Source organism: Pantoea sp. X-Soil-ISGK-355 (assembly GCF_059730805.1).
Window position 1 is genome coordinate 56,636 of record NZ_AP035972.1, and the last position, 56,508, is coordinate 113,143.

Here is a 56,508-nt window from a genome sequence, read left to right on the forward strand (position 1 = left end):
CAGCTATGCCGATTTAGCCGAGCGGGTGCAGATTCGCAAGTCCAGTATTCACCACCATTTCCCAGGCAAAGCGGATCTGGTTCAGGCGGTTGTGAGTGATTATCGTCATCAAGCGCGCGCAGGAATGGCGGCCACCAGCCAGCACTTCGCCGGTGATGTACTGGGCAAAATTAATAGCTATGTGAACTTCTGGGCGACCTGCATAAAAGAGAACAATTCGCCTTTCTGTATTTGCGTGATGCTGGCGGTCGAATTGCCAGTATTACCCAAAGAAGTGGCTCAGGAAGTCAGTGCTCATTTTTCCGATCTCACTGACTGGCTCACTGACGTGCTGGTCAGGGGCGAGAACAACGGCGTCTTTTCCCTGCGAGAAAGTGCCGCTACAGAGGCAAAATCACTAATGGCAACGGTGCATGGTGCGATTATTTCTGCGCGTGCTTTTAATAACGCTGATGTATTCCTGCAAATTGTTGAACCGGTCATCGGACGATTAGTGAAAGCCCCATGATGCCTTGAAGATGATAAGTTTTATGTGATTTTTTGCCTGTTACCAGTAAATAAATAAAATTGGCGCGGATTATCACCCAGCAGAGTGATACGAGTGTTTTGGGAAAACAGAGAGGGATATTTTGCGCGAGAAAGCACAACTACGTCAGGGCTGTCTATGACCTATGGCCGTTGCGGTCTGCTTTACGATTTGCAGCTACGGTTGGGCGTTTTGTACATAGTAGGTGGATTGGTTTTAGTTATTCGTCAAAAAGTGCCTCAAAAGCGGAGTATTAATCTCACTGAACCTGCGTTATCGCCGACAACGCAGGACAGGTAATCAGATATCAGTATCGTCAGGTGTACGGCCAACCACAATTTCCAGCGTTCTGCGCAACACATCCAGTCTGATAACGTCGGAAGTACATTCCAGTTCGGCAATCAGATAAAGAATTATCGCTTTGTTGGTCACACGTCCCTGATCAGCCACAATGTCACGAATCACTGCGCCCAGCAGTTCGGTTTCCGGTGCCAGCAAATCGCCTTCACTACGAAAATAGTCAATAATGGATAAATCTGATGAAGAGTGTTGCATGATTTTTCTTTCTCTGAGGAAAATTCGTTATACGCAATGGGTGAAAACAAAACGAGTGTAGACGCTGTATTCGTTTTGCCCAGCCAGCCAATAAAAATTTCACTTTAAGGCTGCCGCTTCGCTTATCGCTAGCCGTGTGTAACAGGCACACAATACCCTTTATCAGTGCTTTTTAGACCCATCAGGTGGGCCATCGCTGTTCATACGATGCGTGGTCTTATCACGTTCAGCACCGTCGCCCTGCACACGTTTACGCGCGGTAACCATACCGTTTCGAACTTCAGTGATAGCTTTGCGAATCACAGACACTTTAGTGTCGTCATCGGCATTAGCAGCCATGAGTTCAAGCTGCGCGATTAAGGCGTTACTCGACACCGGTTTGTCTGACTTAAGTAATGTCAGGACGGCTTCGCCGATCATGACATCTGTCAGTTTCTCATCTTCACTTCTGTACATACTGGCTTCTCTGATTACGAATCAATGGCCATGCTGCGGGTCCGTATACGTCAGCGGGTGCAACTTGTTGCACCAGATACGGCTAAGCAGTACTGGGCTTCGGTCCTATGGGTAAATCTTCCTGAATGTTGACTAAGAGCAGGCGACGATAGAAATATCTGAAGCCGTAAGCGGGTATTAATCTTCGCGACGAAAGAGCATCGCGATTAATTCATGCAAATGGCTCTCTTCTTCTGGCGTCGCAGCCAGTTCAAGGCGGCTCAATAATTTACTGCAAATTGCTTTACGGCTGAGGCTATGACCTGCGCGCAGAATTTCGACTACAACCGAACCCAATGTTTCCTGTTGCGAAGGTGAGCTGGCCTGATTGAAGTAACGGGCAATATCGCTGATCGTTTCCGGCCCTTGTCCGTTCTGACGCATGATGATTTCCTCAGATGGTGAAAATGTATAGCATTCCTGATGCGCAAGTTATACATCTTTTTAAAACTTGTACAGGATTTTGGATTTTTGGAATGATTTTTTTTGTGCAAAAAGTGCTATTTCTTTAAAAACAGGGTGTTACGAGGAGGTGGTGAAGAAGTGAAAATTGTACCATATTCTTGTACAGGAACAAGCCCTCTGGTGTTCCGACCTGATTGTTCAGGCCGGCAGAAGGTAAGAAAGAGTGTTAATGCTTAAAGAAGATGTCATCAGCAGAGGCGCTGATAGCCGGTTCGATACCCGCATTTCTGGATAACCAGTTTGCCGGACGGGTAGTGCGTGAACCAATTGTTTTGAATCCCGTCAGCCATTGACGCGCAGTTTGCATCTGCTCAAGGCGATACTCATTCACTTCTGAGTCAGCCATTACCTGGAGTTCTTGAATCAGCAGTTCAACGTTCACTTCCTGACCAGCATTAAACAGGTTCATTGCGGCTTCGCCAATGATGACATTCGCTTTTTCGTCGCTGGAAAAATACAAAATATCCTCCTGGGTGATTGCGGTAAGTAACATTAACTGTAGCAAAAAAATTCATCAGGCTTAATCAATTCGGCCTATCAATTAGATTATTTTAATTGTGGAATTACTGCGTCTGTTGCGAGCATGTCATCCGGTAATGCGACTTCATTTTGTGAATGGCAAAGCGTAGTTGAACGCTTTTTCTATGCCATTACCTCTTTTCTCATTTTGTGGCACGGAATCAGGCAGAAGAGAAATCCGCCTGTCCCGAAACTATAAGCCTGCTGAATGCCACTCATTATCTAAAATATTCCTATTTATATCAGAGGCTAACCGATCTGCTTTACAAAAGCTGACACCTGAACCTGAATGCTGAAGAAACTTCACATCTCACTGCTGGTCGAGAGTTATAGCCTGTGCTATAAAAAATAGCCTATGCTAATTATGTTCTGTTTTTAATCACCTCTGGAGCCCGCCTAATGGTCCCGATAAAAAAGATCACCACGCTGTTACTGAGTGCGCTGCTCTCAACCCTGATGGTGAGCAGCAGCTATGCAGCAGAAAAATTTAAGATAGTCACCACGTTTACGGTGATAGCTGACATGGCTGAGAACGTGGCTGGCGATGCCGCGGAGGTCACCTCTATTACTAAGCCCGGTGCTGAAATACACGAATATCAGCCCACTCCCGGCGACATCAGGCGGGCGCAGGGTGCGCAGTTGATTATGGCGAACGGGCTTAATCTCGAACGCTGGTTTCAGCGCTTTTATCAGCATCTGGACGGCGTCCCGGAAGTGGTCGTTTCAGCTGGTGTCACGCCGATGGGTATTGGCGAAGGGCCTTATAACGGTAAACCAAATCCGCATGCTTGGATGTCACCGGACAATGCGCTGATCTATGTTGATAACATCCGCGATGCGCTGGTGAAATATGACCCGGTCAACGCAGAGACCTACCGTCAGAACGCTGCCGCCTATAAGCAAAAAATTACCGCTGCACTGGATCCGCTGCGCCAGCAGATTGCCGCTATTCCCGAGCAGAAACGCTGGATGGTGACCAGTGAGGGTGCGTTCTCCTATCTGGCGCGTGACCTGGGCATGAAAGAGCTCTACCTGTGGCCGATCAATGCTGACCAGCAGGGTACGCCGCAGCAGGTGAGAAGAGTGATTGACCAGGTGAAGAAAAATGCCATTCCGGCGGTGTTCAGTGAAAGCACCGTGTCAGATAAGCCCGCCCGCCAGGTCGCGCGGGAAACCGGTTCCCATTACGGTGGTGTGCTTTACGTCGACTCCTTAAGTAACGCGCAGGGACCGGTGCCAACTTACCTCGATCTGCTCAAAGTCACCACGAAGACACTGGTGCAGGGCATTAAAGCGGGAGAGAAAGTGCAATGACAGACACCATTGTGGTTTCAGGCGTCACGGTAACTTATCGCAACGGACATACTGCACTGCATGATGCCAGCTTCAGCGTGACGGGCGGATCGATCGCCGCGCTGGTGGGCGTTAATGGCTCCGGCAAGTCAACCCTGTTTAAAGCGCTGATGGGATTTGTGCGGCTCGCCAGCGGCAGCATCTCGGTGCTGGGGATGCCAACCCGCCAGGCGCTGCGCCAGAGTCTTGTCGCCTACGTGCCGCAGTCGGAAGAGGTGGACTGGTCGTTTCCGGTGCTGGTGGAAGATGTGGTGATGATGGGGCGCTACGGGCATATGGGGCTGCTGCGGCGGCCAAAGTTGCATGACCAGCAGATAGTCAGTGAGGCGCTGGCGCGGGTCGATATGCTGGATTATCGCCATCGTCAGATTGGCGAACTCTCTGGCGGGCAGAAGAAAAGGGTATTTCTGGCACGCGCGATTGCGCAGCAGGGCAGCGTGATCCTGCTGGACGAGCCGTTTACTGGCGTGGATGTTCAGACCGAGGCCAGAATCATCAGCCTGCTGGGGGAATTGCGCGATGAAGGTAAAACCATGCTGGTCTCCACCCATAATCTGGGATCGGTCACGGCGTTCTGTGATTACACGGTAATGATAAAAGGCACGGTTCTGGCCAGCGGCCCAACCCGGACTACGTTTACTACCGCTAATCTTGAGCGCGCGTTCAGCGGGGTATTGCGTCATGTGATGGTGAAGGGGCTGGACGATCAGATCATCACCGATGATGAACGCCCCTTTATCGCACCTCATGCCGCACGGGAAGAGGGGAGCTGAACATGGCGCTGTTACTGGAACCTTTTGGTTATCACTACATGCTTAACGCGATGTGGGTATCCGCGATGGTAGGCGGACTCTGCGCGTTTCTCTCCTGCTATCTGATGCTCAAGGGCTGGTCGCTGATAGGTGACGCGCTTTCACACTCTATTGTTCCTGGCGTCGCGGGCGCTTATATGCTGGGACTGCCGTTTGCACTGGGAGCATTTCTCTCCGGCGGGCTGGCAGCGGGCAGTATGCTGTTACTTAATCAGCGCACACGTTTAAAAGAAGATGCGATTATTGGTCTGATATTTTCCTCTTTCTTTGGTCTGGGTCTGTTTATGGTGTCGCTCAATCCGACAGCCGTGAACATACAGACCATTGTGCTGGGCAACATACTGGCGATTGCGCCAGCCGATATTCTCCAGCTGGCGCTGATTGGCGGGCTGTCGATTATCATTCTGCTGTTTAAGTGGAAAGATCTGATGGTCACCTTCTTTGATGAGAACCACGCGCGCGCCATTGGTCTGCGCCCTGAACGACTGAAAATCCTCTTCTTTACTCTGCTCGCAGTTTCAACCGTGGCGGCGCTGCAAACTGTTGGTGCCTTTCTGGTGATCTGTCTGGTGGTGACGCCCGGCGCAACCGCCTGGCTGCTCACCGATCGCTTTCCACGTCTGCTGATGATTGCTGTCGCGATTGGCAGCATCACCAGTTTTCTTGGTGCCTGGGCGAGTTACTACCTGGATGGCGCAACGGGCGGCATCATCGTGGTCGCGCAGACATTGCTGTTCCTGCTGGCGTTTGTCTTTGCGCCGAAACATGGTCTGCTGGCTAACCGGCGTCGTGGCCGCCAGCAACCCAAAAGGGAGCCTGTCTGATGTGGATCCTTGAACCCTTCCAGTTTGCATTTATGAATAGCGCTTTGCTTATCGCTTTTGTCGTAGCGATCCCCTGTGCGCTGCTGTCGGTGTTTCTGGTGCTGAAAGGCTGGGCGCTGATGGGCGATGCCATGAGCCATGCGGTATTCCCTGGCATCGTGCTCGCGTGGATGGCAGGACTGCCGCTGGCGGTGGGCGCGTTTGTTGCAGGGCTGTTCTGTGCCGTTGCCAGTGGATTTCTGCAGGACAACAGCCGTATTAAGCAGGACACCGTGCTGGGCATTGTCTTCTCCGGCATGTTTGCGGTGGGGCTAATCCTCTACATCGCCGTGAAACCCGAAGTGCACCTCGATCATATTCTGTTTGGTGACATGCTTGGCATAACCGGCGCAGATATCATTCAGACCGCGATTATCGCGTTGATCATCGTTATAGTGATTGTCGTGAAGTGGCGTGATTTTATGTTGTTCAGCTTCGACCCTCAGCAGGCGCAGGTCTCTGGCTTACCCGCCCGTCTGCTGCATTACGGGCTGCTCTGCATGGTCTCGCTGACAATTGTAGCCACGCTAAAGGCGGTGGGGATCATCCTGTCAATCTCCCTGCTAATCGCGCCCGGCGCAATCGCGGTGCTGATCACCCGTCGTTTTTCACATGCGCTGCTGGCGGCGGTTGTTGTAGCGGTGATCGTGTCACTGAGCGGCGTTTATCTTTCGTTCTTTATCGACAGTGCGCCTGCGCCGACGATCGTGGTGTTGTTTGCAGTGGTATTTATTGTCGCGATGGTCATTGCGGGGCGGAAAACACGGCAGCTGGAAAGGTTGAAACATCGTTATAACGACAAGAGCGTCTGCGGTGATAAACAATCCTGATGCAATAATACGGCGTGGTGAAATTCAGATTTCAGAGTGGCTGGCGTCTAATCAGGCTTATTCTCATGCCTGAACGTTGACGTTTTAAACGGCGAATGATTCATCTTGTCGGGTCTGGCAGTGATATCCGCTCTGTGCCCGGAGCGGATAATTTAATCACTCAATAATTATTAATGGTGGTGTCAGCACCGATTTAGATAATTATGCGAAAAACTAAAGTAGCGCACTTCCTTAGAAAGGTATGATTCCGGCAATCCATTCAATCGCGTTGAACAAAAAATACACTTAGAAATAATTTGTAGCGTGAAATGATTTTTAACACTAATTAATCTGCTGATAGTTATTGTTTTAATTGATAATTATCAATGGGTTGTATTTTTCCATGCGTGTTTCTTTCTTTCTGATTTCTTAGTTTCCTCTCCCATCGTCTATATATATTTTCTGTCGCGCCGTTATTGATGGCGCAACCAGAAAAAGTTTTAATGATTTTTTTATTCAACCTCATTTCTTAACACCAGAGCAACATAGCAATCTCAAAAGTATAACGGAAAATAATATGAAAATAGCCACGCGTCTTGTCGCAGGGTATAGCCTGCTAATCATCCTTTTTCTTCTCTGCACCGGGACGGCACTCCATGCACTCTGGCAGGCAAGGGACGATATGGAAAACGCTGTAAATAATAAAATTTACCGCTATGAACTGATTCAGAACATGCGAAATTCGGCCAGAGATATGGCGATCGCAGTCAGGAATATTGCATTACTGAATGAACAGAATGACAGACAGCCTGAATGGGACAGGATGGTCGCTCAGAAAGCCATCTACATTCAGAACAGGGACAAACTCACTGCCAGTATGTCGCAAAACGTCTCAGAGGAAGGTAAAAGTGCGCTGGAAAATCTGACCTCCACGGATGAATCCGCACTTAGCCTGCTTATGACGGCGGGCAGGAAAGCGATGGCGGCACCTCAGTCTGAAACCGTTGATTACCTGCTAAAAACCGTAAGGCCAGGACAGCGAACAATGCTGAATGCCCTTGATCGGCTTTCAACTATTCAGATGCAGGTAAGCAGGAAAACCGTTCTGGATGCCAGGGAAGCCGCTGCGCAAACGGCTATGCTGATGTCGGTGATGGTGTTGATTTCTTTCCTCATCGCTATCGCAGCCTGTTACTCCATCATTCGGACGCTCATGCGCCAGCTGGGCGGTGAGCCCGCGCAGGCACAGGCGCTGGCCGCGGCGATTGCGTCGGGTAATCTGACATCGCCTGTCCTGTTACGACATAACGATACCTCCAGCCTGCTGGCCTCGCTGGATGTTATGCAGGCCAACCTGCGCAGTATGGTGGCAAATATCAGAGATACATCTGCATCCGTTGCACTGGCCGCAGATGAAATCTCACAGGGTAATACAGAACTCTCCTCCCGAACCGAACAGCAGGCTGCCGCCCTGCAGGAAACGGCGGCAAGCATGGAACAGCTCACCGCTACCGTAAAAAACAATGCAAGCGGGGCGCATCAGACCGCCAACTCAGCCCGTGAAACCGCGCGCCTTACCCGCGCCGGGGAAGCAGATGTCAAACGTATGGCAGAGACTATGCAAGCCATATCAATGAGCGCGACTAAAGTCCGGGACATCACCTCTGTGATTGAAAGTATTGCGTTTCAGACCAACATCCTGGCGCTGAATGCAGCCGTTGAGGCGGCTCGTGCAGGAGAAGAAGGACGCGGCTTTGCTGTTGTAGCGGGTGAGGTCAGGACGCTGGCGCAGCGCAGTGCCTCCGCCGCACGGGATATAAAGTTGCTTATCGAAGAAGCGGTAACCCAGGTGGAAAGCGGCGTCACAGTCGCCTCGTCAACCGGCGACAGCATTATGCAAATTGTTGGCATGGTGAATGAACTGGCTGTGTCGATGGATACGATTTCCCTTGCCTCATCAGAGCAGATGCAGGGCATATCTCAGGTCAGTGTCGCCGTGACGCAGATGGACAGCGTGACGCAGAATAACGCTGCGCTGGTGGAAGAATCGTCTTCAGCCTCACAGTCGCTCTCTGAACAGGCTCACGCGCTGCGGGGCATGGTAGCCGCGTTTCAGGTGTGACGACCTCTGGCGATAGCGTTTGTCTGTTGAAGGCGCTGCAGTATCCACATCTCCGATGGTCTGCTTTTCCGGCAGATAAGGATGGGTGACAGGCACCTGTCTGTCACTCCTCGCTAAGACAACATTCGTTTTTTTCACTTTCTGACTACAGAAAAAAGAGCATGAAAGGGAACAGGGGGAGAGTAAAGATACCCCTGTTGCCGCCTAATCCCGCCTGAATTCAGCCATGCCGCCCTGATGCGCTTTACCGCCAGGCTTGCGCCTGAAAAAGAGTGCCGCAGCCTGAGCTGGAACGCTGAAAAAATCCAACTATCGCGCTAACCTTTTTGATTACTCTTCGGGTGGAAGGGCTGATGATAGCATTGTGAATGCTGCGCTCAGTGGTAAGGCCTGAGCAAACCTGCCTGTACTTCGCTGCACTACTGGTTAAGCTATTGCGCATAGAAGCTTCGACCAGCCGCAGACCTTGCAGAATGCAAAACAGCACCTGTGATGTGCCCTGTGCGGCGTGGTGTTACAAACCTCACTTCAGAAACATCTCTCCTTATTGTCGTCATCGTCTCATTGGTCTTTTTCCCATAAAGCGGATATTTGCCAGCCGCAGCAGTTGCTCGCCTGAAAACAAATTTCTGACTGGCCAAAAGAGGGGCTGGTGAATGACGCACAGTGAAATAACAAAAATAATTAATGTTTTTTCAGAAAGCAGCCGATTAAGGAATTTGCCTTAACGGTTCAAAGCTGCGAGCAAAAAGGGGTAAGAAACCCGCGGCTTCGCATGAGCCGCCGCGCAGGCTTTCGCCAGTGTTCCGGGGCTTGTACCCCGCAGGTGAGTATAGAAGCGCAGCAGCCGTGCTACGAAAAGAACGGCGCTGCTGTACAGGGATTACCTTTATGGATATGGAACTGAAATGAAAAAAAGCACCGTTGCAGTGATGATGATGGCGACTCTGTCAGGCGGAGCCTGTGCAGATGCAGGTCGATTTTTACCGAATTTTTCTCCGGAAAGCTTTACTGTGTCGACGTCAGCCGGGATGCTGAGTGGCAAATCTCATGAGATGGTTTACGACACCGAAACAGGCCGCAAAGTCAGTCAGCTGGACTGGAAAATAAAGAATGTTGCTATTCTCAAAGGCGAGTTATCCTGGGATGCATACTCATTTCTGACGCTGAATGCGCGAGGCTGGACTTCACTGGCTTCTGGTTCGGGTCACATGGATGACTATGACTGGCTCGATGACAACCAGTCTGACTGGACGGACCATTCATCCCATCCCCGCACAGATGTTAATTACGCCAATGAATACGATCTCAATGTAAAAGGCTGGGCATTACAGGGCGATAACTATAAAGCCGGACTGACAGCTGGTTATCAGGAAACCCGTTTAAGCTGGACAGCTTTTGGCGGTTCATATAATTACGATAACGGCGCTTCTACGGGTGATTTCCCAAGAGGCGAGCGCGGTATTGGCTATAGCCAGCGTTTTTCCATGCCGTATATTGGTCTTGCGGGCCAGTATCGTATAAACGACTTTGAATTTAACGCCTTATTTAAATTCAGTGACTGGGTGCGGGCACACGATAATGACGAGCATTACATGCGCGATCTTACCTTCCGTGAGAAAGCGACTAATTCGCGGTACTACGGAACATCAGTAGATGCTGGCTATTATGTAACGCCAAATGCCAAAGTATTTGCCGAATTCACTTACAGCAAATATGAAGAAGGCAAAGGCAGCACTCAGATTATTGACAGAGTCTCCGGTGAATCAGCATCCATTGGTGGAGATGCGGCTGGTATATCGAATAAAAACTATACCATTACAGCCGGTCTGCAATATCGCTTCTGATTCGATCCTGTACGCCAGATGATAATGTAACGTTAAGCCCCTTAGGGGCTTTTTGATAGTGTTAGCAAAAAAAATATCAATGCTACGTCTGTATATAAATTCATAATTAAATCAATACTATAAACTGTTTAAATAATGTTCAGTCCGGCAGTTCTGCCTTTTTTAAAATTAATTACAAATCTTATTAATCAGATAAATATCGTTAAATGTCATTCCCGTTTGCTGATAGCGTCCAGCATAACGCATCTTAGGAAGAGAAAAAAATGCCGGTCATCCCGAAAGTTATGAGAATTGCTACGTTTTTCACCGTTATTTTCCTCACTGGCTGTTCCACGCTGTTACCCCTTAATTACACAGATTACGAAGGTCAAGATGCAGCGACGGTGGTGGCCATCAATCCAGAGGGATTTGTGGGTACATTTTATCTTTCGGTCTATGAGAAGAAAGGCACCTGTTATGACAGGGTTGATCGCCATCAGCTGGAATCAAATCTTATCCCCTCCGCAGGGCAGGTTATGACCGCAAAGGTCAAGCCTGGCAGGCTCATGGCTTTTCAGCAGCTCAACACGATAATGAGCCATTACGATGCACACGGAAAAAAAACGAAATTCCCGGAAAGCTATTTGCTCTCACAATGGGTTCCATTTATTCCACAGCCAGGCAAACGCTACTTTCTTGATACTAAATATGGTCCCCGGGAGATTTCGTCGGATTATACCATTACTGTTAATTCAGACCCGGCCAGAATTGCGTCTGATTTCAAAACGCTACCTCAGAATAACTGGGACGCCAGAAATCGTTGTCAGCATCTTATAGGCGGCAGCTAATCATGATTCAACTATCGCTGTAACATCGTCACACTGAAGACATGATATGTAATCGGCCAGTATCGCTGACCAGGGAAGGGTTTGAGCATTTCTGCCACTTTCGCAGAGGATATGGATAGCCTTTAGAAAAGACGGGCGTATGAATCCGCCAGGGACCACATTTCTGACCAGACTCCTCATCTGAAACGTGTCTGATTAAGCACACCTGAACGCGCCAGTTCTTCTGTCAGAGCTGGCGCCATCAGGTGATCAGCCTTTTCATTCCGCCTGCTATCAGCTCTGCCACTGCAACTGGCGGATGATGTCAGGGCTACAATTTGCGGAAAAATTAGTGAGGTGGCTGCATCAATCCTGTAAGCGAGACAGGCTGGAAAACTCCAGAAATATATCTTTTAAATTCAATAATATGAATTCGCTATAATAAACATTATACAGCGATTTGCTTTCCTTTTTGCCTCGGAAAACGCTGACTTTTTCCCGACATGCCTGCCAGATTGCTAAAAAGCTGCTAAACCTTAAGACACAGATACGCGCGTAAAGATTAGGGTTATCACGATTTTCCCCGATTTAACTCCCGTCAGAACTAAACCTATAAAAAAACCATCTTTTGGCCCCCAACAATGGGAAGCAGACAATGTCGGAAAAAATATCGCTAACAATGCAGGTTAATGGTCAGTCGCAACAGATGCAGGTCGATTCACGGGTCACATTGCTCGACGCACTGCGTGAGCATCTTAATCTGACCGGCACCAAAAAAGGGTGCGATCAGGGACAGTGCGGTGCCTGCACCGTACTGATTAATGGTCAGCGGGTGCTGAGCTGCCTGACGCTGGCGGCCCAGGCGGATGGTGCTGACGTCACCAGCATTGAAGGGCTGGCCTCCACTGACGGTGACCTGCATCCGGTGCAGCGCTGCTTTATGGAGAATGATGCCTTCCAGTGTGGCTACTGCACGCCGGGTCAGATCATGTCCGCCGTTGCCTGCATCAAAGAGGGCCATGCCGGTTCGGACGATGAGATCCGTGAATATATGAGCGGCAACCTCTGCCGTTGCGGTGCTTATCCACACATTGTCGATGCGATTAAACAGGCCGCTGCTGAGATGGCGAAGGAGTCCGCATGAATGAATTCAGCTGGAAAGTTGCGCAGTCTCCCCAGGAAGCCGCAGCCCTGAAACAGCAATCCGGTAGCCAGTTGCTGGCGGGCGGCACCACACAGCTCGATCTGATGAAGTGTGGGGTCTTCACGCCACCGCAGTTAATCGGCATCAGCGGGATAACGGCGCTGAAAAACCTGCAATTTGACGACGAAAAAATCACTGCCGGTGCACTGGTGACCATGAGCCAATTGGCCGACCATCCCGCCTGCCAGCAGAATGCGCCTGCCATCTATGGCAGCCTGTGGCAGGCTGCATCCCCGCAGATTCGTAATATGGCGTCGCTGGGTGGAAATTTACGTCAGCGCACCCGATGTAACTACTACCGTGACCCGGCAACGTTCCCGGCCTGCAACAAACGCAATCCCGGTTCCGGCTGCGCCGCACTGGATGGCGTTAACAGCAATCATGCGATTCTGGGTGCCAGCGACAGCTGCATTGCGGTCTATCCCGGCGATCTGGCGGTTGCGCTGGTGGCGTTTGACGCCATCGTCGTTCTGCAGAATCAGCGGGGGGACATCCGTCGCATCCCAATTGATGACTTTTTCCTGCTGCCGGGTGATACGCCTGACCGTGAGCACGATCTGCGCGATGACGAGATCATTGTGGCCATTGACGTGCCGCAAACCGAGTCACTCCGCCACTCACACTACCTCAAAGTGCGTGACCGCAGCTCCTATGAGTTTGCAGCAGCCAGCGCGGCCGCAGGCTTTACCCTGGAAAACGGCGTGATGCGTGACGTGCATATCGCGCTCGGCGGCGTTGCGACCAAACCCTGGCGCGTCCGATCGGTAGAGCAGGCGCTGGAAGGCCAGCCGTTTAATGAAGAGACGGTGTTTCAGGCAGCAGAGCAGATTACTCAGGAGACGCAGGCGCTGACCCACAACGCCTATAAAGTAAAACTGGCGCCACGAGTGATTGCACGCGCGCTGATGGCAGCAGGAGAAACCTCATGAGTGAAGTAAACGACAAAGCGCGTCCGGATGTGATCAACGCCAGCTCAGCGACAGACACCCAGATTGAAGGCTTGGGCGCTCCCCGCGCGCGTGGCGATGGCAAAGTAAAAGTCACCGGTGAGGCGCGTTATGCGGTTGAATATCAGCCGGAAAATCCACTTTACGGCGTGGTAATCCAGTCTACCGTCGCCAGCGGTCGCATCAGCCGTATGGCGACGGAAAAGGCGCAGCAGGCCGCAGGTGTGCTGGCGGTCTATACCCATCTGAACACGCTGAAAATCAACAAGCCCACGGCGATTGCCGATGGCGGCGCGGCGCAGTCAACCTACACCCCGATTCAGGACGATGTGATTATTCACAACGGTCAGAACATTGGTCTGGTTGTCGCCGAAACGTTTGAACAGGCGACCTATGCCGCCTCGCTGGTGGAGATTGAGTATGAAACGTCTGATGCACTGATTTTTGCCACCGATGAGGGCGTTGAACCTAAACCGCTCCCGAAGCAGGATATCGATATGGGCGATGCCCAGGCGGCGATGCAGCAGGCCGAGGTGCGTCTGAGCCAGCGTTACACCACCCCGCGTGAATACAACATGCCAATGGAGCCGCACGCCTGTGTGGCGGAGTGGCAGGATGGTCGCATTACCGTCTGGGAGCCGAGCCAGTGGGTCGCCGGCGCGCAGGTGGAGATTGCCGAGTGGATGGGCATTGAGGTGGAAAACGTGCGGATCATCTCACCGTATGTCGGTGGGGGATTTGGCTCTAAGCCGGTGCCTTACACCCACGTTGCACTGGCGACAGTCGCCTCGCGGGTACTGAAGCGCCCAATCAAAGTGTCACTGACCCGTCCGCAGACTTTCACCGGTCTTGGCGGGCGTCCGGCGACCTCGCAGCAGCTGGAACTGGGCGCATCGCGCGACGGTAAAATCCAGGCGATTATCCAGCGCAGCTTCAGTGAAACGTCACTCATCGACGTTTTTGCCGAGAACTGCAGCAAAGTTACCGCCCGCATGTATGCGGTAGGCAATGTCTCCGCCCGGCATCAGGTCAGGCCAATTAATACCGTGACGCCAGGCTGGATGCGCGCGCCTGGTGAAAACCCTAGCGCCTTTGGTCTGGAAGTGGCGATGGATGAGATGGCCTATGCCCTGAACATCGATCCGCTGGAACTGCGTCTGCGTAACTGGGCAGATAAAGATTATCAGCTCGATCTGCCGTGGAGTTCGCGCCGTCTGAAAGAAGCCTATCAGAAAGGCGCTGAAGCTTTTGGCTGGGACAAGCGCATCATGGCGCCGCGTTCAATGCGTGAAGGGCGTGAACTGATTGGCTGGGGCATGGCCTCCGGCACTTATCCGGTCAACAAACTGCCCGCCGAGGCGAAAATCATCCTGACGCCGCAGGGAACATTTGTGGTCCAGTGCGGCGGCGCAGATATCGGCACCGGAACCTATACCATCCTGGCGCAGACCGCTGCCGATATTCTGGGTGTCGCCTCCACCACCATAGAAGTGCAGCTGGGTGACACCGAGCTGCCGCGCGCAGGTGTAGCGGGCGGATCGCAGCTGGCAGGTAACGTAACCGCCGCGGTGGACGACACCGCTAAACGGATGCGCGACCAGCTGCTGAAGCTGGCCAGCGAACTACCACAGTCGCCATTAAAAGGCACACCTGCGTCTCAGCTCACGCTGAAAGGCGATGGGGTGCAGCACATGCAGCGCAGCGACCGGGTCGTGTCATACGCGGAACTGGCCAGCCTGGCACCGGCGGAGAGTCTGGCGGTGAAAGGCGGCACGTTCCCGGATGATATGTCAGAAAGTGAGCGCGACAAGATGGTGCGTAATCTTAATGACGGCACCCGTCCTGAAAAATTCTCTGCTCACAGCTGGAGTGCGCAATTTGTTGAGGTCCGGGTCGATGAGGATTTCGGTACCATCCGGGTTAAACGGATGGTGGCAGCGCTCGACAGCGGTCGTCTCTATAACCCGAAACTGGCGCGTAGCCAGTGGATTGGCGGCATGATCATGGGTGTGGGTCAGGCGCTAATGGAGGAGGGCATCATCGATCCGCGTAACGGTCGGGTAATCAACAATAACCTCGCAGACTACTTAGTGCCGGTTAATGGCGACATCCCGAGCATTACCACCATCAACGTCGGCGAACCCGACTTTGAGGCGACCACGATGGGCGGTAAACCGGTGGGTGAACTGGGTATCGTCGGCGTTGCGGCAGCGATCAGTAATGCGGTATTCCATGCCACCGGCAAGCGCGTACGCGACCTGCCGATAACGCTCGACAAGCTTATCTGAACCGGTTCCTGACCTGCTGGCAGCAGGTCAGACTCAGGTCATGCGGGCGCGGGCTAAAGCCTGCGCCCGTTTTTCACGTATAGCGGAGAACGAGAGTGAAGATAGCGCTGATTGTACTGGCCGCCGGGCTGAGTCAACGTTTTCGCCAGCAGGGGGGCGAGCATAAGCTGCTGGCTGACCTTGAAGGCAAACCGGTGCTGCAGCGCACGCTGGATCAGGCCGCTGCCAGCGGGCTTGACCTGTTCGTGGTGACCCGTCCCGACGCCCTGGCAATCCAGGCAATCTGTACGCGGGCGACTGTCGTGCTGTGCGACAGCGGTGGACTGGGCGAGTCCATCGCGGCGGGCGTTAACGCCAGCCGTGACTACGACGGCTGGCTGATTGCGCTGGGCGATATGCCGTTTGTGACGCCTGAAAGTTACCGTGCCATCAGTGCTGCGCTGGTGGATTCGCCCATCGTCAGGCCAGTCATTGAGGGAAAACCGGGCCATCCGGTGGGTTTTCAGAATCACTCTTTTCCCATGCTGAGCACGTTACAGGGCGATGCCGGACCACAGGCGATAGTGAGGTCACAGGCTGTCCGGCTGCCGCTTCACGATCGCGGCTGCCTCTGTGATATCGATTTCCCTGCCGATCTGCAGCTGATAAAGGAATTTTCATGATAACGCTGGATCAACGCGTGATTAATGCGGCACTGAGCAGTTGCCAGGCGGGCCAGCAGGTCTGGCTCTGCACGGTGCTGCGCACCTATGGCTCTTCGCCCCGCGCACCCGGGACACTCATGACGGTTAACGAAACCGGCGCATACTGCGGATCGCTGTCGGGCGGCTGCATCGAAGAGGACTTTCTGGCACAGCTGGCGGCAGGGGCGTATCGCGCCAGCAGTCAGCGGGTACGCTATGGCGAGGGCGGGATGCGTCCTGACGTCAGCCTGCCGTGCGGCGGCAGTCTGGAAATCGTCATAGAATTTCTGCCGCCTGATGACGCCACGCTGGCGCTGCTGACGGCGATGCAGCGCGCGCTGAGCGGGCAACAGCCGCTGGTAAAACTGATACGCCCGGGCGCGCGTGCGCAGTGGGAGGCGATTGCCGCTGACAGGAGGCTGCCCGCACTGGATGCCAGCGAGCAACAGTTGTTACTGCCGGTGGGCGCGATACCGGAACTCCTGATCGCGGGCTACTCCAGCGTGGCACATGAGTGCATCCGGCTGGGACAGATACTGGGCTTTCACGTGCGGGTCTGTGAGCACCGGCCGGAAGTGCGGACGGAGCTGGAAAGTCACTTCAGCGACGCGGATAACGTGACGCTGGTATCACAGCATCCTGCGCGCTGGCTGGAACTGAACGGGGCGCACGCCGCGGTAGCCATTGTGGCACTGACCCACGATCCCCGCATTGATGATCTGACGATGATGGAGGCGATTGCCACACCCGCGTTCTACATCGGCATCATGGGTTCGGCGAAAAACAGCGAGAAACGGCGGGCGCGACTGCAACAGATCGCCGGAATGGATCGGGCCGAACTGGACCGCATCCATGCGCCCATCGGCCTGCCCATCGGCAGCAAGACTCCGGCAGAGATTGCGCTGTCGGTCATGGCCGATATCGTCCGGGTGAAGAATAGCGCACAGTCAGCCGTCTGATCCCGGCGTCTTCTCGGGCGCCAGCCGATAAAGATAGCTGCCTGAAAAGGGTATCGGCAGGAAATCACGGAACAGCTGCTGTAACGTCTGTTCGGGATCGACGTCGCGGAACAGTTGCGGGTAGAGCGTGGCAGCAAAGAATTCGGTCGCTACGACGTGCCACGGGCTGAGATAAAAATTGTGCCAGATGGCTCCGGCATGACCGTCGCGCAGCGCGGTGAGCTGCTTCAGCGCATTCTGCTGACTGGTCAGTGCGAGCAGGCTTTGCCGGGTCTGCGCTGTTGTGACGGCGGGGCCGAGTTTTAAGGCTCCCGCTTCATCGGCGCTGCCGGTGCCGGTTGCAAAATAGTAATTCGGCTGTGCCGCAATCACACTCTCCTCACTCAGCCGTCCGAATACGCCTTTGATCTGCTGGCTGGCGATGTTATTGCCACCAGCAAACGTCAGTAGCTCACCCAGATTGCCATTCACCGAGGTGACGCAGCACTCGCTGCGTCGTCCAAGATGTAACTGCAACAGCACGGACGGTTTCGGACCGTGATAATCCGCCAGCCGACTCGAAATGCGCTGCATGTGGCTGCGGTAGAAGTGATTAAACTGAGCCGCGCGCTGTGGCTGATTGAGCACCTCACCCAGCAAAGTGATGCTGCGCTCAGTGTTTTTCAGCAGATTAACCCGCAGATCGATCTTCACCACCGGAATATGCGCCGCAGCGAGCATCTTCTCCAGCACGGCAACGTTTTCACTGTCGCGCGCCAGCTGCGGCAGGATCACCACATCCGGCTTAAGTGCGATCACCTGTTCGGGATTCATATCGTTAACGCCATCCAGCCCCACGACCGGAATCGTCTCCATCTGCGGGAACTGGCGCGCAAAAACCTGCCAGGTCTGAGGATCGTACTTTTTCAGATCCTGCGGCCAGCCAGCAATATGCTGCAGCGGATTACCGGGCATCAGAAGTGCGACGCTGTAGAGCATCCGGCTTTCACCCAGCATAATGCGCTGCGGATGGTCGGGAATCGTGACCTGGCGACCGGTGATGTCGGTCAGCGTGCGGGAATGTGCACACGCGCTGACCAGCATCACAGTGATCGTCAGCAGCACTGAGCGTAGCGAGTTAAAATTCCACACGGGCCTGTACCATCAGATTACGGGTTTCGCCTTCACGGACGCGCAGATTGCCGCCGCTTGAACTGTAGTAGTGCTGATTAAACAGATTATTGATATTCAGACGCAGCTGGGTTTTTTCACCAAACAGCCGGTTGTTCCACGCTACGAAGCTGTCTGCCACTACATAGTCGGGCAGGGTGAAACTGTTATCGGGATCGCCCGCACGGCTGCCGACATAGCGCGCACCGCCGCCGAGCCGGAACGTGCCGGGCAGGCCACTGACCTGCAGCTCATGACTCAGGTAAAGCGCACCGGCATGACGCGGCGCATTCTGCAGCCGATTGCCATTGTTATCCGGATTCACCCGATCGCTGACGATCTCTGCCTGATCATAGCTGTAGTTCGCACTCAAATCCCAGCCGGGTGCAATTTCGCCATTCAGCTCAAACTCAGCGCCGGTCGATCGGGCTTTATCAATGGCCCGCGTGCTACCATTAATATTCAGCGACATCGCTTTTTCATCAATCCGGTAGAGCGCCACTGTTGCCAGCAGTTTTGGCGATAGCTGCCATTTGCTGCCGACTTCCCAGCTGGTGCCCTGTTCCGGCTTGCCGACATTGCCATCATCATCCACGTCGGTTGACGGCGTGAACGACTTGCTGACGCTGGTGTAGAAAGAGAGGTCAGGCGTGAGTTTGTAGATCACCCCGGCCTGCGGCAGAAACTTATTGCTCTCATCGTTCAGGATTTCTGACTGGGGATTAACGCCGCGGGAGGCGCGCTGTTCATAATGCTGATAACGGCCGCCCAGCACCACAATCCAGTCCTGTGTGAGTGAAATAGTGTCTTTGGCGTAGAGCGATCGGCTATGAATACGGTTCAGGTTATTGGCTGCTGCGCTATTTTCGGTGCTGGTGTCCGTGACCGGTGACAGGATGTCATAGTCGGGATTGAAGTAGTTAAACTGGCGGTTGACCTTGCCCTGATACTGATGGGCGCGATAAGTCTGATTCATCTCATAGTCGGTGCCTGCCACCAGCGCGTGCTGCATGCCCAGAATCTCCGGATTGCCCAGCAGATCCCAGCTCACATATTTGGTTTTGTGGTTAAACCCACGGTTGGCATCGGCACGACGTGTTACTACGCCAGTGCTGGCATTGACCGCCGTTACGCGCACCTCATCGTTGTCATAACGCCGCTGATTCCAGCCCAGGGTGAGCCGGGTGCGCCACTCATCATTAAACTGCCAGTCATAGTGGGCATTCAGGGTTTTGTTGTGACCCCAGGCGTGATTAGCTTTGTCATCCAGACGATCTTTGTAAGCAATATCGATCGGCTTGCCGTCGATAAAGGCCGTGCCGCGGTCGTAGGGAATGTCATAACGGTAGTCGGCATAGCTGATCAGAAAGCTGGCCTGCTCGCCAAACCATTGCAGAGAGGGTGCCAGCAGCGTGTGTTCTTCGCTGCCAAAGTTGCGCCAGTAATCCTGATTCTGCTTTTCGGCGATCAGCCGGAAGGCAAAGCCATTGCCCAGCGGGCCGGTGACATCCAGCGTGCCTGCACCGCCGCCTTCACTGGCGTTGCGTCCGCTAACGCTGGAGTGCCAGCTGTATTGCGGCTTTTTGCTGACCACATTGATAATGCCACCCGGATTCTGAATGCCGTAGAGCAGCGAAGAGGAGCCTTTCAGCACCTCAACTCGTTCGGTTGTGGCATCAAAATTGAGTCCCTGACTGCTGCGAATGCCATCCCGGTAGACCGACCCATCGGCATTACTGCCAAAACCGCGTCGAACGAAGCCATCTTCGGTGCCAGCCAGTGTGTTAGCTTCTGAAACGCCGCTGACAAAGCGCATCGCATCCGCCAGTGAGCTTGCCTGGTAATCGTCCAGTTGCTGCTGCGTGACCACGCTGACCGACTGCACCTCATCAAGCCGCGCGGTTGGCATTTTACTGGCGACGCTGCTCTCGCTGGCGCTGTAATTTCCCTCTGAGTCAGCATCGGCGGTCACGGTCATATCCGGTGCTGTGTTGGCTGCTGCGCTGACCTGTGGCAGCATCATGCTGCCGCAAATTGCCACGACCAGAGCGGGGTGTCGGGCCGGATATCGTGAGTCTTTGTTTTTCATTTTTCTTTTCGTATCTGTTACTGGCAGTTTCTGAAGCAAATTCGCTCTGATGACTGGCTGTCATACAGGGCTTCCCTGGAGGTGGTCTGCAATATGCAGCGCTTTAAGCAGAAGAGAACGGCATTCGGGTTCAGACATCATTGCGCTGACCGGACGACAATGCTTCTCATCTGTAATTGAGAATCATTCAAACATCCAGCAAGGTAGTAGTAAACATAATTTGAACAGAATTTACTACATTTCTGCTGTATCGATTTTACTGACTGACAGTCCAGGTGATGAGTTTATTTCGTTGAAAATAATGATTATTATTTCATGGCGAGATGACAGGATACGCTTAAATCCCTATCATTTGCAGGTCAAATTCAGAATTGAATTACGCTTTCACTACAATTTCTGACCGTGGAATATTCTCCATTAACCAGATCGGTAATCAGCCTTTCGGACCTTAAACACCAGCAGCAGGAACAGCATGAAACAGAACCGGCCAGTTAAAAACAGAGTGGATGTGGTGGCAGAGCGTCTGCGCGCCCGCGAAAAGCAGCTTTCTCCTCGTCTGCTGGCTGTGGCACGTTATATCGATCAACAGCGCGAAACGGTGCTCGAAAGTACTGCGATGGAGATCGCCGTCGCGAATCACACTTCTGATGCCACCGTGATCCGCGCCATTCAGGCGCTCGGATTCAGCGGACTGCGCGATCTCAAACAGACGCTCAGAGCCTGGTTTGGTCCCTCGCTGACCTCGGAAGATAAGATGTTCACTACTGTCAGTGAGGTGACCAGTGACGTAAACAGCGCCATCGACTTTGTACTGGCGGGCCACCGGCACGCCTGTGAGGTGCTGTCGCAGCCGCAGAACCGGGTGGCGGTGGCAGACGCCGTGGCGCTGCTGAGTGAAGCGCGGGAAGTGGCTATTTTTGGCATTAACGCCTCAGGGATTCTGGCGGACTACAGCGTGCGGCTGCTGAACCGTATCGGTCTGCCCGCCTTTTCGCTTAATCGCGCCGGCATTGCGCTGGCAGAGCAGATGCTGGCGCTGCAGCGTGGCGACGTGCTGATAATGATGGCGCAGCAATCGGCGCACCGGGAAGGGACCACCGTGGTGCGCGAAGCGAAACGGCTGAATATCCCGATTATCCTGCTGACCAACGCCACCGACTCTTTTTTTGCGCGTGAGGCGGATGTGGTGATCAACGTGCCTCGCGGTGGTGAGAAGGGGCGCATTCCGCTGCACGGCACCATAATGGTCTGTCTGGAGATGCTAATCCTGTCAGTTGCTTCGACGCTGCCGCAGCGCACCGTTAAAACCATGAAACGGCTACAGGATCTCTATCGCGGGCTGAAACCCGCCAGCAAAAAGTAATCTGCAGGATTAAGCCGTGACCGGAATTTTCCGGTAAAAACGGGCTCACCTTTAAGTCAAATTTTCCTGCTTTGCGAGCGCGATCGCGTCTTTTCATCGGCCCGTTTATCAGGGCGACTACGCTTACAGCGTGCTGCGCCTCCGGGTGCGGCTTTTACTCTTTCTCACTTTACTTTTTTTGTGCGGAGCTGCTGATGAAACCCCTTCACGCGCAATACCTTTTCTGTTGTGCCACCCTGAGCCTCCTGTCGCCGCTGCCTGCGATGGCATGGAGTGACCTTACCGTATTTGGTGACAGCCTGAGTGATGGCGGCAACGTAGGACGCTTTACTTATGATGGTGCGACCCATCCGCTCTATGACGAGATCGTAGCGCAGTCGCTGGGTGACACTTTGCGCCCCTCATCCCAGGGCGGAAGCAACTATGCCGAAGGTGGCGCCGTTGCGGTACCGGCGATAAATCCCATGTTTAATACGCAGGATCAGCTGGATAATTACCTTGCGACGCGCGACGGACGAGCCGATTCTGACGGACTCTATATTCACTGGATTGGCGGCAATGACTTAGCGGCGGCAGCCCTTGCGCCGCTCGCTGCACAGCAGATCGTGGATAACAGTGCCAGTGCCGCGGCCTCACAGGTCAGTCGTTTGCTGGATGCCGGGGCCGGCACGGTCATCGTTCCGACGGTGCCAAACGTCGGAGCGACGCCCGCGCTGCTTCAGGCGATTCTGCAGGTGCTGGGGCCGGCCGCCCAGCCTGCCACGGCGGCGCTGTTTCAGTCGCTGAGTACCACCGCCACGCCTGACCGCGCCGCCAGAGAGCAGGCAATTGAAACCGCGCTTAACGAAGCAGCTGGTCAGGTCACTTCTATTCCGCTGATCCGCGATGCGCTTGCACAACAGCTGTTTGCCGCCTGGCAGTTGCTGAGTCAGGAGGCGGCAGCCCTCACCGACCGTTACAACCAGGCTGAAGAGCAGGGGCTGGTGGCGGCACGCGGCAATATCGCGCGGGTGGATATCAATGGCCTGTTTAATGAGGTGATCGATAACCCGCGCCTGTATGGACTCAGCAACACGGCAGGCATGGCCTGTCCGCCCGGCGTCTCATCAATGGACTGCACCGCCTCAACGCCAGGATTTTCACAATCGCAACAGTATCTGTTTGCCGACCGGTTGCATCCCAGCCCGGCAGTGCATGCGCTAATCGCCGATTATATTGAGTCGGTGCTGAGTGCGCCGCTGCAGGTGGCCGTGCTGAGTCAGGCACCATCGATGCTGGTGGGGGATGCGCAGAATACGCTGGATGGACATCTGCAACAGCAGCGTCAGCAGCCCGCCAGCGCCGGAGAGTTTACGGTTTTCGGTGGCTATGCCGGACAGCAGCGAGATTTCCGCGGCGACAGCCTGCTGGACGGTGATGCAACAAGCGCTACCGGCACCGTAGGAGTGGGCTATCAGCTGTCCGATAGCTGGCAGGCCGGTGCGATGCTCTCCACTACCTCGCAACGACAGGATCCCTCGCAGCGGTTTGATTATCGTTTACGCGGCAATCTGGTGGCGCTGTGGAGCCAAGTAAATTATCTGGATCGGGGATGGATTAATGCAGATGCCCATTATGCCGATCTGAACTTTGATGATATTGAGCGTAAGGTCAGGCTGGGACCGGCGACCCGTACGGAGAAGGGCAGCAGCGACGGCAAAGTGCTGGGGATGCGGGTGCAGACCGGCTGGGACTTACCGCTGGGCCGCTATGTCTCCACCGGCCCGATGGCCAGCTATGCGCTCGACTACACCCAGATTGATGGCTACAGAGAAGAAGGGAACAGCAGTACCTCGATGCGCTTTGGCGACCAGACACTGCATTCTCAAATCGGGTCAGTTGGCTGGCGTATCGACAGTAAAGATTTAGTGATTAATCCCTGGGCGCAGGTCAGTTACAACCATCAGTTCGGCGACAGCGACTCTGCTGTTACCGCCGGACTGAAATCGACCCGCACTGCCTTTACCCGCAGCAGTGGCTCACGGGATGATAACTGGATCAATATGGCTCTGGGCGCAAGCGTGCCCATTGGCACATCGGTGAACGCATTTGCCGGCGTTTCAGCGGTGACAGGTAACAGCGACTATCACCAGGTGACATGGAACGTCGGACTTAACGCCCGTTTTTAAATGATAAGCTGTATCAAAAGGCCGTGCAGAGATCGTCTGCCGCTGTCTGAAATGGTGCGGCAGACGATGTTGCGCGTTATTCATTACGCCGCGGCGCCAGAGCGTTAAACTCGCCCTGGCGTGTGGTTTTCACGCTTCGATCAGTGCCGCCTGCGCCTCCAGCTCTCGAACGCGCGGTATTACTTCGCGACCAAAGAACTCCACCTCTTCGTGAAAGTGCAGAAACGCCAGCAGCAGCAGATCGACACCGGCCTGCTTAAGTTCGATAATCCGTTCAGCAATCTGCTGGGGGGTGCCAATCAAATTGGTTTTGAAGCCGTCGTTGTACTGCACCAGATCTTCAAACGACGATTTCGCCCAGTTTCCCTCTCCTTCAGGTGAAGCACTGCCTGCATTTTTGACCTCATGCTGGAAGCCTTTCACCGCATCCGGGTTGGCTTTGCTGATGATCTCCTGAAGCACCGCCTGCGCCTGCTGTTCACTTTCACGCGCAATCACAAATCCATTCAGTCCGACTCTGACCTGATGTTGATTGCGTGCTGCTTTTTCACGGATATCCGCGATCTGCAGACGGACACCGTCCGGCGTATTCCCATTAGTGAAATACCAGTCTGACACCCGGGAAGCCATGTCACGTGCCGCACGTGAGCTGCCACCCTGGAAAATTTCCGGTAACGGAGACAATGGCTTAGGTTTCATGGCGTAATCGCGAAAGCGATAAAAATCACCTGCAAAGGTAAAGTTCTCTTCGCGCCAGATGCCTTGCAGGCAGCGAATAAACTCTTCGGAACGCAGATAGCGCTCTTCGTGATCGAGCCAGGGTTCACCAATCGCTTTGAATTCGCCCCGGAACCAGCCGCTGACAATGTTAACGGCGATACGTGGCCCATAGAGATGGCTGATGGTGGCGATCTGCTTTGCGGCTAATACCGGATTCCACGGGCCAGGCAGCAGCGCGGCGATCACTTTTAACTTCGAGGTGTGACTGAGCAGATCCTGCGAGAAGGTGACGGATTCATGCTGATTGTCTGCGCCATACCCGGCAGTAAACCGGATCTGCGTCAGCGCATAATCAAAACCCGCCTGTTCGGCGATCTGCGCCAGTTTACGGTTGTAGGCAGCATCCCAGCGGGTTCGCTGTTCTATCTGACTGATCACCAGTCCGCCCGAGACATTCGGCACCCAGTAGGCGAACTGTAAAGGTTGGTTCAGTGACATGGTTTTCTCCTGGCATATAGCTGGATTAATGGAATAGTTAATTTTTCCAAACTTTAAGATATAAAAGAAAAGGCCAAGCACTAACCGTGCCATAAAATAAGTTACTGTTTTTATGGAAGTAAACGGCTAAAGGCGAGCTGGGCGTGTTGCAAATGCGGCACGGTTGAAACAACCGGGTTGCTAATGCAGCAGCAATGCCTGGACAAATCGGTGAACGGTGAATGACTGCCATCACGCTATTCACATCAACAGTGCCAGAATGTCAGTTACCGGGAACGGGCTGTGATAACGTAGCGAAGCGCGACGCGATGAGAACCGGAGGGGATCGTGATAGTCAGACAGGCATCGCCTGAAGAGGCGTATCGTTTATGGAATATCCGAAATCAGGCACTCCGTCATGGCTGCCAGCATGCTTATCCACCCGACGTGCTCGCCGCCTGGACGCCGGACCGCATGCCCGCCAGCTTTCCTGCGATGATCCGCGCCAATCCCTTCTTCGTGATTGATGGTCCGGACGGCGTGCCGGTTGCTACCGGATCGCTGGACCTTGCCGCCGCCAGCGTGGAAGCCATTTTTACCCTGCCCGCATTTACCGGACAGGGAATGGCTGGGCTGATCATCGACACCATCAAAGCGGAGGCGCTGCAGCGTGGCTACCACCGGTTGACGCTCGCTTCGACGCCGAACGCCGTGGGCTTTTACCAGCAGCATGGCTTCCACCCGCTGGGCGAAAGTTTCTATCCGTCAAAGCTGGCGGGCAGCGATTTGCGCTGTACTGAGATGGCGATTGATCTGTGAATGCCCGCTGCCGTCAGGCTGGCAAAGCTGAGCAAAAGTTTCCGGTGCAAAGACTTCGCAAGCCCCCGCCGGTAAGGTATAGTCCGCGTTTTTTGGAGGAATCATGCTGACTGACTCATCAACTCGTCTTAATAAATACATCAGCGAGAGCGGCATCTGCTCCCGTCGTGACGCCGATCGTTACATCGAGCAGGGCAACGTTTTTATTAACGGCAAACGCGCCACTGTAGGCGCGCAGGTATTTGCAGGCGATGTGGTGAAGGTCAATGGTCAGCTTATCGAGCCGCGCGATGAAGACGATCTGGTGCTGATTGCCCTGAATAAGCCGGTGGGGATTATCACCACCATGGAAGAGGGCGAGCGCGATAACATCAGCGATTTCGTCAATCACAGCAAGCGCGTCTTCCCGATTGGTCGCCTCGACAAAGATTCTCAGGGCCTGATTTTCCTTACCAACCACGGTGATCTGGTCAACAAGATCCTGCGGGCCGGTAACAACCACGAAAAAGAGTATGTCGTTACGGTCGACAAGCCAATCACCGATGAGTTTATTGCCGGAATGAGCGCAGGCGTGCCGATGCTGGGCACGGTGACCAAAAAGTGCAAAGTGAAAAAGGAAGCGCCATTTGTCTTCCGTATTACGCTGGTCCAGGGTCTGAATCGCCAGATCCGTCGCATGTGTAAGCATTTCGGCTTTGAAGTCACGAAGCTTGAGCGCACCCGTATCATGAACGTCAATCTCAAGGGATTACCGCTCGGGGAATGGCGCGACCTCACCGATGACGAACTCGTTGAGCTGTTTAAACTGCTGGAGAACTCCTCTTCAGAAGATAAACCCGCGAAGAAAGCTAAAGCTCCGGCTAAAACGTCGGCCGCAAAAAAACCGCAGAAGAGCGGTGCGAAACCTGCTGAAAAAGCGGATGCGGCTGGCGCCTCGCGCAAGCGCTTTGTCCAGCCGGGACGGAAGAAGAAAGGGCGCTAAACCCAGTCCGATGCAGAGAGCGATATTCTCGCCCTCTGTGCTTTCACGGGCGCATCACGGAATAACGCGCGCCGCCCGAAAGCGGGCAAACAGATCGCAGAACATCTCATCCGTCGCGCGATAACCGTGAAAGCCCGCCCGCCGCAGCTTGCTGCCGTCGCCAAACATGTCGTAGTTCCAGCCAAAAATAAAATCAGCGAAAGCGCCGTCACTCAGTGCCAGAATATCTGCTTCAACTAATGTGTTATCCCCGGCGATTTCCCGCCACAGTGCACGATAATCCTGAAATAGTTGCCGGAACGACAGCGAAACCGGCGGCGCGATCTCCAGTTCAAACCAGGCTGCAATGACCGGCCATAGCTCACTCCAGCGCCAGAGATCGCCATTATTGATATTAAAGGCCTGATTGCGTGCGTCAGAAGTGCGTGCGGCCCAGATCGTCGCGTCGGCCAGCAGAGTGGCATCGGTAAAATCGACCATACTGTGCCAGGTTTCTGGCGAACCGGGAAAGCGTAAGGGCAGCCGCGCCGCGCGACAGATTGAAGCGTAGAGCGCCAGGCTCAGCGCCAGGTTCATGCTGTTGCCCGGCCTGTCACTGCCGACCACACCGGGCCGCAGCGCACTCCAGTGCCAGCCTTTACCATGCTGTTGTGCGCTCAGCCAGTTCAGCTGCGCGGCGTTAAACTCAGCACCCGGTACACCAGGATCGCTTTCCCGCGCCGGCGTTTTAAAGCGTCCGAGATGGGCGCCATACACCTTGTATCCCTGCATCAGACTGACATGCTCAAGTGGGGCGACATCCTCCATGGTCTGAACCAGATTTTGCAGCATGGCAAGATTTGGTCCGACCAACGTTCCCCAGTCAGAAGCGTTCAGCCAGGCGCTGTAAAAGATATGCGTGACGTCGGTGAGTGATGCCAGCCGTTGCTGGCACTGCTGACTATCGCGCAGATCGACCGCTATAATCTCTGTTCCGCTGACTGCAAAGTCTGACCGATGCGTCAGTGCCTTGACCTGCCAGTGGTCTGCTACCAGTGCCTGACTCAGTTGCTGACCCACAATCCCGCTGGCACCCGCCACCAGCGCAACCTTTTTACCCTGTGTCGTTTTCATGATCGCTATCCGATTAAGAAAGAAGCCGCATTCTCACCTGTGTAAAATTCTGATTAAATCCCCGTAACCGGATATCACTTATCAGGAAAATCTATAAATGCAGAACAAACTGACTGCGATGCAGACCTTCATCCGGGTGGCGGAAGCGGGCTCCTTTTCGGCGGCAGCACGGCAAAACGGCATGAAGCAGTCGGCTGTTAGCCAGCAGATCGCCGCACTGGAGGAGGCACTGGGCGTGGTGCTCCTGCATCGCACCACGCGAACCATGGCGTTAACTGAGCCGGGTCACCATTATCTGCAACAGGTCAGGCAGCTGCTTGGTGCGATGGACGAACTGGAGCAGCAACTACGGCCTGAATCGCAGCCGCTTCATGGCAGAGTGCATATTCAGTTGCCGAGCGGCATCGGGCAGCGGCTGATGCCGCATCTGATCGCTTTCCAGCAGGTGCATCCTGCGCTGCGTCTGAATATTGCGCTGGAGGATCGCCTGTCGGACCTCATCGTGGAAGGCGTTGACGTGGCGGTTCGTGTCAGCGAGTCGCCACCTGCCACGCTGGCTGCCCGTTCGCTCGCCACGATTGAAACCGTGCTGGTGGCTTCCCCTGAGTGGATAGCGCGCAACGGCCCGCCGCAGACGCCCGATGACCTTATGCGCTATCCGCATATACGTTTTAGTGGTATAGCGACTGATGCGCCGCTGCAGCTGGTTTCTGCGACCGCGAAAGTCTCTGTTCCGGTAGAAAGCGTGTTTCGGTCTAATAACAGCGATGCCTTGATGCAGGCCCTTGAAGCAGGCCTCGGTATCGGCGGCTTACAGACGCTGCCTGGCGCAGACGCGCTGGCCTCCGGTCGACTGGTGCGGGTGTTACCGGACTGGCGAATGCCCGACCGTTATCTCTATGCCCTATTCCCGGATGCCCGTTTTATTCCTTATAAGGTCCGTAAGCTGGTCGGACGGTTAAGTGAGGTGTTGATGCAGGGATCAGGGCAGAGCCAGATCTGATGCCCAGGCGATTTTATTAATTCGCAGGGTGCAGCAAAACCCGGAAACGCTTAAAACCCTCGCAAAGCTCTGATATGACCGTCCGGATGGTGTGCAGCGCATTCTTTCACACATGCGCCTGGTATCCGATGCCCGGCGGGTTAACTCAGCCTTCTCTTACGCCTAATCAGACAGTGCTTTTGCCACCATAAGCCAGATTTTTTAAAAGGTTCACATTCAGACCAACGACACTTTTCACCCTCATCAGGGCGTGGCAGGATAAGCGCAATCTATCAAGGAGTGTGCCTGATGTTACTGAAAGGTATGAACGATCCGCTGCTGAAAGCGTATCAGCATCCCAAATCACGGATGATGATCAGCCGTTTCAGGGGGCTGGCGGGCGACAGAAGACTCAGTGACTGGCAGGCATTCTGTATTCTGGTAACCGGCTTTACAAATTACTGGTATGTGCAGGCTGGTCACTACAGCATTAATATCACGCTCACCAAAACTCGTCAGTTCGACTTCCTGCAGGACTTCCTTCATTTCACAGTCACCCTGGATGGATTGATCGGCGATGAACATTTTCGCAGCCCGGACTTTGTACTGCCACATTACGATGTGCCTTATGAATTCTGTCGCTGGCGCAACAAGCGCAGCTATGACGCCTTAACCACCTATGTGAGTAAACAGGGGGTGAAATCTCATAAAGGGATGTTTGTCGCCTCGGAAGGCGCGTCTCCGGAAGAGCAGGTGATGAAATGGGAAGGGGTGGTCAACGTCTATGACAAAACCTTTTTCAGTATGACTAACTTCAATACAACTCAGGAATTCCTGATTAAAGACCTTCGTAAATCCATTCAGGATGGATTACTGAAGCACCTGAGTTTTTACCGCGATCTGTTTCACTATATTTTTCCCACACCGGCAGAGGCACGATTGCAGGCGCGTGACGACAGGCGCTATCTGATGAAAAGATAGCGCCCGGTCATTTTACTTTCAGTCACTGGCATCCGCACAGAATGGTCGCTGTAAGGCGGATCAATCTGTTATGAGCGAACCGCTCTGAAAGTTTACCACTTCATCTCGCCGGTATTCACTTTCGCGCTGAGTTCAAGTGACGCCGGCTCAGCCAGTTTTGGCCAGGCGGTGTTCATGGCGGCAATCACCGCTGCTGAGGTTTTATGTTCTGACAGCGCCGCTTCAAAACTCTTCAGATAATTCAGGGTGAAATCCACAGCCTGCGAGCCGGCTGGACGCTCACCCAGATAGTGGCCCGGAATAACATTTTTCGCGTTGAGCGTCTGCATCTCAGTGAGGATATGGCGCCACTCATTGCGGCTCTTAACGGTCTGAGTGTCAGCCGTCCAGACGTGGATGCCAGAGGAAAGGGCTGTACCGCCCAGAATGGTGCTCACAGAGGGGATCCAGATGTATGCAGCATATTGATCAGGATGACGCAGTTCCAGCGCCTCGCCATCCACGCTGAAGCGGGTCTGATGCGTAACGTCTGGCACAAAGACTTTATCCGGTGCACCCTGTTTCATCTGAGGGCCCCAGTATTTCAGCTTGGCGTCATGAGTCTGCTGGATATGCTTTACCACCGCAGGTGCGGCAACGATTTTGACGTCCGGCCAGGCTTTAACAATCGGCTCCAGACCGAAGTAGAAATCGGGATCGCCCGAGGTGATCACAATCTCCTTCAGCTTTTTACCACGCTTTTTAATCATCTCCACCAGCTTCTCACCATCCTGGATGCTGAACTGGGCATCAAACAGAATTGCTTCGGTTGGCCCGGAGACCAGGGTTGAGGAGACGGCAAAAATACCTTTCTCCTGCGGATTATAGGTTTCCAGTTGCAGCGTGGCCGCGCTGGCGGAGGCGGAAGCCAGAACGAGTATCACAGGCAACAGAGCAGTTTTCATTAATATTCCTCAGAGATATATGCCCGACTCAGGCAGGTGTATCGGGCGATGTGCAGAATCAGTAGCGCTATTCTACGCATCTTGCTATCTGTTAGAATTCCCGGAATCAGAGATGCTGAGTTTCATAATCCGAACAGGTGAGTGGGATGGACAGAGTGACGGCAGCTGCCGTTTTTAACCGGATATGTGAGCTGGGTAGCCTGAGTGCTGCTTCGCGTGCGCTGGGGATCTCGCGGCCGATGGTCAGCCGTTATCTGGAAGAGATGGAAAAGTGGGCGGGAACGCGTCTGCTGCATCGCTCGTCGCGCCGGCTGACCCTGACGCCTGCCGGTGAGGCGATTCTGCAAAAGACCCGCCAGCTGGCTCTGCTGTCAGAAGCGATCCAGCAGGAAACCACCCAGAGTGTTCCAGCCGGAACGCTACGCATCGCCTGTGCCCATTTTACGGCGCTTCATCTTGTCGGCCCGGTCGTCCCCGATTTTCTTGATCGTTATCCGGCGCTGCGCATCGAACTGGATATTAACAATCAGCCGGTAAGCCTGATCAGCGAGCGCATCGACCTCGCCATCCGTATCACCGATGCGCCAGAGCCGGGAGCAATCGCACGCCGTCTCGGTGAATGTCACTCTGTACTCTGCGCCTCCCCCGTCTATCTGCAGAAGCGAGGCATTCCGCAAACGCCTGGCGATCTGGCGCAGCACAACTGCCTCTACTACAGTCGTTTTGCCGGTCAGAGCTGGCATTTCACGGCGGCTGGTGGCGAGAAAATCTCTGTCGCCGTTAAAGGGAATTTCAGTGCGGGCATTTCGTCACTGTTATGTGACGCAGCGATTGCAGATTGTGGGATAGCGATGGTGCCTGAACTGGAAGCACGCCCTGCGCTTGAAGCGGGAAAGCTGGTTGAGTTATTGCCCGATTATGCGCCGCAGCGCATCGGTATCTGGGGGCTTTACCTGTCGCGTGAGCACCAGTCTGCCGCGCTGCGTCTGATGCTGGATGAACTGCAAAACAGCATTCAGAGCCGGTGATGAGAGGAAATCGAACTGAGAATGATGGGGACATTTATGAATGATGATCAACAACTGTACTGGAACCCTATGGTGCCAGAACTGACCGTTACTGACTTTGCCGTTTCGCTGCATTTTTACACCGATGTGCTGGGCTTTGAGGTGCGGATCCAGCGTCAGAATCCTGACTTCGCATACCTCTGCTTTGGTGAGGCGCAATTGATGATTGAACAGTGCCATCCGCAGGGGTGGAACACAGCTGAACTGGAGAGGCCGCTGGGGCGGGGCATTAATTTTCAGATCGAAGTCGATGACATTCAAGCTGTAATGACAGGTTTGCAACAGCATGCCGTGCCACTTTTTCGTGCGTTGAGTGATAACTACTATGACACCGGCGAGACAACCGCCTGCCAGCGGGAGTTTCTGGTACAGGATCCAGATGGTTATCTGCTGCGCTTTAGCCAGTATCTGGAATAAGCTGAAAGCGTTTTCGACACTACCAGTGATGACTTAAATAGCGTAAAAAACGCGCCTGTATTCTGCATTTTATTTTGAATGTTCAGTCATAATAAATATATGTTTTAACTTTACCGGCTTTATTTCAGTCGTAGAGGAAATTCAGCCTGCCATTTACAGCAGGACAATTAATGATTACCCGATCCGCTAACAAAAAATCCATGCGTAGCATGGTAATGAGTGTAAAGATTAAATAAAGGGGCTGAAGGTGTGGCTTCTTTCTGAAAAGGTCATCAGGAAAAAGAACCCAGGCGAAAAAATCTTTCACGCTATGGTCTACACTCACGTTACTTAGCTGGATTAGATAATTCTTAACATTGTCTTTGTAATGAATTTCATTTGGGTAAGTGTTTAAAATTTACATTTATTTTTTCACTCAGCACTTAATCTTTGGGCATGTATGCCGATAACAGGTGATACATACTCAGGAGGACGCACTATGAAATTATTTTTATCTCTCTGCTTTACCACGTTGCTGATCACCCTGGCTGGTCCAGCGAGTGCAGATCCAAATTCAGGTACTATCATCTTCAGGGGAGCCATAACGAACGGTTCGTGTAATATGAATATCGGGCAGAATCCTGTTGTGTTTGACTGCTATGATCCCGCTCGTGGCAAGGCTGTCGTTACAACTGCTGACCTGATGAACCCCAAATCCCTGACTGGCTTGCCTGTAGAAGTAAAAATGCACTGGTTTAACCCTGCGAAATCGAAAGGGATTATTGAGGTCAGCTATCTCTGATTCCCATAACGGATTTTAGTGTTTACCTGAAAACCCCAGTGCGATCTGCAGGTCATAACTCGCAGAGAGTGAATAAAGCATAAAGTCCCTGACATAATAAGGTCTAATCTTCCGTATACCTGTTCAGCAAGAAACAATGTGCTGCACCTTCACCTGGAGATTCAGGTGAGTGAATTCCAGGTGCAGGCTGATGATGCTGACAATTTATTAAAACTCTTTTATTTTATGTGTTCTCAAGCGCTATACCGGTTCCCGAATGGATAAAGATAAAAACCCACCTTTATAGCTAAAGGTGGGTTTTTAATGGTTTTATAAAAAACATCCGGGGATCACGAAGGATCAGAAGAGCGCTGAGTAAAGTACTTCGTACTTTGACGCTTCTCCTTTTTACGACGCAGAACCAGACTGGTGGTAATGATCAACAGTGTTAATCCGCAGGTTGCCAGTAATTCAGCCTGATGCTTCGCGTCAAACAACATGATCACAAGTACGGTCGTGATAAACAGAATCGTTACCCACGTCAGGCCTGGGAATAGCCACATCCGGTAATTCAGGACTTCACCCGCCTTTTCGCGCTTTTTACGCAGCACAAGATGCGATACGGCAATCACCAGATAGACCAGCAGCGCAATCGCCCCCGACGTCGCCAGTAAAAACTCAAACACGACACTTGGCGCAAGGTAATTCGCAATTACTGCCAGAAACGCAGCAGCGGTCGAGAGCAATACCGCAACCCACGGCGTGCCGCTGCGATTAGTGCGTGAAGCAGCAGCAGGCGCATCTTTGCGGCGGGAGAGGGAGTAAAGCATGCGCGATGAGGTATATAGTGCAGAGTTAAGACAGCTGCACACCGCCATCAGCACCACCAGGTCGACAATCAGCCGGGCATGCGGAATGTTCATCGCCGTTAATACCGTCTGCCATGAGCCCTGTTCAACCAGGCCAGGCGTGTTCCACGGCACCAGTGCGACCACAAAGAAAATCGACAGCAGATAAAACAGCGCAATGCGCCAGATAACCGAGTTAGTTGCCTGGGTAATCTGCTTGCCAGGGTTTTTGGACTCGGCAGCGGCAATAGTGACGATTTCGGTACCCATAAAAGAGAACATCGTGGTCAGGATGGCCGCTACAACCGCACTCATACCATTCGGCATAAATCCGTGCGTGTCATAAAGATGCGACAGGCCACTGGTGTTGCTGTCAGGCAGCAGACCCAATACTGCCGCCCCCGCCACACCCAGAAACAGGATAATGGCCACGACCTTGATCAGCGCAAACCAGAACTCAAATTCCCCATAATTTTTAACGCTGAGCAGGTTGGTAATGGTCAGCAGTAACGTGATGGCAAAGGTATATTGCCAGATGGCGACCTCGGGGAACCAGGCGTGCAGAATCGTCCCCGCTGCATTGGCTTCAAGTGGGATCACCAGCACCCAGAACCACCAGTAGAGCCAGCCGATGGTAAAACCGGCCCAGCGACCCAGCGCTTTGTCCGCATAGGTTGAGAAAGAGCCTGAATCGGGTGAAGCGACGGCCATCTCGGCCAGCATCCGCATAATTAACACCACCAGCGCACCGGCAGCCGCGTAAGAGATCAGCACCGCAGGACCGGCTTCAGAAATAGCGTGGCCGGAGCCGACAAACAGCCCTGCGCCAATCACACCCGCAATTGAGAGCATACGCACGTGGCGCGGTTTCAGGTTTTGAGCCAGCGAATCTTCATTCGCACTCTGATTCATCGTCATGTAAACGTCTCCAGGCGACGTCCGGCCTGAATAGCCGGACGAAAGGGGAACAGGCTTGCGTGAACGCACAGCGAAATCAGGCCGGGACGACGGGATGTCCGGCAGAAGCAACACAGTGATTAATTACCGTGGAGAGAATGGTCAGCGCCTGGCTGAACTGGGCATCAGGAATGGTGAGCGGGTAGAGGAAGCGGATGACGTTGCCTTTAGCTCCACAGGTCAGCAGCAGCAGGCCCTGTTCCATTGCCATCTTCTGAACCGCCTGCGCGGTGCTGGCCTGATAGAACTCCATCGCCACCATGGAACCCAGCGCACGTACGTCAGCAATGTCCGGATGTTTGCGTTGATGCTCCAGCAGTTCAGCTTCAAGCCTGGCACCGAGATCGACGGCGCGCTGGCAGAGCTGCTCCTCTTCAATCACATCCAGCACCGCATGGGCTGAGGCGATAGCCAGTGGGTTACCGGCATAGGTTCCGCCCAGGCCCCCAGGCGCAGGTGCGTCCATGACCTCTGCACGACCGGCGATGGCGGAAAGCGGCATGCCGCCTGCCAGGCTTTTTGCCATGGTGATAATATCGGCCTTCACCGGATAGTGCTCCATGGCGAACAGCTTGCCGGTCCGGGCAAATCCACTCTGGACTTCATCCGCAATCAGCAGAATGCCGTGGCGATCGGCCAGCTCCCGCAACTGCACCATAAACTCTGCCGGTGCGGCATGGAATCCGCCTTCCCCCTGCACCGGCTCCAGCACGATCGCGGCCACATCATGCGGTGCAATGTCCTGGGTAAAGATTTCGTCGAGGCTGATCAGTGACGCCTCAATGCTGATCCCCTGAACTGCGCTGGGGTAGCGTGCATGGAAGACAGAAGGTGGCATCGGGCCGAAGTCCCGCTTGTAGGGCGCCACTTTACCGGTCATCGCCATCGTCATGAAAGTACGACCATGGAAAGCGTTACCAAAGGTGATGATGCCGTGACGGCGGGTATAGGCACGAGCCACTTTGACCGCATTTTCCACCGCTTCCGCGCCAGTCGTGAAGAAGGCCGTTTTGGCCGATCCGGCAATGGGCACGCGCTGATTAATGCGCTCGGCCAGGGAGATATAACTTTCGTAAGGGGTTATCTGAAACGCTGTATGGGTAAACTTTGTTAACTGATCGGCAATGGCCTGTTCAATACGTGGATGGCGGTGGCCCGTGTTCAGCACCGCGATGCCGCCAGCGAAATCGATCCAGCTTTTACCGGCCTGATCCCATAAGGTGGCGTTTTCTGCCCGGGCAACGTACCAGTCGCACAGCGTACCGATGCCTTTAGGGAGAGCCTGTGCTTTGCGCTGCTGCATCAGGTTATTATTTTCGCTCATTTCATCCACCTCGTTAATATGCGTGTTTACAATTCCCGACAAACACGTTTATTTATGCCTGAGGCGTGGTGAGTTGCCAGAGCCAATTCTCAGAGGAAAGGTGGAGCCAATTGCGACTCTTGTACGCAGATCATCTATTAGCACGGTTACAGTTTTTAAGAACCGGCTCATTACATCAGCGGCTGCTGAATTGTATGCAGGCCGCAATCGCGGAAGAGGTGTTTCCCCGCGGAAGCCGTCTGCCGCCAACCCGCGATCTGGCGCGCGAACTCGGCGTGTCGCGAAACACGGTAATGCATGTTTATGAAAGTCTGATGGCGCAGGGGTATGTCACCGCGCGCACCGGCAGCGGGACATGGATTGCCGAGACGTTGCCGGAGAATTCTCTGCAAAGTGATGCGATTGCCGATCTTCAGGCGGTGAGGGCGCAACGACCCGCGACGCTGTCAAAGCGGGGTGCCAGTCTGCTGGGGCATGCAACTGCCTCGCCCTGGCAGTGGGGCGCGTTTGTGCCCGGCGCACCCGATGTCACCGAATTTCCTCACAAGCTGTTCAGCCAGATTCAGGCGCGGCTGAACCGCGAACCTGACGTACATCGCCTGGTCTACAGCAGCGGCGGCGGCTGTCCCGATCTTCGCCATGCGCTGGTGGATTATCTGCGGGTGGCGCGTTCCGTACGGGCCGATGCTGACCAGATCCTGATTACCGAAGGGGTTCACCAGGCGGTTGATCTGGTGACGCGGGTGTTATGTGATCCCGGCGATCGGGTCTGGATGGAGGAACCGGGCTACTGGGGAACACGTAATCTGCTGCGCATGAATGGTCTGAAGATTCGCGCGATGACGGTGGATGAGCAGGGACTGGTACCGGACAGCGGCCCGGCCCCTAAAATGGTGTTTGTAACGCCTTCCCATCAGTATCCGCTGGGGGTGCACCTGAGCCTGGCGCGTCGTCAGGCATTGATCGCCCTGGCACGCCGTCATCAAAGCTGGATTGTTGAAGATGACTACGACAGCGAATTTCGCTTTTCCGGTCAGCCTCATCCCTCACTTCAGGGGCTGGAAGCCGATGCACCGGTCATCTACATGGGCACATTCAGCAAGACACTCTATCCCGCTCTGCGTATTGGCTACATGGTGGTGCCGAAATCGCTGGCACAGCCGTTGCGCATCGCGGCGGCGGAACTCTATCGCGGCGGACACCTGCTGATTCAGCGGGCGCTGGCTGAGTTTATCCGACTGGGCCACTACATGGAGCATATTCGCCGGATGCGCCTGCTTTATCGTCAGCGGCGGCAGTTTCTCTGCAGGCTGATTGAGCGCTATCTGGGGCCAGCATTTTTACCGGCATTCAATCATGAGGCGGGACTGCATCTGGTGATGCCGCTGCCAGCGGGCGCGGATGACGTTGCGATAGCTGCAGAGGCGCTGAAACGCGGGGTCAAAGTGCGACCGCTTTCGCAATACTATATGCATCCGCAGGAGGCGCGCGGATTGCTGTTGGGTTATGCCTGCGTCAATGAGCGGCAGTGTCAGGACGCCTTTGGCACACTCAAAGCCTGTCTTATGTCCGCAGGGATGGTCTTTAGTCCGCCGCGTTAGCGGTTCATGGGTTTTAAAAGGCAGCAGTTTCAGGGCTGGAGCTGTGCTAACGCATTGACATTTCATCAGCGTCACCGAGAATACAGCTCTTTGCGTTTCGACCAGAAAATACTGGAGTTTATCATCGCCCTTAATCCCTTTTCTGCACAGGCCAGAGCGGCTATTAAGCGAGGCGCTGCGCTGGCTGCGGCGTTATTGCTGGTCAGTTGCGCATCCGAACCGCCGAAATCGCTGGTGACCCCTTTTCCGCCGGTAACGAAACAGCCATTACCTGTGCCCGGCAAGCCAGCACAGCCTCAGGCTAGTCAACCGATGCGGGGTGTCTGGTTAGCCACGGTGTCACGTCTCGACTGGCCGCCCGTGGCGTCGGTGAACGGCACCAGTCCGGCGCAGCGTATCCGCCTGCAGCAGCAATCCCTGACCAACAAACTGGATAAGCTGAAAAGCCTGGGCATTAACACGGTGTTTTTCCAGGTGAAGCCGGATGCCACGGCGCTCTGGCCCTCAAAAATCCTCCCCTGGTCGGATATGCTGACTGGCAAAATCGGTGAAGATCCAGGATATGATCCGCTGCAGTTTATGCTGGATGAGGCGCACAAGCGCGGCATCAAAGTTCATGCCTGGTTCAACCCTTACCGGGTATCGGTCAATACTAAACCTTCGACCGTCAGCGAACTGAACCGCACGCTGTCACTGCATCCGGCCAGTGTTTTTGTGCTGCACCGCGACTGGATCCGCACCGCAGGGGATCGCTACGTGCTCGATCCGGGCATTCCTGAGGCGCGTGACTGGATCACCAGTATTGTGGCCGAGGTGGTGGCGCGTTATCCCATCGACGGTGTGCAGTTCGATGACTACTTCTATGCCGAATCAGCAGGTTCGCTGCTCAACGATAATCAGACCTTCAGTCGCTATGGGCAGGGTTTTGCCGGTAAAGCGGACTGGCGACGTCACAATACTCAGCAACTGATTGAGCAGGTGTCACGCACTATCAAACAGCTGAAGCCAGACGTTGAATTTGGTGTCAGTCCGGCGGGCGTCTGGCGCAATCTGTCGCACGATCCTGCTGGTTCCGATACCCGAGGCGCCGCAGCGTACGACGAAGCCTTTGCGGATACCCGTCACTGGGTGCAGCAGGGTCTGCTGGATTACATCGCCCCGCAGCTCTACTGGCCTTTTTCCCGTCAGGCTGCCCGATATGACGTGCTGGCAAACTGGTGGGCAGAAGTAGTGAAACCGACTAAAACCCGGCTCTACATCGGTCTTGCGCTTTATAAAGTCGGCGAGCCATCAAAAATTGAACCTGACTGGACGCTCCAGGGTGGTGTGCCTGAACTGAAAAAGCAGCTCGACCTGAATGAATCTAACCCCAATATTGATGGCACCATTCTGTTCAGAGAGAACTATCTGAATCAGCCGCAGACTCAGCAGGCGGTGAGCTACCTTAAAAGCCGCTGGGGAGGCTGAAATGCCCGGACAGCATGACCAGTGCGGTTAAGTTTTTCCCTGTGACTTACTGCTATTCTTGCGCTATATAACAGGCTCTTTTCCATATGATTTCTTTCGATTCCCAGCTATTCCGGGTTTTCCCGCGATAGCTGGTGAATCGCCAAAAAAAACCAGTAACATTTGGGTATACTATTCCTCAATGTTCCTGTGGTTTCCCTTCACTTCCCCTTTTTTCGTGTACATACTGGTGTACATAATTCCCAATCTCCTACGAATCTATGGCGCTCTCAGATGCTGCCCTGCGTTCAATGCTGGGCAAGGAAAATGAAAAAGTTCAGGTAAAAACGGATCGTGACGGACTATCTGCCCGGATATCCTGCAAAGGTCGAATCACCTTTCAGTACCGTTACCGCTGGAATGGGCAGGGTGAACGTGTTGATATCGGCACCTATCCCGCTACCGGCTTAAAAGAGGCTCGCGAAGAGGCAGTAAGAATGCGTGGAGAGCTGGAGCAAAACCGCAATCCTCGTTTACTAAAGCGTATGGCACGCAATGAGGCATATTCTGCGCTGACTGTTGAAGATGTGATCAGGGCATGGCTCGAAAGATATGGCGTCGAAAACAAGAGTGATTATCAGCAGGTATTGCGGTCATTTGAACTGCATCTTTTTCCACAATTAGGCAGTGTTCCCCATGAGAATGCGCCAATCAATATGTGGTTAAACGTTCTGGAACCACTGGCACGAAGAGTTCCATTTATCACCGTCCGACTTTTGAGCAACGCAAAGCAGGCTCATAACTGGGCTTTGCGCCGACAGCTGATCAAAACCACTCCTTTAAGCGATCTGCGAATTGCTGATTTAGGGATCACACTGACTCAGTGTGATCGTGTTTTATCAAGTGACGAAATTGTGACCATTTTCCGTGCGATGGAGGCCAGCAGGCTGGCGCCAAAATTTAAACTGCTGGTTCAGTTGTGCTTGCTGTTTGGTTGTCGTGGCGGTGAACTATCGTACGCAGAAAAAGCACATTTTGATTTTGAAAAAAAGCTCTGGTCAATTCCACCAACGCATCATAAAACCGGTAAACGCACGCGAAAGCCGCTGGTTAGACCAATCATTCCAGAGGCTGAGGAAATGCTGAAGGAATTATTTGATCACTCTTCCCATAGCCAGTATGCGATTGCAAAAAATCTGCGCGACATTCCCCAAGGGCGCGCGACTCTTTCTGATATTCCAGAATTAATCATTAACGCATCGCGGCGGCATCTGGGCATTGAAATGGAACATTGGACGCTACACGATCTGCGCCGAACGGCGCGCACCAATTTTTCTGAACTGACGGAGCCACATATTGCAGAAATAATGCTGGGGCACAAATTGCCGGGGGTATGGCAGGTTTACGACAGGCATGGTTATATCGAGGAACAGCGGCGCGCCTACTCGCTGTGGTGGGCGCGCGTCACGGCGTGGGTTTATGGGGAGGGTAAAGTGTCAGTGCTGGCGCTATCTTCGTGATAACGCATAATGTCGCAGGTGCGAAACGTCAAACGGCTGCGGCGAACCGGTACCGGGAACGCGGGATTATGAGGGCGCTTTGTGCGCCCGTTTACGGATACCCATTTGCGTATAGTTTGCGGTGCTACGCGTAGTAATAGGGCCGCTTCGTCCAGACTGAGATACGGCATTTGTAATAGTGCTGCTACATCAATTTTTTGATCATGGATTGTCATTGCCGTTTTAACCTTTCTCATTGTTTTTCGCTCTAATCTATTTCCAACCTGAACCGATGCCATTGCGTCCAGGCTGGTGGCCAACGTGAAATTTTCCGCAATGCGGGCAAGGATAAACGCTCATTTGCCCGCGATGGCCATGTGTCTGGTGTAATTTTCGAATTGCTATAAAGGCGCCCGCCGCTGTTGGGTGGCGGGCTTTTCCTTCGCATTGTTTGCGCCGTAAACGGCGCTTACTGGCCAATTTCTTCACCAGCACAGGGCTGGTCGAATTTTTGCCGCTGCAGGCGTACATTGTGCATCAAACAAAAATCCTGACGGTTGGCGCTCCATTCCTGATTGAGCGCATTACGCGATGATCTGTTTGCCTTTGCCCAAACTTTTGCCGCGCGGCTGTAATCGCCATTACGCTCTATTTCTGCTGCCTCGCGGGCGGTCAGGTAATACAGCGGGCTATCGTGGTATTTCATGTAATAACTCATGGGACATACTCCGCGCGCATATCATCCAGCGCAGTGGCAAAACGGTTATATTCCTGCGGATCCAGATGGCGCTGCGCCGCCGCTACAGCTGTTTCCAATGCTTGGAATTTCTGACGCGCATCGGTCAAATCTGGTGACAGTTCATCAAATTGTTTTTCGATTTTCTTCATTGCGCTGGCGCGGTGATACCGTTTCACGGCCTTGCCTTTCAGCTCAGTAAAAGCCGTAATCCCTAACGTCGCCTTGTGTTCCTCGATTTTGGCGCGCAGCGCGGTGGCACTCTCTACAGTGGTTATCTGCTCGATTTCGTCGCGCAGCTGCTGCACTAAATCAGGCTCAGCAGGTGCAGTTTCCTGCACAGTGGTGGTGGTTTCCGGCGCTTGTGTTGGTGCTGCAGGTGCGGTAACGCTATCCGCCAGGGCGGAAATCTCGACACGCGGCGCAGCCGGCGTTATATCGCGTTCGATCCGTTCTTCCAGTTCGTCATCGGAATACACGCCTAAAATCACGTCCGGGCAGTACAGGCGTGACCAGCGTTTTACGGCCAGATACGCCAGCTGCTGGCGTGGATCGCTGGCCCACAGTGTGGAGTTGCGCACCTGCGCCTGCGACAAATAGAGCTCGAGCACGCGCGGATCTTTTTCACCCTTGAGCGTCGCATAAACTTTCACGCCAACGCCGCTTTCATCTGCCAGCGTCCAGGCGGGGGCAATGTACTTATTGCCCTTTGATGATGTTTTTTCCTGAAATTTGCCGATCACGTTTTCCCACGGCCCAAACCAGTCGTAATGAATCCGGTCTTTCGTTGGCGCCATGGTGGTGATAACCGCGTTAACAAGCTGCGCCTCATAGCCCAGCGTTCCGCTGATGATGTGCGTTTTCTGCGCCACGGCAAACGGATCCATGCCCCAGCGCGCAGCCTGCATTACGGTGGCCATACACGCATCTGGTTTGCCACGGTAGTGCGCTGGTACCATTTCGCCGCTGTTGGCCATGACTTTGGCCAGATTCTGCAGGCGGTTATACAAATCGCCATTAGTCAGGATCGAGACGTTATCGATCGTGCGTGGTGCGGGGGCGTTGATGGTGGTGATTTCGCTCATTGTGCTGTCTCCATTTTCTGCAGCCATTCCAGCCGGCGCTGGTCTGAATCATTCAAATCATCGACATAATCAGCCGTAATCGGCGCTGGCCAGATGCCGGTGTTTTGCGCGTTGTCGATTTCGCGTAGCGTTTTTTTGTATTCCAGGCGGCCCAGCTGCAGCAGGTCGGGTGACGCCTCGACAATGGCTACCCAGGCGTAATCCTCGTCAGAGTTGATGAAAACCCAAAAAAATTGGTCCAGCCCGGCCACGTCGCAATACATGGCGGCGCTCAGGTGGTAATCGCGGCTGATGATTTCGCGATGCAGGCGCGTTTTAACCTGGTCATGTTTAACGCCCCACATTGAAATGGTTTTCAGATCCAGGCCGATACGGGCAGCGCCGGTGTTGATTTCCGCATCCGGACGCACGCGCAGTTCTAACCCGGTGTCGTCGTCAAAACCAAAATAACTAACCTCGCTTTCCCGGTTCGGGTGCTGCAGCAGCGGCCCGATCGTGGGATGTGCCAGCAGCGCGCCCTGCAGTGCTTTGGCGTGCTGCATCTGTTTCTGCGTAACCAGCGTGCGGCCGTCGTCGCTACCCTTCCAGGTGGCGTAAATCTCGTCGGCAAATGTGGCGCCTGGGCGGATTTTTTTAACCGTGGCGATCAACTCGTCTTTCGTGCCGGACGTGTTCACCGGCTGCGGCCGGCTGCGCTCAGTGGCCACCAGTTCCGGATCGATGGTTTCCAGCGTGGCCAGCAGTTCGTCGCGGCTGCCGGTTGTTTTGTGCAGTGGCGGCAGCGTGGCGTTGTACTGTTTGATCGCCGCTTTCATGGCTGCAGCAGTGTGTTTCTGCTCGGCTGGGATAGTCTGAAACTCTGCCGGCAGCATGCCGTACAACATGCCGGTTTCTGTCACATCTGCGCCCAGCGGGAACGGCTGGCGCAGCGTGCCGTTGTGCGTCTCGATGCGCTGTTTGATCTCGTCTGTGCTTAATCCGGGCTGCAGCGATTCGTTGTACGCCTCGATCGCCTTTTTCAAGCTGGCCGCAGTGGTAAACACGCCCGGCGGTAGAATCGGCTCGATGTTAAATTCATCGGCCAGTTTTTCCGGCTGCAGCGTCATGGTGTGCACCAGCTGGCCAGACGACAGCGCGCTGGTATTCTCCTTAACGATCGTCTTGGCAACGTGGCGGCCGTAGTAGTAGAGCAGGCTTACACGCGCGTCCTTAACCATCGTGCTGCTGATACCGTTCGCGCCGTGGTAAATACCGTTGGGCAAATCGGCATAGCGGCCCGGTTCGAAATAGGCGGGGTATTCTGGCGCCGGCGCTGGTGGTTCGGCGTCGGTGTTATCTGGTACGGTTTCCGGCGTTTCTGGTTCGGCTGGGGCGGCTTCCGTTACAGATTGGGCTGATTGCGGTTCTGGCTCTGCAAATCGTGAGTTAGCGAACAGCGCGGAAACGTCATAGACACCCTTACCCATAGAGCGGATCGGCTGCTCAGTCGTGGCCGCTACTTCTGGTTTTTCGTCATCATTTGCGGCGGTATTTTCTGCCAGTGTTTGCGCTGGCTCAGCTGCTGCAGTAACTGGCGCCGCAGCTGCAGCGCGTGGATCTTCGCTTTGTAAAACCTGTCCCGTCGCATCTGGTTTTCCTTTCCCGATTTTCTTGATCCATTTCTCGATAACATCCTGACGCATCGTCATGCGGCCATCTGCGCGCGCTGCGCTGTCGTTATGCGCTACCAGCCATTCCTGAATGAACTGCAGCAGAGGGGCAAACGCCGGCGCTTTACCGTCAGCTGGCCAGACAGATTTAGCAGCGGCAACGAGCTCAAACATTGTGGAGGGGTAGACAAATTCCAGTTGGCGCACTGAACTGTTGCGGCAGGCCAGCAGCAGGTTTTGCGCATACGTTGCTTCGTCGTCAAACTGCAGCGTAACGATCGCTTTCTGTTGTTCCGGCGTCAGTGTTTCGAATCGTTCAAACAGCCATGCGCCTAAAACACGCTGCGTGAGCGTATCGCCTGATTTTTTATCCGGTGCTGCAGCTGGTTGGATCTGCGCCGGCGCGTTGGTCTGGTTAGGGTTTTTGGTCCAGGTCAGGCCATCTGCTGCCAGCACATAGCGATCGCACCAGGTATCGTCAAAAACGCCATCGGCCGGCAGGTCATTAACGATCGGCAGGTTGGTGCGCACCGGTTTAAAATAGTGCCTATGGTCGTGGCCAGCGTTGGCCAGCAGTTCAGTTAAACGCGCCTGGGCGGTTTTATCGTCTGCTGCATCAAACTGCACGAACAGAGGTTTTACCCCGAATTTTTGTTTACCCTTCATTAAAAACGCGTAACTGCTCATTCCTCACCGCCTAACGATTTAAAAATCTGGTTTGCAAATTCCAGCCCGCCGTTTCTCTCGTCAAAATCACTGCTGAAATCGACAAATGCTGCCCATTCTGTTTCGAGGAAAAAACGCAACACGCGCGCCTCGTTTTCAGTTAATTTGATTTCGTCTGGCATATATCCCCCAATGCAAAAAGGCCGCCGAAGCGGCCTGAAAATTAATGACGGTTTAATCTGGCTGCGATAAGAGCAGCCAGCAATGCAACCGCCGGATCATTTGGTCTGTTATCAACAGTGCGTAATTCTTTTTCTACTACGGCAACGTCATCATGCGAAATATCGCAATATTGGGCGAATAACGCAGAGGTGGCGCAAATATCACAATGTTCCTCAGGCAGTTCGCCAAATGCGGTGAACGGTGTAGAGATTTTTTTACCAGCTTTAACATTTGTAGCCGTGTAACCAATTAATTTTTTTCCAACATAAATGGCCGTTATGGCGTGTTCAGGGCAATCAATGACAACAACTGGATTTAGTTTTACTAACAGGTTTAGGTTTAAATTTTTCATAACACGTCCTTAATTTTGAGTGTATAAATCCCTGCCGGAAATCGGCATATTTAATTTTGTTGCTATTGTTTTTAGTGCTTCTTTGCGCGGCCGCCGATTGCATAGAAATACAATCGCAGCGCCTCATTCCACATCGCCCGATCGCCTAAAAATCTGGCTATCACGGCTTTGCTACGTGCGGCAATAAACGCTTGCTGTCGTGTCATGCTTGCCCCTTATCGCGGCCTGCAGCCCATGTAAGGCCAACAGCCAGCAGAGTTAGAGCGACACCAATTACACAGCCGATTAGGCCGGCCAGACCGTAATAGATCATGAGTTTTCCTCCCTGGATTAGTGAGTTCATGAAAGGCAGCGCCTTTAATCAACACACTAGAGTGCCGGTTACGGTTCCGGCGACGCCAACGGCGCCCGTTTGCCCCTGGTGTTGGGCTTAATCAGTGCTGTTACGTGCATACCAGCGGCGGGCGCCTGCTTCTGTTTTGAACGTCTTACTGCGTGTAAACGTCATGGCCAACCATGTGCCATTACCTGCAGGGAAAACGCCGCTTTTGAGGCTTTCGTTGTTGCCCAGATCGATAGATTCCATTTCATGCTCTCCGGTTGCTGCCCTTGTCGCCGGGCTGGCGGAACGTTTTTGATTGTCACTGTGCAGCGATGTGTTGACGGGGATAAATATAAGATAACTCAATTTCAGTAACAAGCATAAAATTGAGAAAACTAAATATTGTAGGCGTGAAAAATCGCAACCTTATGAAAAGTAGCGATTTTATTTTTTATTGATTCGTTTTCTTGCTTGAAGGAGTTCTGAAAAAAGTTTTTCGAAATTCTCAACGCGCGCACGCAGTTCGTTAATCTGCGATTCCTGCTCAGATACAGGTAATGCTCTGTACAGATTCAATAATTCCTGCTCATCATCTGTAAGGAGGATGATTGATTCTGCGGGCTCTGGAGCTTGCGGGGCGGCTTCACTATCGCCAAAAAGTAGCCACGTTGGGGAACATTGCAGTGTGTGCGCCAGCGCATGTAGATTTTTACCGCGTGGTTCAGTTGCATCGCTTTCCCAAAGCGAAATTGTAGAAGTAGACACGCCTACAGCTTTGCTTAATTCGCGCTGTATCATGCCAACTTCTTTGCGCCGCTGGGCGATGCGAGTGCCAATAGTGATGTTATCCATATTGAGTTATCTTAATTTTGTTTGACTTGATTTTCCTCACTCCATAAGATTATTGAGAAAACTAAAATGGAGTGGTTTTTATGTTGAAATCAGACGCAATCAAATTTTTTTCCACCTCCAGCGGAGTGGCGGCGGCTGCAGGCGTCGATCCATCTGCCGTATCGCAGTGGAAAACATTAGTACCGGAGGGCCGTGCGATGCGCTTACAGCTGGCATCGGATGGCGCACTCAAATATGACCCAGCGGTTTATATCCGAGCTAAAGAGCTTAAACAAAAACTGAAAAGGGAAGTGATTCATGAAAATCAGCATGGAAGCGAACAAGGCGCAGATTGCCCGTGAAGTTGAGAGTTTTGTCACAGAAACAAGCTGGAAATACGTTGCGCTGGCCGTGGCCAGAGGCCGATCTGATTTTCAGGAATCAGCAGCAACGGCGCGTGATCTGCATAATATCGAGCAGCAGATCAAACGTGCGATACGCGGCAATACCGACTATTACCGGCGCCAGTTCGAACTGCTGGCGCCAGAGCTGGTGGCCATTTTGCCGGTCGAACGGCGTGCACGGCTGGCGGATCCAGATAATCCCATGCTGCTGGCCACCGTGGCAGCACGCGAGGGCATACAGGCCGTAAACGCGGTGCATTTGCGTGCACCGGCTGACGTGATCGAAACGAAAATTAACCAGGCTATTGCGGCGTTTGCAGCCATGAAAATGGCGGTGGTAAACACCATGACAGCGATATGATTTTATAGGGTTTTAGATGGCTAACTCATGGCTACGCCTATGGCACGACATGCCAACCGATCCCAAATGGCGAACGATTGCACGCGTGTCTGGCCAGCCTGTTGCATTGGTCCAGGCTGTTTACATTCATCTGTTAGTAAGTGCGTCACAATCGGTCACGCGAGGTCACGCTGATGTCACGATAGAAGACCTAGCGTCACATTTCGACGTGACCGAGCGTGACATAGGGTCTGTAATTGATGCGATGCAGGGCCGTGTTTTGGATGGAAATTATCTTACGGGATGGGAGCGGCGCCAGCCTAAAAGGGAAGACGCTGGAGACACAAAAACTGGCGCAAAATCAGCGGCTCAGCGTAAAAGAGAGCAGCGTGAAAGGCAGAGGTTAAAACAGGCTGAAGAGGAACAGGACAACCGACAAATGACGGAGGAAGAAAAGTCACAAAAATGTCACGCAAAGTCACGCCGTGTCACGACAGATAAAGATAAAGATAAAGATCCAGATAAAGATCTAAAACACACACACAACGCGCGCGAGTCGCTTGTGGATAACTCGATACCAGAAAAACTTGGCGATAAAATCCGGATGCACAGCAGCTGGCAGCCCGATCCCGGATTTCGGCAACGGTCTGAAACATGGGGACGTGTCCTGACAGGCCCGGATCCGGGATACACTGCAGCAGAGCTGACAGAGTTTTGCGTGTACTGGATGGCAGAGGGCGCATTCCGCGCACAGGTGCAGTGGGAACAAAAATTCTCGCTGTATCTGATGACCAGCCGCGCCAGTGCTGGGCGCAGGCGTGGTAATGGGCTCGTTGGTGATCTCAGTTCGATGGACTATGAGATTCCCAACGGATTCAATGGCAGGTAAAATCATCGCGGCAGCTGCGTGGCGTTCAACCGCCCACCAGCAGCCGGGAATAATTAAATAAATATTTAAATATTGGCGGGTTTTATTTTTTGAACGATGGGGGGGAATTAAATTCAGTGCAATATTAGAACTCAGTCCGGACAAAATATATATTTGCGTTACATAATGATTTACGGCAAATCAGGCAAAATAAACAAAATATCGAAACCGCTCTAATGTTTAATCCAAATCAATACACCACAATTTAACAATTGGCCGGAATAATAAACAGGTCTAAATTACGCCCCGCCAACACAGGGTAACACATCAACCCATTCCCGGTTATAACCCTGTAGAGTTATGTTTATTCTCGAATAATTAATAATTCACACTGGATCCTGTTACTCATCATCAAATAAATAGGGTACGTATTGAAATGTTTATTCCTGACGCTGCTATTTTTGATATTAACGAAAACACTAGGCCCATTCTAATTACGAGAAAAGAGGACGGTACATTTAAATCTGGTCGAGTGCTGCAATCTGACGAATTCGTTACAAGCTTTAAAAAATTTAATGAGGCGTGCCGCCTTGCAGGTCTGTTTATTGTAGATTCAACAGGCCGCAGATTATAATCATTTCCGGCCTGAACAGCCTGATTGTCTCTGTGCCATTTTTTAGGGGAAAAAATTTGGCACTTTTTTTTGTTTTGTTTTCCGTGACTGGCTTCGATTTTGCCAGCCAGACCCGCTTTCCTCGCGTGCGTACGCGTTTGGGGGGCCTTGATGCAGATTGATTGGTTTCGCCTAATTACTGACCTGGAGCGCGCAGGATTCACACACAATAAAATCGCACGGCAGCTGGTGGCCTCCAGGTCATCAATATTCTACTGGAAAACAGGCTCAGAGCCGCGCTACAGCGATGGGGAACGGTTAATCCGCCTGTGGGAACTCGTTACCCATAAAACGCTGGAGGATTTGCCCTACGTTGAATATCAGCGTGCTCGGTACCGGAGGGGCGGATCTCGTTCATCGCGTTAGCCGGCACTGGCTCAAAATGATTTTACTGACATCGTTGCGGCACTCTGATTGCTCTCACACCTGCAACCGTCATTTAGCCAGGATTTAGAACGGTGGTTGCGCCATCCTCTCGGCTGAACAACAGTCAGGAGAATCCAAAGTGAACCTCGAAAACGCCATTAAATATTTTTCGCCGAAATCACCCATGCTTAGTGATGCCCCCGGCTCAACCGGCGATCGGCTAGCCATATCTGATGTGATGGCGTCGTTCGGGCTGACTGAGGCCCAGGCGCGTTTCGGGTTTGAGCTGTTTCTCTCAAAATACGGCATTACATCCAGCGAACGCGCCATGGCCATGCTCACTGATTACGGGATGACCCAGGCGCTAAATTACCGGGCGCTCGCCGCCCTGGATGAGCCTGTCAGGCGTGACCTGGTGAAATTGTTCTCAATGTTCGCCTATGAGGACTATACGCGCAGCGCAGCCAGTACCCGCCCATGCAGTTGTTGTAGCGGTACCGGATTTATCAAGGCAGAAGTGTTTACCACCAAATCGCATATGCCATACCGTGAACGGGATTTTGTTAAGGCATCAGTGAAAATGGGTGTGAAAGGCGTACGACCTGCGGACTATGAGCACACACGCACCGTCAGAGATGTTGAGCGGGTAATCTGTTCATCATGTGGGGGGAAAGGGACCATCAGCAATGCCTGCCGCTGTCGTGGGCGAGGCACGGTGCTGAATGAGTATCAGAGCAAGGTTCAGGGCGTACCTGTTACAAAAACATGTTCAAAATGCACCGGCCGTGGTTATGCGCGTTTACCAGGTGAGGCAGTGCGTCGGGCAGCTGGTCTGACTGTGATGGCAATTAGCGAGCCCACCTGGCGTCGTAAATTTAAACCGTTCTATGAAATGCTGATTACTCAGTGCCACCGAGAGGAGGCGCAGGCAGAAGCGCTGCTGAAGAAGGTCACAGATACTGGCCATCCTCGCGAGCATATGCCCCTGCATGGCAAGCCACATTGACGGCGTGACGAAATTAGCCGAATATATTGTCAATGATGCGGTTTTTGCATGTTGTTCATATGCTAAACCCATCATTTAAATAAATGTTAAAAAGCCCCTATTTTTATAACAACGGGGCTTTTTTATTGCCTACAAGATCATGTATGTTGTTTTCTTTTGACAAGGAAATCATTATGACATGGCAAGGCGTACCGTTTGCTTTCAACTTAGACTCCATTAATCAAACTCTTTTGCGCGTGAGTCAAATTCCTACCGTACATGTAGATACAGGCTTTGGTTGGGATACACTTTTTGGTTCAATTGTAGCCGGTGCGATTCCTGCCTTCATAGCTTGGTATACTATTAAAAAAAATCTTGCCGCACTTGAGAAGGACAGAGCGGATCAGCAGAGTACTTTTGATAAAGATAGAGATGCGCAACTTAATATTGCGGCGAAAAATCTAAACGCTCAAGTTTTATCAAATAACAGGCAGCAGTGGATAAATTACCTTAGAAAAAATATTTCCGAATTTGTATCCCTTTCTGCTAGTGCAATCCAGCATAAAGTTACATGGTATCTTCATGTAAAAGATATTCCTATAAGATCAGTAACTGAGACTCTAGGGAGAGATTTTCTCAACGATTTCTTTAAAGAGAAATATCAAATGGTTGGTCTTGCAACTGAAATTAAGTTAATGCTCAACCCCGCAGAGAATGATTCAAAAGCAATAATTAATTATCTCGATAGAATTAACTCTCTGATGGATGACGGGAATTTGGTAAACTTTTACGAGTTCGGGAGTGAGGTTAAAGTTAGATATGATAGTTGTGTTGAAGAACTTACACAAGTTGCTCAGAAATGCCTAAAAGCTGAATGGGATAGAGTGAAACAAGTCATTTGATTATACCCACCTTTTGTTAGGCTCGCTTCGGCGGGCTTTTTTAGTTTTGGGATTTTAATATCCGATTAATATCTCATTATTTCACACAGATGACGTCGGTTCAAATCCGGCGGATGCTCCAATTCAATTACTATCAATGAATACCAAAAATAATCGTAAGCCAAACGTTTCCAGGGCTGCAGGTACTCCAGCACCAATTATTTATGGCGGAGAAACGATCGGATATGGCTGTACCGATTTGTATGTGGCCACAATCCCAGCGTGGTTGGCCCGCGTCGTTATTATTAATTATCACTACAGCAAACGTATCGTTAATAATTCGTATCTGCATTTAGGTGTTTTCAGTGGGCGCGACCTGGTTGGTGTCATGCAATGGGGATATGCAATGAACCCGGCCTCCGGTGCCAGTGTTGTTAGTAGAACTGGCAACCGGGAATATATGGAGCTGAATCGCCTATGGATTCACGATTCGATGCCCCGAAATACTGAGTCGCGCTGCATCAGCTATGCGCTAAAAACCATTCGATTGCTATATCCCAGCGTTCAGTGGGTCCAGACATTTGCAGATGAGCGATGTGGTAAGTGTGGTGTTGTTTATCAAGCCAGCAACTTTGTCTATGTGGGATATCATAACAGCACGTTCTATGAGCTGGATGGTGAGTGGTTCCATAAAATAGCCATGACAGCCAAAGGGCGCAAAGCTGGCACGCGCGGTCAGTATCTGAAGGAAAATTCCCACCGGGTGACAGCGCATACATTTCGTCAATTTCGATATATCAAGTTTCTTAATAAAAGAGCTAAAAAAAGACTGAACAGCAAATTTACGATTTTGCCATATCCCAAGCCCACCAAAACCTCCGGCTAGAGTAATCAAAAATGCTGACTCAGTAAGCGAAAATGATTACTATGGCCCCATGTTAAACAGACAGGAGGAGTAGTGAAGCAGGGCGAGTTCAGGCGGTGGCTTGAATCTCAGGGGGTCGAAGTTTTAAGCGGTACTTACCATCTGAAGCTGAGATACAACTGGAAGCGAAGCGTATTGCTGAGGCATCCCGTCGCTGAGTTAAAAGAATCACTGCGAAAGGCCATAATGTAGTAGTTAGGCCTGAATTAATTAACCAGCCCTCAGAGGCTGATTCTCGCGAAGCTTTACTAAAATGATATGCGATACTCGATTAATCTCGAACCGTGCGACGGCGGATATGTGGTTTCGTTCCCGGATATACCTGAGGCGCTGACTCAGGGCGATACGCGTGAGGAAGCGTTACATATGGGGTTTGATGCGCTGGTTAATTCATTTGATTTATACTTTGAAGATAACCAGCCAGTTTCCGACACCAAGTCCGGTTTCTGGCGATTTTATAGAGGTTCCGGCGAGTATGTCGGCGAAGGTATTATTACTGAATGCTTTCCTTGCCTCCGGCTTAACTCAGGTTGAGCTGGCTTCACGCATGGGGGCTAAAAAGCAGGAGGTGACGCGCATCTTTAGTCTTCACCATTCGACCAAAATAGATACAATTCAAAAAGCGCTGAATGCGCTGGGTAAGCGGCTTGAGTTAGTCGCTGCCTAATAGCTGTAAGTATTCTAATTCAAGTGCTTACATGGTTGAGCCTTTGGGATCTCACGAGGCATGCAAGTCAATGTCAAAATTTTTCTAATTGTATCTTTATTTTTCTCCCCAATTCGTTAAGTTATGTTCAGGATCAACCAGCGAATAGGGCTGTTAAATGTTATCAACTTTTGAAAGATGGATCTCTTTCTTCGATTTTGCGTTTCAACCGACTCATGCAGCTGCGCCAGACATCGCGGTAGGTGACATATTTGCAAGACTAAAAAATTTGGTTGATTCTGGAGATGCAGTGAGGCTTTACAATCAAAGTTCCCGAGCTGTGCGAATTTCTGAAATGGTTTATGAGGATGGAGACTCAGAAGCAACACTACTTGTTCAGTTATGCGATAAAAACGGGTCAGATCCTGTTTTTGGAGAGCTTACAACTGGGCATCTTCGAGTTGAACCCAAACTTGCTGGTGAGGGAATAGCTGTTTCAAGTCACATAGTAATATCTACTTCATTAGTCCAGCATACTGCTGACCATTTCAAAGCTTTAGTTGAATCAGTGCCAGGTATAAGTAAATCTATTTTACAACCTTTTTTAAATGCGATGCTGCGTGAGGCTTTCACAGGTCAAGAGTTCAAAAATCCAGCAACAAAAGCGATGTGCCAGCTTAAGCCCAAACTTGAGATTTTTTCCCATGGTTCTCAAACGTTGCTGGATACTTTGAACGGTGCAAAGCTACATAATGTGAAACTAGTAAGCACACGCAAGAAAGGAGGTATGGATAAAACAGCTTATACTGAGCTATCAGAACGCTCTGTTAGATACAAAATTATTAAACAACCACCAAGAGCAGATAAGGCAAGATTACTCGAAATATTAAGAAAGAAAGGCCAGCAGTCCGGCTATAGTAAAGTGTCGATTAGCTACTCGAAGGATGGTCGACAGGCTAGTTTAGATTTGGATAGAACTGAAGATGCAGCCACAAAGCTTTTCACTAAAAGCGAAAAGTTGATTCTCGGCTCTGGTATCAATCAATGTGAGAGTTCGATACATCAAGAGCTTGAACAAAAGATGAAAGGATTATTGTAAACGAGGTTCGGCATGAAGCTCTTCTCACCATTGAACTACCTTCGTATCAAACATGATGAAAAAAAATGGTACGACCTTTGGGTGCCGGCGCTTGGTGCGACTATGGCAATGGCAGTGTACTATTTTTGTCATGAGCACATTCCATTAGTGGGTGGTAGTGGTTTGATAGTTCAAGTTAACGGTTTGTTGCAAGTTTTGATAGGTTTCTATATTGCTGCATTAGCAGCAGTTTCGACTTTTAGTAACTCGACAATAGACGAAGTAATGGCAGGAGACCCTCCTACTATCGTTGAAAAGTACCGAGGGACTAAGCTAAAAGTGGACCTGACAAGAAGAAGGTTTGTTTGTTTTTTGTTCGGTTACTTGGCGTTAATGAGCTTTGTTTTATTTAGCGTAGGGCTTGTATCAATCTTGCTCGGCAAAGTAATTTCTGCATGGGTGGTTGAAATTAGTTCAATTGAAATTTTCTGGATTATAAAGACTTTTTTTGTTGGGGTTTACTCTTTCATTCTTATAAATATAATAACAACGACCTTGTTAGGGTTATATTTCCTTTCAGTTAGATTCCATCAATCTTCGCTTTAAGACTTTAATCAAGAAAGGTTAGAGGCTCACTTCGGTGGGCCTTTTTTGTATCTTAGGGCGCTCTAAAAAACAGAGGAAGAAATAATGGCAGAGCCATTGAGCACCAGTGCTACGGCAACCGTAGCCAACTGGGGCATTGTCACGTCTGCACTAGTGGGTTTTATCACATCTGCAGATTACTCAATCGCTTTTGGTGCGTTTGCCGGATCAATGTGTTTTATCGTCACAGCCAGTGATCTGACGAGGCGACAGATATTCGGCTATTTCCTGTTTGGATATGCAGCAGGGATTTTTGGGGCCGGTTTTATCGCAGACAAAATTGAGGACTATCTGAATTACCGTGAAAAACCTCTGGACGCATTGGCAGCAGTAATCATTTCCGCTGCTGCGGTGCAAGGCTATTTCTGGCTGAAAAATGGCGGCATTTCAAAACTGCCTTTCGTCAAAAAATGGATGGGGGAACAATCATGATCAGCCACGATCTACTGACGGTAATTGATGTCGTCATTTGTGCTGCTATTGCCTTGCGTCTGATGCTGTTCAGTAAAACGGGTAGAACGCATAAACCGAGTATCTCGTGGATTGCTGCTGGCCTGATACTGTTTTACGGCAACTTTGGACTGCTCTGGTTATTCGGTCATTACCACGCCAGCGGCTGGCCAGTGGTAGTGGCGAACGCACTAATATGCATCGTGGTGTTTGCGGCGCGTGGAAACGTTGCGCGCATTGCTTCTTATCCAACGGAGGGAAATAGTAAAAAATGACAGGTAATAAAAAACCACGCGGCATCCGCAACAACAATCCTGGGAACATTCGATGGGGCGATGAGTGGCAGGGGCTGGTGCCAAAATCCCAGCGCACTGATAAATCGTTCTGCCAGTTCATTTCGCCAGAATACGGTATCCGGGCGATGATCGTCATCCTGCGCAATTATCAAAATAAATACGGGCTGCGCACGGTCACCGGCATGATCAAGCGCTGGGCGCCACCTAACGAGAACAATACGCAGGCATACATCAATAGTGTGGCGCAGGCTACAAGTACTGGAGCGAATCAGCCGATTGATCTGACCGACAGCCGTAAACTGTTTCAGTTACTGCAGGCCATCATCCAACACGAAAACGGCTCCCAACCTTACGGATTCGATGTTTTCGTTAGCGCTCTCGATCTGGCTGGCCCGTGATAGGTGCAGAACCGATGAGAAATTGCTGGCTCGCTGGAGTCCTTATAGTTGCCATCCTGGCGCTTGGCTGGGCTGCTAACTGCACAACAATTTATTAGAAAACATCGCTGATCTGTAAATTAGCTACGTTGGGTGCGGACGTTATGGTCAGCCTAGAATTGATTAAAATCGCTGGTGTACTGTGTGATGCTGAAGGTAACGCATTGCCGTTCGCGCTGGTTGCTAATCCCATACCGTGTCTGCACATCTGTACTGGAATAATGACAGTACGCTGGCGCTCGTATCGAGGGTCGTATTGTTGACCGGTTGCGGAAAACAATAAAAGCCGCAAGTGGAGAGTACTGATAAGTGAAATAGCCCCATCAGAACTCACAGCATCGCTTACTAACAAGTTAGATATACTGATGCCACCCGTTTCGGTGACATACGGTGATAGCAGGCCGTTAAACGCAGAATGCTATGATATTGTAAACACTGTAAAACCGATCGCGCAGTTGTATTAACTCTTGAAAATGATAGGTTTTTAATTAAATGGACTTAATAATTAATCAAAAATTGAAGTGTTGCAGATCCTATGTATAGGAATGTTTTCAAATTTAACAACTTTTATTTTCGTGGCAATTTAGTCAAGAAAAACCCATCTTCCATGGCTTTTTTATGGAGCCATAGCTTTATAGCACTTTTTGCAAAACCCTTAGAGAAGGTTTTTTGTGGATAACTATTGAGTTACT

General features: G+C 52.2%; 56 protein-coding genes and 1 pseudogene (1 of these 57 running past the window's edge). 38 read left to right on the plus strand and 19 right to left on the minus strand.

Annotation, left to right across the window (positions count from 1 at the left end; all coding sequences use genetic code 11):
* Positions 1-508, plus strand: partial view of a TetR/AcrR family transcriptional regulator gene (locus AC6I8J_RS18945; RefSeq protein WP_497825670.1) — the 3' portion only. Its footprint begins 83 nt before the window's first position; only the last 508 of its 591 coding nucleotides appear in the window; its start codon lies off the left edge, out of view; its stop codon occupies positions 506-508.
* Positions 509-826: 318 nt separating this feature from the next.
* Here the strand turns inward: AC6I8J_RS18945 and AC6I8J_RS18950 are convergent, their stop codons facing one another.
* The 4 genes from AC6I8J_RS18950 to AC6I8J_RS18965 form a co-directional block, all read right to left on the minus strand.
* Complete coding sequence (locus AC6I8J_RS18950) at positions 827-1,081, minus strand: biofilm/acid-resistance regulator YmgB/AriR (protein ID WP_061060655.1); 255 nt, start codon at positions 1,079-1,081, stop codon at positions 827-829.
* Between the two features lie 162 nt (positions 1,082-1,243).
* Positions 1,244-1,537: a hypothetical protein gene (locus tag AC6I8J_RS18955; protein ID WP_150011759.1), complete on the minus strand. Its 294-nt coding sequence runs from the start codon at positions 1,535-1,537 to the stop codon at positions 1,244-1,246.
* A gap of 177 nt (positions 1,538-1,714) precedes the next feature.
* On the minus strand, positions 1,715-1,960 hold the full coding sequence (gene ycgZ / locus AC6I8J_RS18960; protein ID WP_033735314.1) for a regulatory protein YcgZ: 246 nt from the start codon (positions 1,958-1,960) through the stop codon (positions 1,715-1,717).
* 247 nt (positions 1,961-2,207) lie between these two features.
* Positions 2,208-2,501: a hypothetical protein gene (locus AC6I8J_RS18965; protein WP_161736760.1), complete on the minus strand. Its 294-nt coding sequence runs from the start codon at positions 2,499-2,501 to the stop codon at positions 2,208-2,210.
* 458 nt (positions 2,502-2,959) lie between these two features.
* Here AC6I8J_RS18965 and AC6I8J_RS18970 point away from each other — a divergent pair, with 458 nt between their 5' ends.
* The 12 genes from AC6I8J_RS18970 (at position 2,960) to AC6I8J_RS19025 (ending at position 17,253) form a co-directional block, all read left to right on the plus strand.
* Positions 2,960-3,874 carry a metal ABC transporter substrate-binding protein gene (locus AC6I8J_RS18970; protein ID WP_253417970.1) on the plus strand — a complete coding sequence of 305 codons (915 nt, stop codon included), beginning with the start codon at positions 2,960-2,962 and terminating at the stop codon, positions 3,872-3,874.
* Positions 3,871-4,686 (plus strand): manganese/iron ABC transporter ATP-binding protein, encoded by an 816-nt coding sequence (locus tag AC6I8J_RS18975; protein ID WP_497825671.1) that lies wholly within the window; start codon positions 3,871-3,873, stop codon positions 4,684-4,686. Before AC6I8J_RS18970 ends, AC6I8J_RS18975 begins: the two co-directional genes overlap by 4 nt.
* A gap of 2 nt (positions 4,687-4,688) precedes the next feature.
* Entirely contained in the window at positions 4,689-5,549 is an 861-nt protein-coding gene (sitC, locus tag AC6I8J_RS18980) for an iron/manganese ABC transporter permease subunit SitC (RefSeq protein ID WP_161736757.1), read from the plus strand.
* Positions 5,549-6,418, plus strand: a complete 870-nt coding sequence (locus AC6I8J_RS18985; protein ID WP_161736756.1) for a metal ABC transporter permease — start codon at positions 5,549-5,551, stop codon at positions 6,416-6,418. Before sitC ends, AC6I8J_RS18985 begins: the two co-directional genes overlap by 1 nt.
* Before the next feature lie 556 nt (positions 6,419-6,974).
* Positions 6,975-8,519 (plus strand): methyl-accepting chemotaxis protein, encoded by a 1,545-nt coding sequence (locus tag AC6I8J_RS18990; RefSeq protein WP_222925603.1) that lies wholly within the window; start codon positions 6,975-6,977, stop codon positions 8,517-8,519.
* Positions 8,520-9,427: 908 nt separating this feature from the next.
* Positions 9,428-10,366, plus strand: coding sequence for an omptin family outer membrane protease (locus AC6I8J_RS18995; RefSeq protein WP_260058644.1), 939 nt, complete (start codon positions 9,428-9,430; stop codon positions 10,364-10,366).
* 263 nt (positions 10,367-10,629) lie between these two features.
* Positions 10,630-11,193 carry a hypothetical protein gene (locus AC6I8J_RS19000; protein WP_497825672.1) on the plus strand — a complete coding sequence of 188 codons (564 nt, stop codon included), beginning with the start codon at positions 10,630-10,632 and terminating at the stop codon, positions 11,191-11,193.
* Between the two features lie 658 nt (positions 11,194-11,851).
* Entirely contained in the window at positions 11,852-12,316 is a 465-nt protein-coding gene (locus AC6I8J_RS19005) for a (2Fe-2S)-binding protein (protein ID WP_161735753.1), read from the plus strand.
* On the plus strand, positions 12,313-13,305 hold the full coding sequence (locus AC6I8J_RS19010) for an FAD binding domain-containing protein (RefSeq protein ID WP_161735695.1): 993 nt from the start codon (positions 12,313-12,315) through the stop codon (positions 13,303-13,305). Before AC6I8J_RS19005 ends, AC6I8J_RS19010 begins: the two co-directional genes overlap by 4 nt.
* Positions 13,302-15,611 (plus strand): xanthine dehydrogenase family protein molybdopterin-binding subunit, encoded by a 2,310-nt coding sequence (locus AC6I8J_RS19015; RefSeq protein ID WP_497825673.1) that lies wholly within the window; start codon positions 13,302-13,304, stop codon positions 15,609-15,611. Before AC6I8J_RS19010 ends, AC6I8J_RS19015 begins: the two co-directional genes overlap by 4 nt.
* A 95-nt stretch (positions 15,612-15,706) precedes the next feature.
* Positions 15,707-16,273, plus strand: a complete 567-nt coding sequence (locus AC6I8J_RS19020) for a nucleotidyltransferase family protein (protein WP_285088511.1) — start codon at positions 15,707-15,709, stop codon at positions 16,271-16,273.
* Entirely contained in the window at positions 16,270-17,253 is a 984-nt protein-coding gene (locus tag AC6I8J_RS19025; protein WP_161735702.1) for an XdhC family protein, read from the plus strand. Before AC6I8J_RS19020 ends, AC6I8J_RS19025 begins: the two co-directional genes overlap by 4 nt.
* On the opposite strand, the gene AC6I8J_RS19030 is transcribed toward AC6I8J_RS19025, so the two are convergent.
* Complete coding sequence (locus tag AC6I8J_RS19030; RefSeq protein WP_497825845.1) at positions 17,242-18,336, minus strand: ABC transporter substrate-binding protein; 1,095 nt, start codon at positions 18,334-18,336, stop codon at positions 17,242-17,244. The genes AC6I8J_RS19025 and AC6I8J_RS19030 overlap by 12 nt on opposite strands.
* Before the next feature lie 34 nt (positions 18,337-18,370).
* Complete coding sequence (locus AC6I8J_RS19035) at positions 18,371-20,491, minus strand: TonB-dependent siderophore receptor (protein ID WP_497825674.1); 2,121 nt, start codon at positions 20,489-20,491, stop codon at positions 18,371-18,373.
* A 472-nt stretch (positions 20,492-20,963) separates the two neighbouring features.
* Here AC6I8J_RS19035 and AC6I8J_RS19040 point away from each other — a divergent pair, with 472 nt between their 5' ends.
* Both AC6I8J_RS19040 and AC6I8J_RS19045 read left to right on the plus strand, forming a co-directional pair.
* Positions 20,964-21,854, plus strand: a complete 891-nt coding sequence (locus AC6I8J_RS19040) for a MurR/RpiR family transcriptional regulator (protein WP_253417989.1) — start codon at positions 20,964-20,966, stop codon at positions 21,852-21,854.
* A 194-nt stretch (positions 21,855-22,048) separates the two neighbouring features.
* Entirely contained in the window at positions 22,049-24,022 is a 1,974-nt protein-coding gene (locus AC6I8J_RS19045) for an autotransporter outer membrane beta-barrel domain-containing protein (protein ID WP_497825675.1), read from the plus strand.
* Positions 24,023-24,151: 129 nt separating this feature from the next.
* Here AC6I8J_RS19045 and sfnG read toward each other — a convergent pair whose 3' ends face one another.
* Positions 24,152-25,240 carry a dimethylsulfone monooxygenase SfnG gene (sfnG, locus tag AC6I8J_RS19050; protein WP_161735710.1) on the minus strand — a complete coding sequence of 363 codons (1,089 nt, stop codon included), beginning with the start codon at positions 25,238-25,240 and terminating at the stop codon, positions 24,152-24,154.
* 327 nt (positions 25,241-25,567) lie between these two features.
* Between sfnG and AC6I8J_RS19055 the strand changes: the two genes are divergently transcribed.
* On the plus strand, positions 25,568-26,038 hold the full coding sequence (locus AC6I8J_RS19055; RefSeq protein WP_161735712.1) for a GNAT family N-acetyltransferase: 471 nt from the start codon (positions 25,568-25,570) through the stop codon (positions 26,036-26,038).
* Between the two features lie 103 nt (positions 26,039-26,141).
* Positions 26,142-27,020, plus strand: coding sequence for a 23S rRNA pseudouridine(2604) synthase RluF (rluF, locus tag AC6I8J_RS19060; RefSeq protein ID WP_161735713.1), 879 nt, complete (start codon positions 26,142-26,144; stop codon positions 27,018-27,020).
* Between the two features lie 54 nt (positions 27,021-27,074).
* Here rluF and AC6I8J_RS19065 read toward each other — a convergent pair whose 3' ends face one another.
* Entirely contained in the window at positions 27,075-28,133 is a 1,059-nt protein-coding gene (locus tag AC6I8J_RS19065; protein ID WP_497825676.1) for an SDR family oxidoreductase, read from the minus strand.
* A gap of 97 nt (positions 28,134-28,230) precedes the next feature.
* On the opposite strand from AC6I8J_RS19065, the gene AC6I8J_RS19070 reads away from it, so the two are divergent.
* Positions 28,231-29,136, plus strand: coding sequence for a LysR family transcriptional regulator (locus AC6I8J_RS19070; protein ID WP_161735717.1), 906 nt, complete (start codon positions 28,231-28,233; stop codon positions 29,134-29,136).
* 288 nt (positions 29,137-29,424) lie between these two features.
* The gene (locus tag AC6I8J_RS19075; RefSeq protein ID WP_222925596.1) at positions 29,425-30,096 is read left to right on the plus strand and encodes a hypothetical protein; all 672 of its coding nucleotides are present in this window, start codon (positions 29,425-29,427) and stop codon (positions 30,094-30,096) included.
* A gap of 92 nt (positions 30,097-30,188) precedes the next feature.
* On the opposite strand, the gene AC6I8J_RS19080 is transcribed toward AC6I8J_RS19075, so the two are convergent.
* Complete coding sequence (locus AC6I8J_RS19080; protein ID WP_222925595.1) at positions 30,189-31,040, minus strand: Vmh family MBL fold metallo-hydrolase; 852 nt, start codon at positions 31,038-31,040, stop codon at positions 30,189-30,191.
* 146 nt (positions 31,041-31,186) lie between these two features.
* Between AC6I8J_RS19080 and AC6I8J_RS19085 the strand changes: the two genes are divergently transcribed.
* The 3 genes from AC6I8J_RS19085 to AC6I8J_RS19095 all read left to right on the plus strand — a co-directional run bounded on the left by AC6I8J_RS19085 (position 31,187) and on the right by AC6I8J_RS19095 (position 33,305).
* Positions 31,187-32,068, plus strand: a complete 882-nt coding sequence (locus AC6I8J_RS19085) for a LysR family transcriptional regulator (RefSeq protein WP_161735723.1) — start codon at positions 31,187-31,189, stop codon at positions 32,066-32,068.
* A 36-nt stretch (positions 32,069-32,104) separates the two neighbouring features.
* The gene (locus AC6I8J_RS19090; RefSeq protein WP_253418000.1) at positions 32,105-32,524 is read left to right on the plus strand and encodes a bleomycin resistance protein; all 420 of its coding nucleotides are present in this window, start codon (positions 32,105-32,107) and stop codon (positions 32,522-32,524) included.
* A 478-nt stretch (positions 32,525-33,002) separates the two neighbouring features.
* Positions 33,003-33,305 carry a YmdA family protein gene (locus AC6I8J_RS19095; RefSeq protein WP_161735727.1) on the plus strand — a complete coding sequence of 101 codons (303 nt, stop codon included), beginning with the start codon at positions 33,003-33,005 and terminating at the stop codon, positions 33,303-33,305.
* Between the two features lie 329 nt (positions 33,306-33,634).
* Here the strand turns inward: AC6I8J_RS19095 and gabP are convergent, their stop codons facing one another.
* Positions 33,635-35,050: a GABA permease gene (gabP, locus tag AC6I8J_RS19100; RefSeq protein WP_161735729.1), complete on the minus strand. Its 1,416-nt coding sequence runs from the start codon at positions 35,048-35,050 to the stop codon at positions 33,635-33,637.
* Positions 35,051-35,126: 76 nt separating this feature from the next.
* Complete coding sequence (gabT, locus tag AC6I8J_RS19105; RefSeq protein ID WP_260058638.1) at positions 35,127-36,413, minus strand: 4-aminobutyrate--2-oxoglutarate transaminase; 1,287 nt, start codon at positions 36,411-36,413, stop codon at positions 35,127-35,129.
* 110 nt (positions 36,414-36,523) lie between these two features.
* On the opposite strand from gabT, the gene pdxR reads away from it, so the two are divergent.
* The 3 genes from pdxR (at position 36,524) to AC6I8J_RS19120 (ending at position 40,980) form a co-directional block, all read left to right on the plus strand.
* On the plus strand, positions 36,524-38,014 hold the full coding sequence (gene pdxR, locus AC6I8J_RS19110) for a MocR-like pyridoxine biosynthesis transcription factor PdxR (RefSeq protein ID WP_222925591.1): 1,491 nt from the start codon (positions 36,524-36,526) through the stop codon (positions 38,012-38,014).
* 90 nt (positions 38,015-38,104) lie between these two features.
* A complete protein-coding gene (locus tag AC6I8J_RS19115) occupies positions 38,105-39,481 on the plus strand; it encodes a glycoside hydrolase family 10-like protein (protein ID WP_256497358.1) in 1,377 nt (458 codons plus the stop codon).
* Between the two features lie 260 nt (positions 39,482-39,741).
* On the plus strand, positions 39,742-40,980 hold the full coding sequence (locus AC6I8J_RS19120) for a tyrosine-type recombinase/integrase (protein ID WP_497825677.1): 1,239 nt from the start codon (positions 39,742-39,744) through the stop codon (positions 40,978-40,980).
* A 448-nt stretch (positions 40,981-41,428) separates the two neighbouring features.
* Here the strand turns inward: AC6I8J_RS19120 and AC6I8J_RS19125 are convergent, their stop codons facing one another.
* From AC6I8J_RS19125 to AC6I8J_RS19160, 8 genes are all read right to left on the minus strand, one after another.
* Positions 41,429-41,665, minus strand: a complete 237-nt coding sequence (locus AC6I8J_RS19125) for an ANR family transcriptional regulator (protein WP_497825678.1) — start codon at positions 41,663-41,665, stop codon at positions 41,429-41,431.
* Positions 41,666-41,673: 8 nt separating this feature from the next.
* Positions 41,674-42,780 carry a RecT family recombinase gene (locus AC6I8J_RS19130; protein WP_497825679.1) on the minus strand — a complete coding sequence of 369 codons (1,107 nt, stop codon included), beginning with the start codon at positions 42,778-42,780 and terminating at the stop codon, positions 41,674-41,676.
* Positions 42,777-45,116, minus strand: a complete 2,340-nt coding sequence (locus tag AC6I8J_RS19135) for a RecE family exodeoxyribonuclease (protein ID WP_497825680.1) — start codon at positions 45,114-45,116, stop codon at positions 42,777-42,779. Before AC6I8J_RS19135 ends, AC6I8J_RS19130 begins: the two co-directional genes overlap by 4 nt.
* Positions 45,113-45,277: a hypothetical protein gene (locus tag AC6I8J_RS19140; protein ID WP_497825681.1), complete on the minus strand. Its 165-nt coding sequence runs from the start codon at positions 45,275-45,277 to the stop codon at positions 45,113-45,115. Before AC6I8J_RS19140 ends, AC6I8J_RS19135 begins: the two co-directional genes overlap by 4 nt.
* Positions 45,278-45,318: 41 nt before the next feature.
* Positions 45,319-45,669 carry a hypothetical protein gene (locus AC6I8J_RS19145; protein ID WP_497825682.1) on the minus strand — a complete coding sequence of 117 codons (351 nt, stop codon included), beginning with the start codon at positions 45,667-45,669 and terminating at the stop codon, positions 45,319-45,321.
* A gap of 71 nt (positions 45,670-45,740) precedes the next feature.
* On the minus strand, positions 45,741-45,875 hold the full coding sequence (gene kil, locus AC6I8J_RS19150) for a host cell division inhibitory peptide Kil (RefSeq protein ID WP_497825683.1): 135 nt from the start codon (positions 45,873-45,875) through the stop codon (positions 45,741-45,743).
* Positions 45,876-46,099: 224 nt separating this feature from the next.
* A complete protein-coding gene (locus AC6I8J_RS19155; RefSeq protein WP_497825684.1) occupies positions 46,100-46,255 on the minus strand; it encodes a DUF1391 family protein in 156 nt (51 codons plus the stop codon).
* A gap of 180 nt (positions 46,256-46,435) precedes the next feature.
* Positions 46,436-46,843 carry a helix-turn-helix domain-containing protein gene (locus tag AC6I8J_RS19160; protein WP_497825685.1) on the minus strand — a complete coding sequence of 136 codons (408 nt, stop codon included), beginning with the start codon at positions 46,841-46,843 and terminating at the stop codon, positions 46,436-46,438.
* Positions 46,844-46,923: 80 nt separating this feature from the next.
* Between AC6I8J_RS19160 and AC6I8J_RS19165 the strand changes: the two genes are divergently transcribed.
* The 13 genes and pseudogenes from AC6I8J_RS19165 (at position 46,924) to AC6I8J_RS19225 (ending at position 55,777) form a co-directional block, all read left to right on the plus strand.
* A complete protein-coding gene (locus AC6I8J_RS19165; protein ID WP_497825686.1) occupies positions 46,924-47,184 on the plus strand; it encodes a Cro/CI family transcriptional regulator in 261 nt (86 codons plus the stop codon).
* Positions 47,141-47,587 carry a toxin YdaT family protein gene (locus tag AC6I8J_RS19170; RefSeq protein WP_497825687.1) on the plus strand — a complete coding sequence of 149 codons (447 nt, stop codon included), beginning with the start codon at positions 47,141-47,143 and terminating at the stop codon, positions 47,585-47,587. The genes AC6I8J_RS19165 and AC6I8J_RS19170 overlap by 44 nt, the downstream gene beginning before the upstream one ends.
* A gap of 16 nt (positions 47,588-47,603) precedes the next feature.
* A complete protein-coding gene (locus AC6I8J_RS19175; protein ID WP_497825688.1) occupies positions 47,604-48,455 on the plus strand; it encodes a DnaT-like ssDNA-binding domain-containing protein in 852 nt (283 codons plus the stop codon).
* Between the two features lie 1,157 nt (positions 48,456-49,612).
* Positions 49,613-50,479 (plus strand): antitermination protein Q, encoded by an 867-nt coding sequence (locus AC6I8J_RS19180; RefSeq protein ID WP_497825689.1) that lies wholly within the window; start codon positions 49,613-49,615, stop codon positions 50,477-50,479.
* Between the two features lie 173 nt (positions 50,480-50,652).
* Positions 50,653-51,360, plus strand: coding sequence for a hypothetical protein (locus AC6I8J_RS19185; RefSeq protein WP_497825690.1), 708 nt, complete (start codon positions 50,653-50,655; stop codon positions 51,358-51,360).
* 136 nt (positions 51,361-51,496) lie between these two features.
* Positions 51,497-52,225 carry a Mom family adenine methylcarbamoylation protein gene (locus AC6I8J_RS19190; protein WP_497825691.1) on the plus strand — a complete coding sequence of 243 codons (729 nt, stop codon included), beginning with the start codon at positions 51,497-51,499 and terminating at the stop codon, positions 52,223-52,225.
* Between the two features lie 72 nt (positions 52,226-52,297).
* Positions 52,298-52,456 (plus strand): mRNA interferase, encoded by a 159-nt coding sequence (locus tag AC6I8J_RS19195; RefSeq protein ID WP_497825692.1) that lies wholly within the window; start codon positions 52,298-52,300, stop codon positions 52,454-52,456.
* Positions 52,457-52,522: 66 nt separating this feature from the next.
* Positions 52,523-52,931: pseudogene (locus AC6I8J_RS19200) on the plus strand (type II toxin-antitoxin system HicB family antitoxin).
* Positions 52,932-53,088: 157 nt separating this feature from the next.
* Positions 53,089-54,009 (plus strand): hypothetical protein, encoded by a 921-nt coding sequence (locus AC6I8J_RS19205; RefSeq protein WP_497825693.1) that lies wholly within the window; start codon positions 53,089-53,091, stop codon positions 54,007-54,009.
* A gap of 12 nt (positions 54,010-54,021) precedes the next feature.
* Positions 54,022-54,594 (plus strand): hypothetical protein, encoded by a 573-nt coding sequence (locus AC6I8J_RS19210; protein WP_497825694.1) that lies wholly within the window; start codon positions 54,022-54,024, stop codon positions 54,592-54,594.
* A gap of 84 nt (positions 54,595-54,678) precedes the next feature.
* The gene (locus AC6I8J_RS19215; protein WP_497825695.1) at positions 54,679-55,065 is read left to right on the plus strand and encodes a putative holin; all 387 of its coding nucleotides are present in this window, start codon (positions 54,679-54,681) and stop codon (positions 55,063-55,065) included.
* Positions 55,062-55,358 (plus strand): phage holin family protein, encoded by a 297-nt coding sequence (locus tag AC6I8J_RS19220; RefSeq protein WP_497825696.1) that lies wholly within the window; start codon positions 55,062-55,064, stop codon positions 55,356-55,358. Before AC6I8J_RS19215 ends, AC6I8J_RS19220 begins: the two co-directional genes overlap by 4 nt.
* A complete protein-coding gene (locus AC6I8J_RS19225; RefSeq protein ID WP_497825697.1) occupies positions 55,355-55,777 on the plus strand; it encodes a structural protein in 423 nt (140 codons plus the stop codon). The genes AC6I8J_RS19220 and AC6I8J_RS19225 overlap by 4 nt, the downstream gene beginning before the upstream one ends.
* The last annotated feature ends 731 nt before the right edge of the window (positions 55,778-56,508 follow it).

What these genes read in the sequence shown, in the direction of transcription:
- AC6I8J_RS19030 (WP_497825845.1), bottom strand. Translation starts at nt 18,336, where the DNA reads ATGCTGGTCAGCGCGTGTGCACATTCCCGCACGCTGACCGACATCACC.
- AC6I8J_RS19065 (WP_497825676.1), bottom strand. Translation starts at nt 28,133, where the DNA reads ATGAAAACGACACAGGGTAAAAAGGTTGCGCTGGTGGCGGGTGCCAGC.
- AC6I8J_RS18955 (WP_150011759.1), bottom strand. Translation starts at nt 1,537, where the DNA reads ATGTACAGAAGTGAAGATGAGAAACTGACAGATGTCATGATCGGCGAA.
- AC6I8J_RS19090 (WP_253418000.1), top strand. Translation starts at nt 32,105, where the DNA reads ATGAATGATGATCAACAACTGTACTGGAACCCTATGGTGCCAGAACTG.
- sfnG (WP_161735710.1), bottom strand. Translation starts at nt 25,240, where the DNA reads ATGTCACTGAACCAACCTTTACAGTTCGCCTACTGGGTGCCGAATGTC.
- AC6I8J_RS19085 (WP_161735723.1), top strand. Translation starts at nt 31,187, where the DNA reads ATGGACAGAGTGACGGCAGCTGCCGTTTTTAACCGGATATGTGAGCTG.
- AC6I8J_RS19005 (WP_161735753.1), top strand. Translation starts at nt 11,852, where the DNA reads ATGCAGGTTAATGGTCAGTCGCAACAGATGCAGGTCGATTCACGGGTC.
- rluF (WP_161735713.1), top strand. Translation starts at nt 26,142, where the DNA reads ATGCTGACTGACTCATCAACTCGTCTTAATAAATACATCAGCGAGAGC.
- AC6I8J_RS19145 (WP_497825682.1), bottom strand. Translation starts at nt 45,669, where the DNA reads ATGAAAAATTTAAACCTAAACCTGTTAGTAAAACTAAATCCAGTTGTT.
- AC6I8J_RS19135 (WP_497825680.1), bottom strand. Translation starts at nt 45,116, where the DNA reads ATGAGCAGTTACGCGTTTTTAATGAAGGGTAAACAAAAATTCGGGGTA.
- AC6I8J_RS19130 (WP_497825679.1), bottom strand. Translation starts at nt 42,780, where the DNA reads ATGAGCGAAATCACCACCATCAACGCCCCCGCACCACGCACGATCGAT.
- AC6I8J_RS19070 (WP_161735717.1), top strand. Translation starts at nt 28,231, where the DNA reads ATGCAGAACAAACTGACTGCGATGCAGACCTTCATCCGGGTGGCGGAA.
- AC6I8J_RS18950 (WP_061060655.1), bottom strand. Translation starts at nt 1,081, where the DNA reads ATGCAACACTCTTCATCAGATTTATCCATTATTGACTATTTTCGTAGT.
- AC6I8J_RS19175 (WP_497825688.1), top strand. Translation starts at nt 47,604, where the DNA reads ATGGCTAACTCATGGCTACGCCTATGGCACGACATGCCAACCGATCCC.
- AC6I8J_RS19170 (WP_497825687.1), top strand. Translation starts at nt 47,141, where the DNA reads ATGAAAATCAGCATGGAAGCGAACAAGGCGCAGATTGCCCGTGAAGTT.
- AC6I8J_RS19025 (WP_161735702.1), top strand. Translation starts at nt 16,270, where the DNA reads ATGATAACGCTGGATCAACGCGTGATTAATGCGGCACTGAGCAGTTGC.
- AC6I8J_RS19035 (WP_497825674.1), bottom strand. Translation starts at nt 20,491, where the DNA reads ATGAAAAACAAAGACTCACGATATCCGGCCCGACACCCCGCTCTGGTC.
- AC6I8J_RS19155 (WP_497825684.1), bottom strand. Translation starts at nt 46,255, where the DNA reads ATGGAATCTATCGATCTGGGCAACAACGAAAGCCTCAAAAGCGGCGTT.
- gabP (WP_161735729.1), bottom strand. Translation starts at nt 35,050, where the DNA reads ATGACGATGAATCAGAGTGCGAATGAAGATTCGCTGGCTCAAAACCTG.
- AC6I8J_RS19040 (WP_253417989.1), top strand. Translation starts at nt 20,964, where the DNA reads ATGAAACAGAACCGGCCAGTTAAAAACAGAGTGGATGTGGTGGCAGAG.
- AC6I8J_RS19010 (WP_161735695.1), top strand. Translation starts at nt 12,313, where the DNA reads ATGAATGAATTCAGCTGGAAAGTTGCGCAGTCTCCCCAGGAAGCCGCA.
- AC6I8J_RS19225 (WP_497825697.1), top strand. Translation starts at nt 55,355, where the DNA reads ATGACAGGTAATAAAAAACCACGCGGCATCCGCAACAACAATCCTGGG.
- AC6I8J_RS19160 (WP_497825685.1), bottom strand. Translation starts at nt 46,843, where the DNA reads ATGGATAACATCACTATTGGCACTCGCATCGCCCAGCGGCGCAAAGAA.
- AC6I8J_RS19015 (WP_497825673.1), top strand. Translation starts at nt 13,302, where the DNA reads ATGAGTGAAGTAAACGACAAAGCGCGTCCGGATGTGATCAACGCCAGC.
- AC6I8J_RS19220 (WP_497825696.1), top strand. Translation starts at nt 55,062, where the DNA reads ATGATCAGCCACGATCTACTGACGGTAATTGATGTCGTCATTTGTGCT.
- AC6I8J_RS19120 (WP_497825677.1), top strand. Translation starts at nt 39,742, where the DNA reads ATGGCGCTCTCAGATGCTGCCCTGCGTTCAATGCTGGGCAAGGAAAAT.
- AC6I8J_RS19210 (WP_497825694.1), top strand. Translation starts at nt 54,022, where the DNA reads ATGAAGCTCTTCTCACCATTGAACTACCTTCGTATCAAACATGATGAA.
- AC6I8J_RS18975 (WP_497825671.1), top strand. Translation starts at nt 3,871, where the DNA reads ATGACAGACACCATTGTGGTTTCAGGCGTCACGGTAACTTATCGCAAC.
- AC6I8J_RS19165 (WP_497825686.1), top strand. Translation starts at nt 46,924, where the DNA reads ATGTTGAAATCAGACGCAATCAAATTTTTTTCCACCTCCAGCGGAGTG.
- ycgZ (WP_033735314.1), bottom strand. Translation starts at nt 1,960, where the DNA reads ATGCGTCAGAACGGACAAGGGCCGGAAACGATCAGCGATATTGCCCGT.
- AC6I8J_RS19095 (WP_161735727.1), top strand. Translation starts at nt 33,003, where the DNA reads ATGAAATTATTTTTATCTCTCTGCTTTACCACGTTGCTGATCACCCTG.
- sitC (WP_161736757.1), top strand. Translation starts at nt 4,689, where the DNA reads ATGGCGCTGTTACTGGAACCTTTTGGTTATCACTACATGCTTAACGCG.
- AC6I8J_RS19215 (WP_497825695.1), top strand. Translation starts at nt 54,679, where the DNA reads ATGGCAGAGCCATTGAGCACCAGTGCTACGGCAACCGTAGCCAACTGG.
- AC6I8J_RS19045 (WP_497825675.1), top strand. Translation starts at nt 22,049, where the DNA reads ATGAAACCCCTTCACGCGCAATACCTTTTCTGTTGTGCCACCCTGAGC.
- AC6I8J_RS19185 (WP_497825690.1), top strand. Translation starts at nt 50,653, where the DNA reads ATGACATGGCAAGGCGTACCGTTTGCTTTCAACTTAGACTCCATTAAT.
- AC6I8J_RS18970 (WP_253417970.1), top strand. Translation starts at nt 2,960, where the DNA reads ATGGTCCCGATAAAAAAGATCACCACGCTGTTACTGAGTGCGCTGCTC.
- AC6I8J_RS19080 (WP_222925595.1), bottom strand. Translation starts at nt 31,040, where the DNA reads ATGAAAACTGCTCTGTTGCCTGTGATACTCGTTCTGGCTTCCGCCTCC.
- AC6I8J_RS19125 (WP_497825678.1), bottom strand. Translation starts at nt 41,665, where the DNA reads ATGAAATACCACGATAGCCCGCTGTATTACCTGACCGCCCGCGAGGCA.
- AC6I8J_RS19000 (WP_497825672.1), top strand. Translation starts at nt 10,630, where the DNA reads ATGCCGGTCATCCCGAAAGTTATGAGAATTGCTACGTTTTTCACCGTT.
- AC6I8J_RS19190 (WP_497825691.1), top strand. Translation starts at nt 51,497, where the DNA reads ATGAATACCAAAAATAATCGTAAGCCAAACGTTTCCAGGGCTGCAGGT.
- AC6I8J_RS18985 (WP_161736756.1), top strand. Translation starts at nt 5,549, where the DNA reads ATGTGGATCCTTGAACCCTTCCAGTTTGCATTTATGAATAGCGCTTTG.
- kil (WP_497825683.1), bottom strand. Translation starts at nt 45,875, where the DNA reads ATGACACGACAGCAAGCGTTTATTGCCGCACGTAGCAAAGCCGTGATA.
- AC6I8J_RS19205 (WP_497825693.1), top strand. Translation starts at nt 53,089, where the DNA reads ATGTTATCAACTTTTGAAAGATGGATCTCTTTCTTCGATTTTGCGTTT.
- AC6I8J_RS18990 (WP_222925603.1), top strand. Translation starts at nt 6,975, where the DNA reads ATGAAAATAGCCACGCGTCTTGTCGCAGGGTATAGCCTGCTAATCATC.
- AC6I8J_RS19075 (WP_222925596.1), top strand. Translation starts at nt 29,425, where the DNA reads ATGTTACTGAAAGGTATGAACGATCCGCTGCTGAAAGCGTATCAGCAT.
- AC6I8J_RS19140 (WP_497825681.1), bottom strand. Translation starts at nt 45,277, where the DNA reads ATGCCAGACGAAATCAAATTAACTGAAAACGAGGCGCGCGTGTTGCGT.
- AC6I8J_RS18995 (WP_260058644.1), top strand. Translation starts at nt 9,428, where the DNA reads ATGAAAAAAAGCACCGTTGCAGTGATGATGATGGCGACTCTGTCAGGC.
- gabT (WP_260058638.1), bottom strand. Translation starts at nt 36,413, where the DNA reads ATGAGCGAAAATAATAACCTGATGCAGCAGCGCAAAGCACAGGCTCTC.